56 protein-coding genes and 1 pseudogene (1 of these 57 running past the window's edge) are annotated in these 57671 nt (G+C 49.8%); 38 read left to right on the top strand and 19 right to left on the bottom strand.

All coding sequences use genetic code 11. The annotated features are described in order from the left end of the window. The 6 genes from gvpC to KME12_15030 form a co-directional block, all read left to right on the top strand. Positions 1-172, top strand: partial view of a gas vesicle protein GvpC gene (gene gvpC / locus KME12_15055; GenBank protein ID MBW4489105.1) — the 3' portion only. The gene continues 950 nt to the left of window position 1, outside the view; 172 of the gene's 1122 nt are visible here — the last part of the coding sequence; its start codon lies beyond the left edge, outside the window; its stop codon occupies positions 170-172. Then, positions 169-1452, top strand: coding sequence for a gas vesicle protein GvpN (gvpN, locus tag KME12_15050; protein MBW4489104.1), 1284 nt, complete (start codon positions 169-171; stop codon positions 1450-1452). Before gvpC ends, gvpN begins: the two co-directional genes overlap by 4 nt. Positions 1453-1482: 30 nt before the next feature. Then, entirely contained in the window at positions 1483-1836 is a 354-nt protein-coding gene (locus KME12_15045; protein ID MBW4489103.1) for a gas vesicle protein, read from the top strand. Between the two features lie 149 nt (positions 1837-1985). Then, entirely contained in the window at positions 1986-2447 is a 462-nt protein-coding gene (locus KME12_15040) for a gas vesicle protein K (GenBank protein ID MBW4489102.1), read from the top strand. Between the two features lie 130 nt (positions 2448-2577). Next, positions 2578-3321 (top strand): GvpL/GvpF family gas vesicle protein, encoded by a 744-nt coding sequence (locus KME12_15035; protein MBW4489101.1) that lies wholly within the window; start codon positions 2578-2580, stop codon positions 3319-3321. A gap of 11 nt (positions 3322-3332) precedes the next feature. Further along, positions 3333-3584: a gas vesicle protein GvpG gene (locus tag KME12_15030; GenBank protein MBW4489100.1), complete on the top strand. Its 252-nt coding sequence runs from the start codon at positions 3333-3335 to the stop codon at positions 3582-3584. Between the two features lie 110 nt (positions 3585-3694). Here the strand turns inward: KME12_15030 and tkt are convergent, their stop codons facing one another. The 3 genes from tkt to acpP form a co-directional block, all read right to left on the bottom strand. Further along, the gene (tkt, locus tag KME12_15025) at positions 3695-5704 is read right to left on the bottom strand and encodes a transketolase (GenBank protein ID MBW4489099.1); all 2010 of its coding nucleotides are present in this window, start codon (positions 5702-5704) and stop codon (positions 3695-3697) included. Positions 5705-5924: 220 nt separating this feature from the next. Further along, entirely contained in the window at positions 5925-7178 is a 1254-nt protein-coding gene (gene fabF, locus KME12_15020) for a beta-ketoacyl-ACP synthase II (GenBank protein ID MBW4489098.1), read from the bottom strand. Positions 7179-7291: 113 nt separating this feature from the next. Next, positions 7292-7537: an acyl carrier protein gene (gene acpP / locus KME12_15015; GenBank protein ID MBW4489097.1), complete on the bottom strand. Its 246-nt coding sequence runs from the start codon at positions 7535-7537 to the stop codon at positions 7292-7294. Between the two features lie 529 nt (positions 7538-8066). On the opposite strand from acpP, the gene KME12_15010 reads away from it, so the two are divergent. From KME12_15010 to KME12_14990, 5 genes are all read left to right on the top strand, one after another. Beyond that, the gene (locus tag KME12_15010; GenBank protein MBW4489096.1) at positions 8067-8972 is read left to right on the top strand and encodes a CoB--CoM heterodisulfide reductase iron-sulfur subunit B family protein; all 906 of its coding nucleotides are present in this window, start codon (positions 8067-8069) and stop codon (positions 8970-8972) included. A 304-nt stretch (positions 8973-9276) separates the two neighbouring features. After that, a complete protein-coding gene (gene psaC, locus KME12_15005) occupies positions 9277-9525 on the top strand; it encodes a photosystem I iron-sulfur center protein PsaC (protein ID MBW4489095.1) in 249 nt (82 codons plus the stop codon). 319 nt (positions 9526-9844) lie between these two features. Next, complete coding sequence (gene glmS, locus KME12_15000) at positions 9845-11755, top strand: glutamine--fructose-6-phosphate transaminase (isomerizing) (GenBank protein MBW4489094.1); 1911 nt, start codon at positions 9845-9847, stop codon at positions 11753-11755. A gap of 74 nt (positions 11756-11829) precedes the next feature. Next, complete coding sequence (locus KME12_14995; protein MBW4489093.1) at positions 11830-13089, top strand: FtsX-like permease family protein; 1260 nt, start codon at positions 11830-11832, stop codon at positions 13087-13089. 177 nt (positions 13090-13266) lie between these two features. Next, positions 13267-14040: an ABC transporter ATP-binding protein gene (locus KME12_14990; GenBank protein MBW4489092.1), complete on the top strand. Its 774-nt coding sequence runs from the start codon at positions 13267-13269 to the stop codon at positions 14038-14040. 363 nt (positions 14041-14403) lie between these two features. On the opposite strand, the gene KME12_14985 is transcribed toward KME12_14990, so the two are convergent. The 4 genes from KME12_14985 to KME12_14970 form a co-directional block, all read right to left on the bottom strand. Next, positions 14404-15375 carry an NAD-dependent epimerase/dehydratase family protein gene (locus KME12_14985; protein ID MBW4489091.1) on the bottom strand — a complete coding sequence of 324 codons (972 nt, stop codon included), beginning with the start codon at positions 15373-15375 and terminating at the stop codon, positions 14404-14406. Further along, on the bottom strand, positions 15372-16523 hold the full coding sequence (locus KME12_14980; GenBank protein MBW4489090.1) for a hypothetical protein: 1152 nt from the start codon (positions 16521-16523) through the stop codon (positions 15372-15374). Before KME12_14980 ends, KME12_14985 begins: the two co-directional genes overlap by 4 nt. A 75-nt stretch (positions 16524-16598) precedes the next feature. Then, positions 16599-17879: an aminotransferase class I/II-fold pyridoxal phosphate-dependent enzyme gene (locus KME12_14975; protein MBW4489089.1), complete on the bottom strand. Its 1281-nt coding sequence runs from the start codon at positions 17877-17879 to the stop codon at positions 16599-16601. A 229-nt stretch (positions 17880-18108) separates the two neighbouring features. Continuing rightward, positions 18109-19263, bottom strand: coding sequence for an aromatic ring-hydroxylating dioxygenase subunit alpha (locus KME12_14970; protein MBW4489088.1), 1155 nt, complete (start codon positions 19261-19263; stop codon positions 18109-18111). 445 nt (positions 19264-19708) lie between these two features. Here KME12_14970 and KME12_14965 point away from each other — a divergent pair. Beyond that, positions 19709-20836: pseudogene (locus KME12_14965) on the top strand (transposase). Positions 20837-20906: 70 nt separating this feature from the next. Here KME12_14965 and KME12_14960 read toward each other — a convergent pair. Continuing rightward, positions 20907-21386: a hypothetical protein gene (locus KME12_14960; GenBank protein ID MBW4489087.1), complete on the bottom strand. Its 480-nt coding sequence runs from the start codon at positions 21384-21386 to the stop codon at positions 20907-20909. 104 nt (positions 21387-21490) lie between these two features. Between KME12_14960 and KME12_14955 the strand changes: the two genes are divergently transcribed. From KME12_14955 to KME12_14935, 5 genes are all read left to right on the top strand, one after another. After that, entirely contained in the window at positions 21491-22039 is a 549-nt protein-coding gene (locus tag KME12_14955; GenBank protein ID MBW4489086.1) for an adenylate kinase, read from the top strand. 88 nt (positions 22040-22127) lie between these two features. Beyond that, complete coding sequence (rph, locus tag KME12_14950; GenBank protein MBW4489085.1) at positions 22128-22850, top strand: ribonuclease PH; 723 nt, start codon at positions 22128-22130, stop codon at positions 22848-22850. A gap of 625 nt (positions 22851-23475) precedes the next feature. Further along, complete coding sequence (locus KME12_14945; protein ID MBW4489084.1) at positions 23476-25002, top strand: ferredoxin:protochlorophyllide reductase (ATP-dependent) subunit B; 1527 nt, start codon at positions 23476-23478, stop codon at positions 25000-25002. A gap of 124 nt (positions 25003-25126) precedes the next feature. Further along, on the top strand, positions 25127-25468 hold the full coding sequence (locus KME12_14940) for a hypothetical protein (protein MBW4489083.1): 342 nt from the start codon (positions 25127-25129) through the stop codon (positions 25466-25468). Between the two features lie 204 nt (positions 25469-25672). Continuing rightward, positions 25673-26008, top strand: coding sequence for a DUF433 domain-containing protein (locus KME12_14935; protein ID MBW4489082.1), 336 nt, complete (start codon positions 25673-25675; stop codon positions 26006-26008). 15 nt (positions 26009-26023) lie between these two features. Here the strand turns inward: KME12_14935 and KME12_14930 are convergent, their stop codons facing one another. From KME12_14930 to pgl, 4 genes are all read right to left on the bottom strand, one after another. Next, positions 26024-26725, bottom strand: coding sequence for a lecithin retinol acyltransferase family protein (locus tag KME12_14930; protein ID MBW4489081.1), 702 nt, complete (start codon positions 26723-26725; stop codon positions 26024-26026). Between the two features lie 40 nt (positions 26726-26765). Next, positions 26766-28187: a protein kinase gene (locus KME12_14925; GenBank protein MBW4489080.1), complete on the bottom strand. Its 1422-nt coding sequence runs from the start codon at positions 28185-28187 to the stop codon at positions 26766-26768. A 256-nt stretch (positions 28188-28443) separates the two neighbouring features. Continuing rightward, entirely contained in the window at positions 28444-29205 is a 762-nt protein-coding gene (locus KME12_14920) for an FHA domain-containing protein (protein ID MBW4489079.1), read from the bottom strand. 59 nt (positions 29206-29264) lie between these two features. Continuing rightward, positions 29265-29984: a 6-phosphogluconolactonase gene (gene pgl, locus KME12_14915; GenBank protein MBW4489078.1), complete on the bottom strand. Its 720-nt coding sequence runs from the start codon at positions 29982-29984 to the stop codon at positions 29265-29267. A gap of 338 nt (positions 29985-30322) precedes the next feature. On the opposite strand from pgl, the gene KME12_14910 reads away from it, so the two are divergent. The 12 genes from KME12_14910 to KME12_14855 all read left to right on the top strand — a co-directional run bounded on the left by KME12_14910 (position 30323) and on the right by KME12_14855 (position 42982). Further along, positions 30323-30739, top strand: coding sequence for a hypothetical protein (locus KME12_14910; protein MBW4489077.1), 417 nt, complete (start codon positions 30323-30325; stop codon positions 30737-30739). A 560-nt stretch (positions 30740-31299) separates the two neighbouring features. Beyond that, positions 31300-32088, top strand: coding sequence for an HpsJ family protein (locus KME12_14905; protein ID MBW4489076.1), 789 nt, complete (start codon positions 31300-31302; stop codon positions 32086-32088). Positions 32089-32219: 131 nt separating this feature from the next. Then, positions 32220-33107, top strand: coding sequence for a glycosyltransferase family 2 protein (locus tag KME12_14900; GenBank protein ID MBW4489075.1), 888 nt, complete (start codon positions 32220-32222; stop codon positions 33105-33107). 409 nt (positions 33108-33516) lie between these two features. Continuing rightward, the gene (locus KME12_14895; protein MBW4489074.1) at positions 33517-34245 is read left to right on the top strand and encodes a DUF502 domain-containing protein; all 729 of its coding nucleotides are present in this window, start codon (positions 33517-33519) and stop codon (positions 34243-34245) included. A gap of 52 nt (positions 34246-34297) precedes the next feature. After that, a complete protein-coding gene (gene nusB, locus KME12_14890) occupies positions 34298-34921 on the top strand; it encodes a transcription antitermination factor NusB (GenBank protein MBW4489073.1) in 624 nt (207 codons plus the stop codon). A gap of 146 nt (positions 34922-35067) precedes the next feature. Beyond that, positions 35068-36879, top strand: coding sequence for a signal recognition particle-docking protein FtsY (ftsY, locus tag KME12_14885; GenBank protein ID MBW4489072.1), 1812 nt, complete (start codon positions 35068-35070; stop codon positions 36877-36879). A gap of 603 nt (positions 36880-37482) precedes the next feature. After that, complete coding sequence (locus tag KME12_14880; GenBank protein ID MBW4489071.1) at positions 37483-38907, top strand: PP2C family protein-serine/threonine phosphatase; 1425 nt, start codon at positions 37483-37485, stop codon at positions 38905-38907. Between the two features lie 172 nt (positions 38908-39079). Continuing rightward, a complete protein-coding gene (locus KME12_14875) occupies positions 39080-39328 on the top strand; it encodes a hypothetical protein (GenBank protein ID MBW4489070.1) in 249 nt (82 codons plus the stop codon). A 152-nt stretch (positions 39329-39480) separates the two neighbouring features. Beyond that, positions 39481-40884 (top strand): argininosuccinate lyase, encoded by a 1404-nt coding sequence (argH, locus tag KME12_14870; GenBank protein MBW4489069.1) that lies wholly within the window; start codon positions 39481-39483, stop codon positions 40882-40884. Positions 40885-40984: 100 nt separating this feature from the next. Continuing rightward, positions 40985-41446 (top strand): thioredoxin-dependent thiol peroxidase, encoded by a 462-nt coding sequence (gene bcp / locus KME12_14865; GenBank protein ID MBW4489068.1) that lies wholly within the window; start codon positions 40985-40987, stop codon positions 41444-41446. A gap of 79 nt (positions 41447-41525) precedes the next feature. After that, a complete protein-coding gene (locus KME12_14860) occupies positions 41526-41981 on the top strand; it encodes an NUDIX hydrolase (protein ID MBW4489067.1) in 456 nt (151 codons plus the stop codon). A gap of 182 nt (positions 41982-42163) precedes the next feature. Further along, entirely contained in the window at positions 42164-42982 is an 819-nt protein-coding gene (locus KME12_14855; protein MBW4489066.1) for an alpha/beta hydrolase, read from the top strand. Here KME12_14855 and KME12_14850 read toward each other — a convergent pair. Then, positions 42965-43810 carry a pantothenate kinase gene (locus tag KME12_14850; protein MBW4489065.1) on the bottom strand — a complete coding sequence of 282 codons (846 nt, stop codon included), beginning with the start codon at positions 43808-43810 and terminating at the stop codon, positions 42965-42967. The two genes, KME12_14855 and KME12_14850, sit on opposite strands and share 18 nt — an antisense overlap. 131 nt (positions 43811-43941) lie before the next feature. Between KME12_14850 and KME12_14845 the strand changes: the two genes are divergently transcribed. From KME12_14845 to KME12_14830, 4 genes are all read left to right on the top strand, one after another. Further along, positions 43942-45669: a diflavin flavoprotein gene (locus tag KME12_14845; protein MBW4489064.1), complete on the top strand. Its 1728-nt coding sequence runs from the start codon at positions 43942-43944 to the stop codon at positions 45667-45669. A 217-nt stretch (positions 45670-45886) separates the two neighbouring features. After that, positions 45887-46210 carry a helix-turn-helix domain-containing protein gene (locus tag KME12_14840; protein ID MBW4489063.1) on the top strand — a complete coding sequence of 108 codons (324 nt, stop codon included), beginning with the start codon at positions 45887-45889 and terminating at the stop codon, positions 46208-46210. Further along, positions 46207-46896, top strand: a complete 690-nt coding sequence (locus KME12_14835) for a hypothetical protein (GenBank protein MBW4489062.1) — start codon at positions 46207-46209, stop codon at positions 46894-46896. The genes KME12_14840 and KME12_14835 overlap by 4 nt, the downstream gene beginning before the upstream one ends. Further along, complete coding sequence (locus tag KME12_14830; GenBank protein ID MBW4489061.1) at positions 46883-48595, top strand: diflavin flavoprotein; 1713 nt, start codon at positions 46883-46885, stop codon at positions 48593-48595. Before KME12_14835 ends, KME12_14830 begins: the two co-directional genes overlap by 14 nt. Before the next feature lie 4 nt (positions 48596-48599). Here KME12_14830 and KME12_14825 read toward each other — a convergent pair whose 3' ends face one another. The 4 genes from KME12_14825 to KME12_14810 all read right to left on the bottom strand — a co-directional run bounded on the left by KME12_14825 (position 48600) and on the right by KME12_14810 (position 50634). Further along, the gene (locus tag KME12_14825; GenBank protein MBW4489060.1) at positions 48600-48986 is read right to left on the bottom strand and encodes a hypothetical protein; all 387 of its coding nucleotides are present in this window, start codon (positions 48984-48986) and stop codon (positions 48600-48602) included. Positions 48987-49170: 184 nt separating this feature from the next. After that, positions 49171-49413 carry a hypothetical protein gene (locus tag KME12_14820; protein ID MBW4489059.1) on the bottom strand — a complete coding sequence of 81 codons (243 nt, stop codon included), beginning with the start codon at positions 49411-49413 and terminating at the stop codon, positions 49171-49173. Positions 49414-49502: 89 nt separating this feature from the next. After that, positions 49503-50045, bottom strand: coding sequence for a phycobiliprotein lyase (locus tag KME12_14815; GenBank protein MBW4489058.1), 543 nt, complete (start codon positions 50043-50045; stop codon positions 49503-49505). 145 nt (positions 50046-50190) lie between these two features. Further along, entirely contained in the window at positions 50191-50634 is a 444-nt protein-coding gene (locus tag KME12_14810) for an Hsp20/alpha crystallin family protein (protein MBW4489057.1), read from the bottom strand. A 399-nt stretch (positions 50635-51033) separates the two neighbouring features. Here KME12_14810 and KME12_14805 point away from each other — a divergent pair, with 399 nt between their 5' ends. Beyond that, positions 51034-51648: a TetR/AcrR family transcriptional regulator gene (locus tag KME12_14805; protein ID MBW4489056.1), complete on the top strand. Its 615-nt coding sequence runs from the start codon at positions 51034-51036 to the stop codon at positions 51646-51648. Between the two features lie 18 nt (positions 51649-51666). Further along, positions 51667-53052: an aminopeptidase P N-terminal domain-containing protein gene (locus KME12_14800; protein ID MBW4489055.1), complete on the top strand. Its 1386-nt coding sequence runs from the start codon at positions 51667-51669 to the stop codon at positions 53050-53052. A 17-nt stretch (positions 53053-53069) separates the two neighbouring features. Here KME12_14800 and KME12_14795 read toward each other — a convergent pair whose 3' ends face one another. Next, positions 53070-53702: a Uma2 family endonuclease gene (locus KME12_14795; GenBank protein ID MBW4489054.1), complete on the bottom strand. Its 633-nt coding sequence runs from the start codon at positions 53700-53702 to the stop codon at positions 53070-53072. A gap of 122 nt (positions 53703-53824) precedes the next feature. Between KME12_14795 and KME12_14790 the strand changes: the two genes are divergently transcribed. The 3 genes from KME12_14790 (at position 53825) to KME12_14780 (ending at position 57369) form a co-directional block, all read left to right on the top strand. After that, on the top strand, positions 53825-54169 hold the full coding sequence (locus KME12_14790; GenBank protein MBW4489053.1) for a hypothetical protein: 345 nt from the start codon (positions 53825-53827) through the stop codon (positions 54167-54169). A gap of 140 nt (positions 54170-54309) precedes the next feature. Continuing rightward, positions 54310-56406 (top strand): M3 family metallopeptidase, encoded by a 2097-nt coding sequence (locus KME12_14785; GenBank protein MBW4489052.1) that lies wholly within the window; start codon positions 54310-54312, stop codon positions 56404-56406. Between the two features lie 675 nt (positions 56407-57081). Continuing rightward, positions 57082-57369 (top strand): DUF1816 domain-containing protein, encoded by a 288-nt coding sequence (locus KME12_14780; protein MBW4489051.1) that lies wholly within the window; start codon positions 57082-57084, stop codon positions 57367-57369. 129 nt (positions 57370-57498) lie between these two features. Here KME12_14780 and KME12_14775 read toward each other — a convergent pair. Next, positions 57499-57671 (bottom strand): transposase (locus KME12_14775; GenBank protein MBW4489050.1); only part of this gene is annotated, 173 nt, incomplete at its 5' end.

Below are 57671 nucleotides of genomic sequence, written 5' to 3'. Positions count from 1 at the left end.
AGAAGTTTACAACTATCTACACCAAGTCCAAGGAGCCCGTCTGGTAGAGCTGGAAACCGCTTTAGCAATCAATCGCATTCAAGCCGTTGATGTGCTCCGCTCCTTAATCACCAAAGGTTTAATTACGCAGCGCGATCGCGTCTATTACACTCAAGAGGAATTTAACCTGTGAGTACCGTTCTACAAGCCCGCCCCCGTCGATTTGTCAGCACTCCCTCCGTTGAGCGTGTGGCTGCTAGAGCTTTGCGCTACCTACAATCTGGTTTCTCAGTACATCTGCGCGGCCCTGCTGGCACAGGTAAAACCACCCTCGCTTTACACTTGGCTGATCTTTTGACTCGGCCCATTATGTTGGTATTTGGGGATGATGAGTTCAAAACTTCAGACCTAATTGGTAACCAATTGGGTTATACCCGCAAAAAAGTAGTAGATAACTTCATTCACAGCGTGGTTAAAGTCGAGGATGAACTCAAGCAAAACTGGGTAGATTCCCGCCTCACTTTGGCTTGCCGCGAAGGCTTCACCTTGGTCTACGACGAGTTCAACCGCTCTCGTCCCGAAGTCAACAACGTTTTACTTTCCGCCTTAGAAGAAAAGATTTTGGCTTTGCCACCCAGCGGCAATCGTCCCGAATATGTGCGAGTCAATCCTCAGTTCCGGGCCATCTTCACCTCCAATCCAGAAGAATACTGTGGGGTGCATTCCACCCAAGATGCCTTGATGGATCGTCTGGTCACGATCAACATGCCAGAGCCAGATGAGCTGACTCAGCAAGAGATTTTGGTGCAGAAAACCGAGATCGAGCGCGAAAGTGCCATTTTAATCACTCAGTTAGTCAAAGCCTTTCGGCTCAAATCAGGGGCTGAGAAATCTTCTGGTTTACGCTCTGGCATCACGATCGCCAAAGTTTGCCAAGAGCATAATATTCCTGTCATGGCGGAAGATGCTGACTTTCGCGATATTTGCATGGATGTGTTGCTCTCCCGCACTAGCTTGCCCCTCCAGGAATCTACTACCCTGCTTTGGGAACTCCTAAACGAACTCGTTTGCCGCGAACCTAAGGCGATCGCACCCACACCTACAACTGCACCACCCCGAGCAGAGTATGCCGATCGCACCGTGACTATCACAACCACCTCAGTTGTAGCCGAGCCAGCCACTATTAAGGTCGCCGAAAAGATTGTGGAGAAGGTGGCTGAACCTCAAGCGGCGGCTGAGCCTGTTGCCACAGCGATCGCCGAAATTGCCGCAACCGAAATTAACGACCAAGACCAACTAGGGCTAGATGAGGCAGAAGTATATACCTATCTGCGTCAGGCTGAGGGAGCACGAGTCTCAGAAATTGAAGCAGCTTTAAGCATGAATCGATTTCAGGCAGTGAATGCGTTACGTTCCCTAGCTCAAAAGGGAATCCTAGCTCAACGCCACAATCGCCTCTACGTCACTTCCTAAGGATGCCCCACTGTGACTACTTTCCCCCAAATGCCCGCCCCTAGCAGTTCTAACCGTGGTGCGATCGCCACCGCTACTCAAGGCTCAACCTTAGCCGATGTTCTAGAACGAGTTTTAGATAAAGGCATTGTGATCGCGGGAGATATCTCCGTCTCAGTTGGCTCCACCGAACTGCTGAGCATTCGGATTCGCTTGCTGATTTCCTCGGTAGATAAGGCGAAGGAAATTGGCATCAACTGGTGGGAAAGTGATCCTCATCTCAGTAGCCAAACCCACAGCTTGATGGAGGCCAATCAACAGCTCCTCCAGCGGATTGAGGGTCTAGAAACAGAATTGCGAGCCTTACGCACCGCTCCCGCCTCCTTACCCACAGCTCCTGCTTAGAAATATAGCTTTCGCTTTGCCATAGACTCTCCCTCTCCGAGTGGGCTTTATGCCCACTTTTTTGTGGGCAAGGGTTTTATGGATAACGGTGAAATGGGAGGATGGCGATCGCGCTGGGCATACTGAACTCGTAGCCCTAGGGTCAAGCCATGCCATTATCAGACCCCCCACCCCCCGTATTACTAGAACCTCAGCGATCGAGTAAAGATTCTGGTTTAGCACCATTACTGCTGACTGTGGTTGAGTTAGTGCGACAACTGATGGAAGCGCAGGTGATTCGGCGGATGGAAGCAGGACGCTTAAGTGACGAAGATTTAGACCGAGCTGCTACTAGCCTCCGTAAGTTAGAAGAACAAGTCGTGCATCTCTGCGAAATCTTTGAAGTCGATCCCGCAGACTTAAATATTGACTTAGGAGAAATTGGCAATCTGCTGCCTAAAGCTGGAGGTTACTACCCCGGTGAAACTTCCACGAATCCCTCCATTTTGGAGTTATTGGATCGCCTGTTAAATACGGGTGTAGTAGTCGAAGGCAGCGTGGATTTGGGACTAGCTCAACTCAATTTAATCCAAGCAAAACTGAAGCTAGTTTTGACTTCGCAACCCCTATAGCGATCGCAACTGGTTTGTGAACAAGGGGCGCAGCCCCCACACCCGTTCAAGAATCAAAAAGGATTGCTATATAAAAAACGCAATTAATTTCACTCAGTACTCAAACATTGCAGTAGGAAAAGAAAAGTCGATGGGAACCGGATTGTATTTGTATGGCATCTTCCCTACCCCTGGCCCCCAACATCTAGAAACTCAGGGTTTAGATAAACAACCTGTTCATACCCATGTTCTAGATGGGTTTACATTTCTCTATTCTGAAGCCCAGCAAGAACGTTATTTAGCCAGTCGTCGCAACTTGCTAGACCATGAGAAGGTGCTAGAACAAGCCATGCATGCAGGCCACCGAACCCTGTTACCCCTACAGTTTGGTCTAATTGTGGAGGATTGGCGCACCGTCACAGAACAACTCACTGCAACTCAGGGACCCAAATTAGAACAGCTCTTTCATAAACTAGATGGCAGAAGAGAAGTTGGCGTAAAAATATTTTGGGACGCTGAGGCTGAGGTACAAGCCCTGTTAGCTCAAGATGAGCAGCTACGCACCGAGCGCGATCGCTTAGAGGGTAAATCTCTCAGCATGGATGAGGTAATTCGGATTGGTCAGGCGATCGAACAAGCAGTAGAAGCTCGCAAGCAAAGCATCATTCAAGTATTTCGAGCCACCTTAGATCCTCTCGCAAACACCACATCAGAAAATGATCCGCTGACAGAAGCCATGATCTACAACGCGGCTTATCTGATCGCTTGGGATGACGAGCCCACATTTAGTGAAAAAGTAGAAGCCTTGGATTTGCAATTTGAGGGCCGTTTGCGGATTCGCTACAACAACTTCACCGCTCCCTACAACTTCGCTCAACTTGACTCATCAAATTAGGCTAACTTGCTATGTTTTTTGACTTACTATTAGCACCCATTACTGGTCCCCTGGCAGGCATAACCTGGCTAGGTTCACAAATTCAAGAACGGGTGAATGCTGAGTGGGACGATAAAGAGAATCTCAGTAAGCGGTTACTGGCTCTGCAATTAGCGTTTGATATGGGCGACGTGTCTGAAGCAGACTTTGAAGTGCAAGAAGAAGAGTTGCTACTAGCCATCCAAGCGCTAGAAGACGAAGCAAAAGCGGCTCAAGCAGATTGAGCTAAACACGCTACTACAGCTTCATATAATCTCTTGGAGTTGACAGAAAAATGACCCCTTATTTCTAAGGGGCCAACAAGTTCAGTTTATGGAGCGTATGGCTTAGGTAGTTAACCCAACAGCGCTTTCGCTCTGGTGACTACGTTGTCTACGGTGTAACCAAACTTTTCCAGTGCTACGTTACCGGGAGCCGACACACCAAAGCGCTCAACGCTGATCATGTCGCCTTCGGTACCGATGTAGCGGCACCAACCAAAGCTGGAGGCTGCTTCTACTGCCAAACGCTTGGTCACGGCTTTGGGAAGCACTGACTCACGATATGCTGCATCTTGCTCATCAAACAGTTCCCAGCAAGGCATAGAAACCACGCGGACGTTCTTGCCTTCTGCGCGGAGTTGATCAGCCGCCTTGACGCAAAGTTGCACTTCACTACCGGTAGCCATCAAGATCAGGTCAGGGGTACCTTCGCTGTCAGACAAGATGTATGCACCCTTAGCCACGGCTTCAATTGAAGAACCATTTAGTTGGGGCAGTGCTTGGCGTGACAAAGCCATCAGAGTTGGACGCTTGCGCTCTTCTACCGCAACTTTGTAAGCGCCAGAGGTTTCGTTACCATCTGCTGGGCGCATGACTAGCAAGTTAGGAATCGCCCGTAGAGATGCGATCGTTTCAATGGGTTGGTGGGTAGGACCGTCTTCACCCAAGGCGATCGAGTCGTGGGTCATGACATAGATGACACCCGCTTGAGACAAAGCAGAGAGACGGATTGCCGCCCGCATGTAGTCTGCGAAGACCAAGAAGGTGGCGCAGTAAGGAATCAAACCAGAGTTGTGCAGAGCAATCCCGTTACAGATTGCACCCATGCCATGCTCACGGACCCCAAAGCGGAGGTTACGGTTTTCGTAAGCGCCTTTCTGGAAGTCACCAGACACCTTGATATAGGTGAGGTTGGAGTGGGTGAGGTCAGCAGAACCGCCGATCAACTCAGGCACAGCAGGGGCGATCGCATTCAGGGTCTTCTCAGAAGTTTGGCGAGTCGCGATCGCTTTGTCTTCGGGGGTATAGACAGGTAGAGACTTCTCCCAACCGTCGGGCAGCTTGTTGCTGACAAAGCGCTCAAATTCTGCCGCTTCGCCAGCGTACTTGGTTCTGTATTGAGCCAAAACTTGATTCCACTCATCTTCTAGCTGAGCACCCCGCTCAACTGCTTTGCGCCAGTGGTTTAGCGCATCTTGAGGCACTTCAAAGGGTTCGTAGTTCCAACCCAACTTCTCGCGAGTCAGCTTGATTTCATCGCCGCCCAGTGCCGCCCCGTGAACCCCAGCAGTGTTAGCTTTGTTGGGAGAGCCATAACCGATGGTGGTGGTGACTTTGATGAAGGAAGGCTTATCGGTGACTTGCTTCGCTGCTTCAATCGCTTTAGCAATGCCATCGAGGTCATGGTTGCCATCTGCTACGTGTAGAACATGCCAACCGTAAGCCTCAAAGCGCTTCGAGACATCTTCAGTAAAGGAAACGTCCGTAGAACCGTCGATCGAGATATGGTTGTCGTCGTAGAGGGCAATCAACTTGCCGAGGCCCAAGTGACCTGCCAAAGAGCAAGCTTCCCCAGACACCCCTTCCATGTTGCAGCCATCGCCCAGAATGACGTAGGTGTAGTGGTCAACCAGTTTGGCATCAGGCTTGTTGAACTTGCCTGCGAGGTGTGCTTCTGCCATTGCTAAGCCCACACCGTTACAAATCCCCTGACCTAGAGGACCCGTGGTGACTTCAACGCCAGGCGTCATGAAGTTTTCGGGGTGACCTGGCGTCTTGGAGTCCAACTGGCGGAATTGCTTGATGTCATCCATCGTGACGCTGTCGTACCCAGCCAAGTAGAGCAAGGCGTATTGCAGCATGGAACCGTGACCTGCCGACAACACGAAGCGATCCCGATTGAACCAGAAAGGATTTTTGGGATTGCACCGCATAAAGCGATCCCAAAGCACATATGCCATCGGAGCAGCGCCCATCGGCAACCCTGGGTGACCAGATTTTGCCTTTTCTACAGCGTCAATCGCCAGAAAGCGGATGGAATTAATACAAAGCTCGTCGAGTGATTGTTGGATTGCGACAGCCATAAATCTCTTGGTATTGAACTACGGTTAGCACTGGACTGGGTGAGCGATCGTGACGTTGCTCCGGGTCACCCTAAGCTTATATACCTATCAATTACCAATTATGGTAGCTGATAATAGCAACGAACAGGTAATAACTCCTAACAGGGAAGCCCAGGTATTTATAGCCCTGATAGACCTGAGTTTCCCTGCGATCCCAAAGACTGGGTTAAATTTTACAAGCTCAGCCAACGTACTTTCTAAATGCTACCGTAACGTTGTGACCACCAAACCCAAAGGAGTTGGATAAAGCTACATCAACTTTATGGGATCGGCTGTGATTTGGCACATAGTCTAGGTCACAAGCGGGATCGGGATTTTCTAAGTTAATGGTTGCCGGCAGTTGGTCGTGAGCTACAGCCAGAGCGGTAGCCACGCCTTCAATACCACCCGAACCACCCAGTAAGTGTCCCGTCATCGACTTGGTAGAGCTAACTGCCACTTTGTAAGCATGTTCACCCAAAGCCGTCTTAATTGCTGCTGTCTCATTAGGGTCGTTCATTGGGGTGCTAGTGCCATGAGCATTGATGTAACTCACCTGCTCTGGCGTAATCCCAGCATCTTTCATGGCTAGTTGAATCGCTCGTGCCGCACCTTCGCCACCGGGAACAGGGGAAGTCATGTGGTAGGCATCACAGGTCATGCCATAGCCAATCATCTCGGCGTAGATGCGTGCTCCCCGACTGAGGGCATGCTCTAATTCCTCTAGCAACAGAATGCCTGCCCCTTCACCCATGACAAAACCGTTGCGATCGCGATCAAAAGGACGGCTGGCATGAGCGGGGTCATCATTCCGAGTGGATAGCGTCCGAGCGGAGGCGAAACCTGCTACCGAGAGGGGAGTAATTGCAGCCTCTGCCCCACCGCAGATCATGGCTTGGGCATAGCCGCCTTGAATCAAACGGAAAGCATCCCCGATCCCATTGGAACCAGAGGCACAGGCAGTCACCGGGCAAGAGTTCGGACCTTTTGCGCCAATATGAATTGCGGTCAGACCCGCTGCCATATTGGCAATCATCATTGGCACCATGAAGGGGCTACAGCGATCTGGGCCTTTGGTCAGATAAACTTCCTGCTGGTCTTCCAGAACCTTAATGCCACCGACCCCGGAACCGATGATCACACCCACCTGTTCTGCGTTCAGGTCGTTGATGACAAATTGAGCATCAGCGATCGCTTGTTTACTCGCTGCCACAGCAAACTGAGCAAACCGATCCATCCGCTTCGCATCCTTACGGTCTAGGTACTGGAAGGGATCAAATGCTTTAACTTCTCCAGCAATTCGGCAGTCGTGCCGAGATGCATCAAACAGAGTGATTGGGCCAATTCCATTGCGTCCACTCACCAACCCTTCCCAATACTCTGACAAGGTGTTGCCAATGGGTGTAACCGCGCCGAGACCCGTTACAACAACGCGCTTACGGTCAGAATTTGTCATGATGTAAAATTCAAGGGCTTTCTAGCCCAGAACGCAGAATACAGGTTTTGAGTTGACATCTTCCCACCCCCAGACTCGGTACGGTGTCCAGTTGCCAATCGTTTAGATAGAGTCTAAGCTGCTGCTTTGTTGCTGATGTAATCAACGGCATTTTGCACAGTGGCAATTTCTTCTGCCGCTTCATCAGGAATTTCGATGTCGAATTCTTCTTCTAAAGCCATTACGAGTTCTACAGTGTCGAGAGAGTCAGCACCGAGATCGTTAGCAAAGCTAGCTGCTGGCTTAACTTCACTCGCTTCAACCCCTAATTGCTCGGAAACAATTTTTTGAACTTTAGCAAAAATTTCTTCCTGATTCATGACAACCCCTAGCTTCTTATTTTAGGACTTACTCAGTGTTTTGAGCCTTTGTCGGTGCGCTCTAGAAAAACTTACTCTAGAAGGGCTGCCAAATTACAGATGAATTCGCTGAGATTTGATCCCAGACAGACATCAGCTCTAAGCATTTCTTATCTTATCTGAAAGCGTGACGGCGATCGCGTTGGATAGGCGCTTTCCCTAACTGACACATTGCGAGCTAAAACTCAACGAAAAGTTAACTGCGATCGCCACAGTCCTGAGTTGAAAAAGCGATGATAGAGGGGTCAGTCACGAGTTAGCTCCTCAACTAGGTAGGCTCGAAAGACAGTGAATTTATCCACTTTGCGGCCCTCACCCCCGACCCCTCTCCCAAAGTTGGGAGAGGGGAGTAAGAGTCCGGTTCCCCTTCTCTCAGAATTGGGAGAAGGGGTTAGGGGATGAGGGCGTACAGTGCGGTTCACGTTCTTTAGCAAGTTGAACCTAGATCAAATTTTGCTGGAGCTGAACGTTTATTCAGTCATGCTTAGCTATGCCATCTCCGTCTTTGAAGTACGCTTATTTCCCTGGCTGTGTGGCTCAAGGAGCCTGCCGGGAACTTTATCTCTCAACCGCAGCCCTAACTACAGCCTTAGGCATTGAGCTAGTCGAACTAAAAAAAGCTTCCTGTTGCGGCTCCGGTACGTTTAAGGAAGAGTCCGCTCTCTTAGAAGACAGCGTCAATGCTCGTAATATTGCCCTAGCAGAAGAATTAAATTTACCCCTACTTACTCATTGCAGCACTTGCCAAGGAGTAATCGGTCATGTGGATGAACGGTTAAAAAAATCTCAACAGACCAATCCTGACTATATTGATCAAATCAATGGCTTATTGAAGCAAGAAGGCTGCTCACCCTACAAGGGCAGTACTGAGGTGAAGCATTTGCTGTGGGCGTTGGTGGGCGACTACGGCTTAGAGGCGCTGCAAGCCAAAGTAACCCGTAAGCTGGCTGGGCTGAATTGCGCTGCATTTTATGGCTGCTACCTACTCCGCGCCCAAACCTCCATTCCGTTTGATGACCCCTTCCAACCAGAATCGATGGAGAACGTGTTTCGGGCGATTGGGGCTACACCGATTTACTATCGGGGACGCACTCAATGCTGTGGCTGGCCGCTCTCTAGTTACGCTACCAATCAGGCGTTTCAAATGGCAGGCAATCATATTCAGGAGGCGATCGCGGCTGGGGCCGATTGTTTGGTCACCCCTTGCCCCCTGTGCCACCTCAATCTGGATTCTCGCCAACCCGAAGTAGAGCAAGTCATCGGTCAAAAACTGGGCTTGCCAGTTTTACACCTACCTCAACTCGTGGCTCTAGCTTTAGGAATTACCCCAGAAAAGTTGGGATTAAGCCATCACATCGTTTCTACTCGCTCAGTTTTGGAAAAGCTCGGTGTATAGGTCAAAAATCTCCAGCTTGTTTCCTACGTTTTGTAACGATCAGTTTACAAAAACTGGCATTACTAAGCCAAAAATAGCTGGCTAGACAATGACAAGGGCAAGTTTCGCTAGGCTTTATCAAAAAAGCTAGCCACTATTGCGGTCTGTATTAAATTCTTTAAATTTTTGCCACCTTTCTCAGAAGCGATCTCTGGCACTGCGGTAAACTTGGCGTTGATTCTAGAGTCTTAGTTCTAAGACTTGCTAGTCTGCTTTGCTGCAGATGTTGCAAGGCATTGAACACCTAGTTTGGAGTCTTTATTCAATGTCTCATTCTGTCAAAATTTATGACACCTGCATTGGGTGTACTCAATGCGTCCGGGCTTGCCCTACAGACGTTCTAGAGATGGTTCCCTGGGACGGTTGCAAGGCAGGTCAAATTGCCTCGTCTCCTCGTACCGAGGACTGTGTCGGTTGCAAGCGGTGCGAAACTGCTTGTCCGACTGACTTCCTCAGCATTCGGGTTTACCTATCCAATGCTGAAACAACCCGGAGTATGGGTTTGGCTTACTAGAAACTGACATTAAACGCATCATTTTTTTATCCTGCGTTTATCGATATACTTGGGTTCAAAAAATCGGGGAGGCTAAACACCTCCCTATTTTTTTGGTAATTTCACGTGCCTAGGGCAGCTATCTATCCCGTTTGCCACGCAACTAAGGCGTAGATCACTTTCTGGTTTCCGTACTTGATGAATCACTGTTGATCGTTAAAGACTGTTATATTCGCGTTTTATCTGCTTCAAAAGGCGATCGCGCGATCGCACTACAGCCAAGACGCTGAAAGGCAGATGGCACCTAAACCGTAATCGCTTGGCAGGAGTTGTGGGTTAAATGTGCGGAATTGTTGGCTATATCGGTACCCAAGCAGCAAGTGACATTTTGTTGGCAGGGTTACAGAAACTGGAGTATCGCGGCTACGATTCTGCGGGGATCGCAACCGTTTTGGAAGGCGAGATCCACTGCGTCCGCGCCAAGGGCAAGCTGCACAATCTCCAAGAAAAACTAGAAGGCATTGAGAACCCAGCTCAGCTTGGCATCGGTCACACTCGTTGGGCGACTCACGGCAAACCAGAAGAATATAATGCCCACCCCCACATGGACACAGCCCGCCGTTTGGCTGTGGTACAGAACGGCATTATCGAGAATTATCGAGAATTGCGAGAAGGATTAATTGCTAGAGGCCACACCTTCCGCTCTGACACTGATACGGAAGTAATCCCGCATCTGATTGCTGAACTGCTAGAAAAATTAAAGGCTGATCTTAGTTCGATGCCGACCTTGGCCCAACACTCACCTTTACTAGAAGCGGTGCGCCAAGCGGTCAACCAATTACAAGGAGCCTTTGCGATCGCGGTAATTAGCGCTGACTTCCCGGACGAACTGATTGTGGCGCGACAGCAAGCGCCGTTATCGATCGGTTTCGGTCAAGGGGAATTCTTCTGCGCTTCCGATACCCCCGCTTTAGTGCCCCATACCCGCGCCGTCTTAACCTTGGAAAATGGCGAACTGGCTCGTCTAACTCCCTTGGGTGTGGAAGTCTATAGCTTTGCGGGCGATCGCTTGCGAAAAACTCCCCGTACCCTCAACTGGAACCCAGTCATGGTGGAGAAGCAAGGTTTCAAACACTTCATGCTCAAGGAAATCTACGAGCAGCCTGGGGTAGTGCGGGCTTGCCTAGAAGCTTATTTAGACAGCAGTTGGGGGACTGAATCTTCTACCTCACCGATCAAACTCAACTTGTCACCTGAGTTGTACAGCGATTTGAAACAGGTGCAAATTGTCGCTTGTGGCACCAGTTGGCACGCCAGTTTAGTAGGCAAGTACCTCATTGAGCAGTTGGCTGGCATCCCAACGATGGTGCAGTATGCCTCCGAGTTTCGCTATGCTCCTTCGCCTCTGACCCCCAACACGCTCACCATTGGCGTAACTCAGTCCGGTGAAACCGCAGATACACTAGCCGCACTGGAGATGGAAAAGCAGCGTCGTACTGGGCAATCCCCCCGGTTTGAGGCACGCTTGCTAGGGATCACCAACCGTCCCGAAAGCTCCTTAGGTCATATGGTGCCTCAAGTGATTGATACCCACGCAGGGATCGAGATTGGAGTGGCTGCGACTAAAACTTTTGTGGCGCAGTTGATGGCGTTCTATGCCCTAGCTTTAGATTTGGCTTACCACCAACAAACGCTATCAGCCGCTCGTTTAGAAAAAATCTTGCTAGGGCTACGGCAGCTTCCAGCACAAATCGAGCTAATTCTGGAAAGCCAAGAGCGCTATATCGAAGAACTCGCTCACGACTTCGCAGAAACTCAGGACTTTATTTTCTTAGGGCGAGGGATCAACTTCCCGATCGCCCTAGAGGGAGCCTTGAAACTCAAAGAAATCAGCTACATCCATGCCGAAGGTTATCCTGCGGGGGAAATGAAGCACGGGCCGATCGCGCTACTAGATGCTAAGGTGCCTGTCGTTGCGATCGCCACACCCGGTTTGGTTTACGAAAAAGTGCTCTCCAACGCTCAAGAAGCCAAAGCCAGAGATGCCCGTCTGATTGGGGTAACTCCTTTAGAGGCCAGCGAATCTGCCGAGATCTTCGATGACTTATTGCCTGTGCCAGTTGTGGAAGAGTTACTCTCGCCCATTTTGGCCGTGATTCCGCTACAGTTGCTGGCCTATCACATCGCGGCCCGTCGTGGCTTAGACGTAGACCAGCCGAGAAACCTCGCCAAATCTGTGACGGTCGAGTAAGTGGTTTGTTTGGCAGAAGTTTGCCTTGCCATCTCTTAGGCTGATAATAAGGCACTCAATTGTTACTCCCCTTCATGGCTTCCATCGCCCGCAAAAATTTGTTTGAGGATATTCCTCGATTCCTGGTCGCGCAAGCTGGCATCATGTTTGCGGTCAGCCTAGTCACCATTCAAACTGGGATTCTCAGAGGGTTTACTCGTTCTACCACCCTCTTAATTGACCAGTCCCAGGCTGATCTTTGGGTTGCTTCCAAAGATATGGTGCAGGTTGAGCTAACGTTGCCTCTTGCCGTCGATCAGCTGAGGGTCGCGCAGCAAGTAACCGGGGTAGGGCGAGCGGAAGCCTTGATCTTTAGACCAGCTCTTTGGCGCAACTCTCAAGACGAGATTGCTCCAGTGCGAGTCGTCGGATTTGATCCCCAGGGACAGTTGTTTGCGCCGCAAAACATCACCCAAGGCAACCTCAGCGCCCTCAAACAGCCTTTTTCGGTCATGGTGGATGAAACCAATGCAGACTCTCTGAATCTGAAAGCCCCGAATGCTCAAGGCGCGATCGGATCACTTCCGGCTCGACTCATTGGCCTCACTCGTGGCACCCAGTCAATGGTGTCTAGTAGCTTCCTATTTACCTCCCTAGAAAATGCCAATGCCTATGTGAATGCTCCCGTTAGTTCTAACTTGCAATGCCGATCGCAGACTGGCTCTGATGAAGTGCAATGCACCAACACCTATGAAACCGCCCCTGCTGGCTCTGGCCCGCTCAATGCTTCTCCTACGACACCCCGACGCCTAAACCTCGGCGACCCCATCACCTATATCTTGATTCGCGCTCAACCCAACCAGGATCTAGCAGTTCTTAAAAAACGGCTGGAAACTACACTGCCAAATACCCATGCCTATACCCGAGCCGAAATGGCTGCAAAAACCCGTAACTATTGGCAAAAACGCACTGGCATTGGCTTTGTTCTTGGTCTAGGAGCCGCCGTTGGCATCATTGTTGGGGTCGTGATTGTGGGCCAAATTCTCTACTCCTCTGTCTCAGATCACTTACGAGAGTTCGGAACTCTCAAAGCGATGGGAGCGTCAGATTGGGTAATATACAGCGTGATTGTTGAACAAGCCTTATGGATGGCCGTTTTAGGCTACCTTCCTAGCTTAGTCCTGTGCTTTGGAGTGAGTACGTGGACATCGGCAACCCAAGGAATCCTGATTTTAATTACACCCGCGACAGCCTTTGGAGTTTTTGGCATCACAATTGTGATGTGCGTTAGCTCCGCACTGTTTGCCATTCAGAAAGTGACACGAGTTGACCCTGCCATCGTGTTCAAGGCATAACCTTAAACTTCACGATAGGAATACGGAGAACTTAAAGAACCTGGATACACTAGATAGTATGACTTTACAGCGATGAAATCTCGATTCGGCATCTAAGCATCTGAATCTACCGATGCATCGCTGCCAAAAGTTCGCACTCCTTTTCATTTAACCAATGTTGATTAAAAACCTAAGCGGATGACTGCTTCTCAAATTCGTATCCCTGAATATGCCCAGGTTCAGAGTCAGGTTGCTTCTACCGCACTAGGCTCTACCCATGTTAAAACGAATGCCATCACTGCCCGTGGGGTGGAAATGGTCTTCCAGTCTGGTGCTGAACGCTTTTACGCCCTCAAAGATATTGATCTGGATATTCAGAGAGGGGATATCTACCTGTTGATGGGTCCTTCCGGCTCTGGAAAAACCACACTGCTCTCTATCCTAGCGGGGATTTTAACACCTAGCCGTGGCAGTGTTCACCTGTTGGGACAAGAAATCACGAAAATGTCTCGTACCCAACTGGCCCAGTTCCGCTTGGAGAATATTGGTTTTATTTTTCAAGGATTTAATCTGTTTCCTGCCCTGACTGCTCTTGAGAATGTGGAATTGGCACTCAAGGTCAAAGGTCTCCGGGGACGCAATAACCGCCGCCATCAGGCTCAAAACTTACTAGAACAGGTGGGTCTGCAAGACAAGGTGAGGCTACTACCTCGTGAGCTATCGGGTGGGCAGCAACAACGAGTGGCGATCGCGCGGGCTTTGGCAGGCGATCCACCTCTGATTATGGCAGATGAACCCACTGCGGCTCTAGACTCTCGTAGCGGCCATGCGGTGATTGAGTTGCTGCGAAATCTTGCCAAAGAGGGCGGTCGTACAGTGCTGATGGTGACTCATGACCCGCGCATCATGGATGTAGCAGATCAAGTGGTGAACCTGGAAGACGGCATGCTTAATCAGCAATACGCCGCTTAGTCCCTCATTTCAGCTGATGCAACTTTACATACGGCTTAAAACTAGATAGGGGCACAGAATGCTGCGCCCCTACCCGTGATTTATTCCATACAGTTTGTCGAGAACCTGTTGCTTGTTGTCACTCCGGTTGACGGAGGAGCAAATCGGCCTCGTTATAACTCCTGTCAGCCTCTATATTAGGCGAGGCTTGGTGTGTTAAATGCCAATTGGCTGCTTTGTTATATCTGTATTCTCACTGGTAAGATAGGCGATCGCATAGCGGCAATCTACCCACTCCCCATAGGGATCATCCCCAATAGTCGGCATTTCATAGAAATTTCACAGAAACCAGTGGTGGTTCCAAAACGAAAGCATTACTAGAAGCTAAAGCGTCTTCTGCACTGCTTGAGCGATTTCAGTCAAGGTGTCTGCGACTGAGCGGGGTTGCCAGTTTAACTCGCGTCGGGCTTTAGCAGCATCAACTCGTACACAGCGATCGTAGACGTAATGCACCCGTTCTCGACTGAGGGGGGGTTGCCAGGAGAACAGTCGTCCGATGGGGTCCAAAATATTTCCTACCAGTCTTACGAGGGCTTTGGGAGCCTCTGCTGGAGCAGGAACGCCAGCCTGTTGGCCGACAATTTGGAACATTTCCCGCGTGGTTAGATCTCCTGCCGAGATAATGTAGTGCTCCCCAGTTGGAGCTTTTTCTGCTGCCAAGATCATGGCCATCGCCAAATCATCAACATGGACAACTCCGGTGACGCGATCGCCCCCTGCCCAGAGTTTCAGTCCACCTTTGAGAAACTGCCGCAATACCGGAATAAAGTGCGGATCATCCGCGCCAAAAATTCCAGAGGGCATGACACTCACGACTGGTAATCCTTGCTGCGCCATCTGATCCACAAATACTTGCGCGTCATACTTGGTGCGATCGTAGGCGGAAGAAAAGTCTTTTTGGGTGCGCTGAAAGGTTTCATCCACCACTTGCCCTTGGGTGTCGCCAAATACGCCGATCGTGCTGCAATAAACGATTTTGGCCACGCTCATTTCTTTAGCAACTTCCATGACAGCGCGAGTTCCTGCCACGTTTACTCGCTCCATTTCAGCCGCATTCACTAAACCTAACTCTACATAGGCAGCCGTATGGAATACCCTGTCTACCCCTTGCATGGCGGTGCGTAAGGCTGCGCGATCGCTGAGGTCGCCGTAAACCAGTTGCACTTGAGCGTCAGCCAACCGCGATAGATTGCTCGATTTGCGAACCAGCCCAACTACCGTATCGCCTCGCTGTTCTAGCAAGCGAACCAGGTGAGATCCGGTAAAGCCGTTTGCTCCGGTGACTAGCGCCTTCATATTGCTTTTTCGTAGATGCGGTACGTTTTATAAATCTTGCCACCGGATGCTTCAATCAGCTTGCGCGATGGGAAGTTATCTTCGTAAACCCAGGACAGTTCAGCTCGCTGATAGGGTTTACCTTTTTGGATACCACCGCTCATACCCAGGTAAATCAAAGCTAAAGGTACCATTTTGCGACGATATTCTGGCAAGGAGCAGATAGCAATGACTCGGCCTTGGTTGATTTGCCGCCGATACCAAAGAAACTTGAGAATGCCCAGCCAATTGAGCTTGCCGCCCACCTGCTTAAGGGGAATGTTGTAGTCGGGCAAGCCCATGAAGAAACCAATCATTTCGCCGTTATATTCCGCGATCGGAAAAACATCTGGATCAACTAAGCTTTGCAGGTCTTTGGCTTCTTCTAGGAATTCTTCCTGGGTGCGGGGCGTAGAACTCCAGTTACCTGCAAAGGCGGTGCTGAACAAGCGGTAGAGACTAAGGCAGTCTTGCTCAAAACCCTCACCTTTCGTTCGTAGCGGTCGGAATGTTACGCCTGACTTACAGGCAATGCGATAGGCTTTCTCAAATTCAGTCGGTAAAGGCTCGTCTAGAGGGAAGTCGTAAGCGTAGGCATCTTTAGCCTTCTGCCATCCCAATCGCTCGATAAATTCTGGATAGTAAGCAGGGTTGTAGGGCATCATCACCATTGGCGGTGAGTCAAAGCCATCGACTAACCACAGGCAACTGTTGTGGGTCGAGAGATCAATCGGTCCCCGCACTGCTGTCATGCCTTGTTGACGCAACCAGTCAGAGGCAGCATCGAGCAATGCTTGAGCGATCGCAAAATCAGCAATGCACTCAAAAAAGCCGAACAGGCCAATCTGCTGCCCTTCCCGCTCAATCAGGCGCTGATTCACTGCTGCTACCACACGCCCTACCGCCTCTGGTCCTTTGGCTCCCTCAGTCACCACCACAAACTGCTGAAACTTGCCGTACTGCAAGAACGGGTTACTAGATGCGAATTGCTTGGCAACACTGCTACGTAAAGATGGCACCCAGTTCGGATCATTGGCATAAACTCGCGCTGGCACATCCAGAAACAGGTCTTGATCTGCTGGTGTCGTAACCGCTCGAACTTGATACGCCGAAGCCTGAGTAGCCACCATTTTTTTAACTTTTGAAACTAAAGATTTTATGGCAAGAGTAGAGTGTTTTTTCTACCCTTGCAGTATTTTATCGAACTAAGCACTGATTGTTGGTTTATACAACACATTTCGAGTTGCTACTAACCCTGCCACCAATCGATCCATTTCCTCTTTGGTATGGAGGGCGTTGACAGTTACCCGGAGACGAGGCTTAGCAATGAACCAAATGGGAGACACCCAAATGCCGTAGTTTTCTAGCAACAACCGACCAAATAGCTTCGGGTTGATTTCGGACGGCAAAATGACGGGAACGACGTTGGTTTCGCCAATCGCCAGAAAGTCTTGCTCAGCCAAGCGCGATCGCAAGTAAGCTGTATTTTCCTGCAACTGGCGCACCCGTTCTGGCTCCCGTCGCACTATTTTGATGCTCTCTAAAGCCGCAGCGGTGAGCGGTGGGGGAAGAGAAATGGTGCCAATTGAGGTGGGTGACACATTTAACAATGGCTTTAGTTCAGCAACGTGACTACTAATCGCTGCTCCAGCCGACGCCGCAAACTTAGAGAAAGTCGTCATGATCAGCGGCACCACGCCCCGCTCGATCGCTTGCTGAGGGGTGAGATTGAAGTGCTCATAGATACCTCTCCCAGTGGCACCGATCGCACCGCTGGCATGAGCTTCATCCATCATTAAGACGCTGCCTTCGTAATTCTGCATCACATTGAGAATGTCGGGCAGAGGAGCAATATCGCCATCCATCGAGAACACTGCATCCGAAACCACCATGATGCGGTCTTCGGGTCTAGCATAACGGCGCAGTTTGGTGGCCAAATCGTTGACATCGCAGTGGCGGTAGGCACGCACTCGCACACGCGGGCTATGACCAAACAGCTTACCAGAGCGAGTCCCTGCATTCGAGATCGCGGACACAATGCAACCGTGGTTCAGTACGTCAGTGAGAATTAATGTTTCTCGTGTATGCTGAAAACCGGGCACAGGAATGGCTAGATGACAGAAAGCGTCCATGAGAGCTTGCATTGCCATCCAAGCATTTAGAAATAGTTGGGTGTGGGGCAAATGCTTGAAGGCCGAAATTTCATCTTCGAGCTGCCGATGCAAATCAATGCGACCACTCAAGACGGAGCAAGAACTGTTGGAAGTGCCGTATTGCAGAATGCTATCGATCGCCGCCTGTTTAACGGACTCTGCTTGAACCAGTCCCAGGACATCATTGGTGCAGAAGGTTAAAGCTGTGCGGCGATCGCCTGTTTTGACATCCTCAAGCTCAACTAAATTTCCTTGCTTGGCGTGGCAGATGTATTCATCCGGTTCAAGTTCGCTCTCATACCAGCGCTGAACATATTCTTTAATAACTTGCACAGTAAACTCCCCTCACCTTATTCCCAGATAGTTTATCGTCTCTGGCATAACAGTGTATTTTCCTAGCAAAGTACCCATCATCCAGGTCTAATACAACACCAAATGCAAGCAATCCAGAGCGTCTGGACTACTTCATGCAACCAACTTGTTTGTGACCCAAAGTACTGGGTAGAGGCTAGAGTACGGTTCCGGACTACATCTGTTTGAGAAACGGCTGGTATAGTTGCCTTCATCCGACTGGGCTTTCTGTAGTTAGTTCGGCTGGGCTAGAAGCCATAGCCTTAGAGAAAGAAACAAAGTTGTCTGGGTTCCCACTTTCGGGATCTTCTGATTGACTAGATTTTTGCACAAATTGCTCATACTGCCGGACAATTAATCGCTGCACTGCAATGATCGCTGGATTTACTTCCACATAGCGGCGCTGCGGGTTGTCTAGGTAACGGCGCTGCTCACTTTCCATCATCTCAATATCTTGATTGAGAAATTTCATGAACACGTGCTGCTCTAGCAACGGTTGTAGCACAGGCTCCAGCGATCGCAAAAACCACTTGGGCAACTTCACCCGCAAAAAGAACATGGCAAAAGAAGCGCTTTGGGTGGGGCCAATCGGCAATCGCATTAAGTAGAGACTAGAAACGCCCTCCAAGGAACTTTGATAGTGCGGATAACGATATTCTACAGAAACAGTCTTGGTCGTCACTTGCTCAGCTTCCTCAGCCAAACCCAGAAATTTCGCCAGCTTTCCTTTATAAGACACCTGATAATCGGCACAGACGCTGTTTTCAGTTTCTCGCAAGCTGGTCAGAATGGGATCGAACCAACCCTGCAAATTTTCGTGCAAAAACCCATGAAATACATCCATTGAGTTTTCGTTGCAGATAGAGAAATGAGATTTAAAGTGTCCTGTCACGGGCACCATGAAAAAGTCAGGATGGTCAAACTCTGGAATCTCTGGGGGAGAAAAAGTTTCAGCCAGCGCTGGATCGCCCGGAAAAATCCAAATAATATTGTACTTCTCTTGGATGGGGTAGCTCCGTGCTTGGGCACAGGGCAATTTTTGCTCAGGCGGGAAATAAGGAATTTTGACGCAGTCGCCTTGGCCATCAAACTCCCAGCCGTGATAGCGACAAGCCAAGTTGGTGCCATGCACTTTGCCTTTGTGTAGCGCCACACCTTTATGAGGGCAGGCATCTTCGAGGGCATGGAGCTGGCCTGTCGCATCTCGGTAAACCGCGATCGCCTGCTGCCAAATTTGGACGGGCATTACTTCGTTCGACTTCAGCTTGTTAGCCCAACCCACGGCATACCAGTAGTCTGGGTTAATCCCTACTTCTCGCACTGCATTCCGAACCGTTTGCCCTTTTAAGGTTGTCGTCAATTCCATTCACTGTGCCCTCTGCCTCTACTGCCTACCCTTGGAACTTGTTTAGGTTCTAGCTTCTCAGTTCGTCAATCTTGCATCCATCTCCGAGGAGTGACTAAATCTGAGGTAGCTTTGCTAATGTTCCACGCCGATCGCGCCTATTTCTATTTATTAGAGTTATAGCCGCAAAAGATTGAATTATTTTCATCTTAGATTCTGCGGCTCAATAGTGCGATCCCAAGCGATTGGGGCTTGTGTAGTCGTAGGCTTACTGGCACCCGTTCTAGGACAAATTTTGCTCTCGTCGGCGCAACTTGCGGAGAAATTCAGTTGCTACCAAAGACCATCGTAGTGCTCCGCCTATACCGCGTTAGCGGTTAGGGGGTGGTGAGGCGATGCACGACCGCAGGGAGCCATTTAGTAAACCTACAAAGTAAAACTGTGTTTTGTAGGGCATAATGAAGTCATGCTAATCATGACGTGGGAATTTAAGCTAGAGCCAACTGCGGAGCAGGTTTTAGAGATTGAGCACATCTTAGATGTGTGCCGCAATGTCTGGAATTTTGCCCTGCGGGAACGCAAAGACTGGCTGGATTCTCGGAAGTCTTCGGTGAATGCCTGCTCCATTCGGCAGGAGTTCATCTTGCCAGCCGATGCACCATTTCCTGCCTATGCTCGCCAGTGCAAAGCACTAACGGCTGCTAAGGCCGATTTCCCCAGGCTGAAAACCATCAATGCCCAAGTCCTTCAGCAGGTTCTCAGAAAACTGGAAACCGCTTGGGAGTCATGGCGGTTAAAGCGGTCTGGATTGCCACGCTTCAAAAAGCCGAATCGGATGAAGAGTTTTGTCTTCCCGCAGATGCTGAAACACTGCATCTCCAGCGAAGGTATCAAGCTCCCTCAGTTAGGACTGGTCAAAGTGCGGTGGTCACGGGAAATTCCGTCGTTGTTCCAGGTGAAGCAGGCGCGAATCGTTCGCAAAGCATCGGGCTATTTCGCCATGTTGAGCTTAGAGGCGGAGGTTGAGATTCCGGCGACGATGGCTCACGGCCTTGCCGTTGGGATTGATGTGGGCCTTGAATATTTCCTCTCCACTTCCGACGGCGAACAAGTCAAGCGTCCCCGCTTTTTTAATGAGCTGCACCGCAAGCTGAAATTGCTGCAACGCAGACTTGAAACCAAGCGCAAGGGGAGCGCTAACTGGCACAAGCTGCACCGGAAGATCGCGAGAGTGCATCAGCGCATTGCCGACACTCGCAAGGACTGGCATTTCAAATTAGCCCATCATCTTTGTGACCACGCTGGGATGGTGTTTGTGGAAGATTTGGACTTCCGCATGATGGCGAAAGGGATGCTAGGTAAGCACACGTTGGATGCTGGCTTCGGTCAGTTCACCAATCAAATCCTTCCTTGGGTGTGCTGGAAGCGAGATGTTTACTACGCCAAGGTGGATGCTCGTGGCACGTCTCAGGAGTGTCCTGACTGTGGTGCCGAAGTCCGCAAGGATCTGAGTGTGAGGCTGCATCAATGTCCTGAATGTCGCTCAGTGAAGCCAAGGGATATTGCCGCAGCTCAAGTCATCTCTGCCCGTGGGCAACGGGTGGTTGAAAATGCCTGTGGAGTCGATGCAGCGGGGGCTGAGGTCACTCAGTCTAGCTGGCTGGCTATGAAGCAGGAAATCTTTGGGGCAACCCAAGGAATCTCCTTGCATACCCGTTAGGGTTGCTGGGAGAGGATGTCAATCTCTCTAACCAACGTTGAGCGATCGGTTCGATGAATTTGTCTAAAGGATTGAGGTCAACTACATATGGGCCAACTTGCACCCCTACTGGCTCCAAATGCTTACCAGGTAATTCTTGGCATAGTAGCGGCGCTTGGCGATTCTGGAGCTGCCGAAAGAACCACAGGACATCACTATTTTTCTGGATTTCTTCGCTTCTGTCTTTATCTCCTAAATTTCCTGCGACCGTATCTTTTTCAAAAGAAATTAGAGCCATCAAGTTAAACAGGCTGCTGGACGCAACATAGCATTGAGTTTGTTCGCGAGTAGGCAGTACCCCTAACTTGAGCTTATCCAACCAACGAGCCACAGCCCGAATCGGAATGGCGCTTTCGGTGTTGCTGATGTCGGGGGCTAACAACAAGAAGCAAGCAACGACAGATTATGACGACAGGCCTAAAGGGTAAGCAGCTTTTCAGCTAATAATGAGAAGAATTTAATTCTCAACGCAGATAGGAGCGCAGGGCAGTGAGATTGGTAATTCTAGGTGGGCCAGGAGCAGGGAAAGGTACTCAGGCTCAGCACCTATGCCGCCATTTTGAGATTCCCTTAATTTCTACGGGGGAGATATTACGGCAAGCGATCGCAGCTCAAACTCCTTTAGGTCAACAAGTCCAGTCTTTTGTCGAAAAAGGCGAACTGGTTCCCGACGAAACCATGATCCAACTAATACGGCAGCGCCTCTTGCAGGCGGACACCCAGCAAGGATGGTTACTAGAAGGACATCCACGCACTGCTTTCCAAGCCGAGGAAGTAGATTTTCTCTTAGGAGATCTAAATCAGAATCTGAACTGGGCGATTTGGCTAGACGCTCCAGATGATGTATTGATGAGCCGCTCAATCGCTCGACAACGCGGCGACGATACGCCAGAGGTGATTCAGCACCGGATCGAGTCGTTTCGAGACTACACCATGCCAATGCTGGACTATTACGAACACCGCGATCGCCTGCTGAAAATTAACAGCAACCAACCCATCGAACAAGTGCATCAGGAAATTTTGCAGCACCTACAATGATCGGCAGGATACTCCAAATCATCCATTGCAGTATCCTAACTGAGGCATTTGAGGCAAAGGCGTGAATTCAGAAGCACTTCTCACAAAAATGGCTTTCCAACGAACTGATGGTCGCCAAAGCGATCAACTGCGGCCCATCAGCTTTGAGCGTCACTTTACACGGTTTGCCGCTGGCTCCGTACTGACCCGTTGCGGTGATACCCAAGTCCTTTGTACTGTCACCATTCAACCCAAAGTACCTAGATTTTTGGAAGGCAAAGGCCAAGGTTGGCTGACCGCAGAATACCGCATGCTCCCCGGTGCCACTCCGCAACGCCATGAACGAGAATTTCTTAAGCTGTCTGGGCGCACCCAAGAAATCCAGCGCTTAATTGGACGGAGCTTACGGGCTGCTCTCGATATGGAAGCTTTAGGCGAACGCACAATCACGATCGATGCTGACGTGCTGCAAGCCGATGCTGGTACCCGCACCACTGCCATCACCGGAGGCTTTGTCGCCCTCCAAGACGCGATCGCCCAATTGATCCAAAAAGGAGACCTAGAGCGATCGCCCATCCGCCACCAAATCGCCGCAGTCTCAGTCGGCTGGCTAGAAGACCAACCCATCCTCGACCTTAACTATGTCGAAGACGTAGCCGCCAAAGTAGACCTCAACGTCGTCCTCAACGACCAACTCGGCGTGATCGAAGTCCAGGGCACTGCCGAAGAAGGAGCCTTTAGCCGCACCCACCTGAATCAGATGATGGACCTAGCAGAAAAAGGCATTAAGGAACTATTTGAAGCCCAGCGGAAAGCATTGGCAGAAGGGTGAGGAGTGAGGGGAGAGGAGTGAGGGGTGAATAAGGATGAAGGATGAGGGGTGAGGGGTGAGGGGTGAATAAGGATGAAGGATGAGGGGTGAGGGGTGAAAGTAAGGAGCCAGAAGTCAGCAGCCAGAAGTCAGCAGCCAATAGCTAACCCCGTCCAAGACCCGAAACACTCACACTCAACTTCGTTTGGAGGGAGTCTGAGGGACGCAACCGTCCTTCAGCGGGGGTTTGGGGGCGAGTGCCCCCAAGGCTCGGATTTCACAATGCCAAACTCAGAAACCCGTACGACTAATCGTTTTAAGCCAAATCACAAACAGTTAAAAATCATTGCAGTTCCCCCACCAATTAAGCCACACAAATAGCCCCTCCATCTCAAGGCAGATAAGGGTTTCCAGCGATCGCCCACTCTCCCCAACCCCAATGTGCACACACTCACGTTCCGTCCATCTTTGAGACAATCAAAAGCGACTCACACTAACAACCCATCACACCCAACGATTGCGATCGCTGAGCCGTTACTTCCTTAGTGCCAGAAGGTGTAAAAACTTTTTGCCAAAGGTTTTGACTTCTGCAAATTCCCTCAGCGGAGTGGTCGGTAACAACCGAGATTAAGGGAGAGCACCGAATATGAAATTGGCTTACTGGATGTACGCAGGCCCCGCCCACATTGGCACTCTCCGTATTGCCAGTTCTTTCAAAAATGTGCATGGCATCATGCATGCTCCCCTAGGAGACGACTACTTTAACGTCATGCGATCGATGCTAGAGCGAGAGCGAGACTTTACCCCAGTCACCGCCAGCATCGTAGACCGCAACGTCTTGGCGCGAGGCTCTCAAGAAAAAGTGGTGGACAACATCACCCGCAAAGACGCCGAAGAGCATCCTGACCTGATTGTGCTGACCCCAACCTGCACCTCCAGCATTCTGCAAGAAGATCTGCAAAACTTCGTTGATCGCGCCCAAGAAGCTTCAGTAGCGGATGTTCTGCTAGCGGACGTGAATCATTATCGCTTCAACGAAATGCAGGCTGCCGATCGCACCCTAGAGCAAATCGTGCAGTACTACATCGCGAAGGCCCGCAAACAAGGCGACCTCCCGGAAGGCAAAACTGCCAAGCCCTCGGTTAACATCATTGGCATCTCCACCCTGGCGTTTCATAGCCACCACGACTGTACCGAGCTGAAGCGGTTAATGGCTGACTTGGGCATTGAGATCAACGAAATCATCCCAGAAGGCGCATCCGTTCTCAACCTCAAGAACCTGCCCAAAGCTTGGTTTAACTTGGTGCCCTATCGTGAACTCGGTTTGATGACAGCCCGCTATCTAGAGCAAGAGTTTGGCACGCCTTATGTCGATATTACGCCGATGGGTGTGGTAGAAACAGCCCGTTGCATCCGCAAGATCCAACAAGTGATCAACGCGCAAGGAGCCAACGTTGACTACGAAAACTTTATCAACGAGCAAACCCTGCACGTCTCACAAGCTGCCTGGTTCTCTCGCTCCATCGACTGCCAAAACCTCACTGGCAAAAAAGCCGTAGTCTTTGGCGACAATACCCACGCCGCCGCCATGACCAAGATTCTGGCTCGCGAAATGGGCATTCACGTAGTCCTAGCGGGCACCTATTGCAAGTACGATGCCGATTGGTTCCGGGAGCAAGTCAGCGAGTACTGCGACGAAATCTTGATCAGCGATGATAATGGCGCAATTGGAGATGCGATCGCCCGATTAGAACCTTCTGCCATCTTCGGCACCCAAATGGAACGCCACGTCGGCAAACGCCTTGACATTCCCTGTGGTGTGATTGCCGCCCCGATCCACATCCAAAACTTCCCCATCGGCTACAAGCCCTTCCTAGGTTACGAAGGCACTAACCAAGTCGTCGATTTGGTCTACAACTCCTTCACCCTCGGCATGGAAGACCACTTGCTAGAAATCTTCGGCGGTCACGACACCAAGGAAGTAATCACCAAGGGTATCTCGGCTGACTCTGACCTGGGTTGGAGCCGTGATGGTCTAGCCGAACTCAACAAAATCCCCGGTTTCGTCCGTGGCAAGGTGAAACGCAACACCGAAAAATTCGCCCGCGATCGCGGCATTGGCGAAATTACCGCTGAAGTACTTTACGCAGCCAAAGAAGCAGTAGGTGCGTAATTAAGGATAGGCTGTTAACAACTAGCCTTTAGTAGAAGTAGGGTGAGCATTACCACCCTACTTTTTAGGTTTCACTTCGTGCCATTTAAAGAGATTAGAAAAAATAGCTTGAAAGAACCTACTTATGCATGAAGCGAAATACAGCGAAGGGAAGCTCTATATAGGATTTGTCGCAACATTAAAAACAGTTCAATTTCTAGGCTATCTCGCTGTACTCTCCGCAGGTATTATTGTTGGCTCTCAGTCAGACAAGCCTGTGTATGGAGTTGTTTTTTCTATTGTTTTGTCTATAGTTATTTGTTTCTTTATTTATATTTCTACTCAAGGATTTATAGCAATAATAGACTTGTTAAGTCATATAGAAATAAATTCAAGAAATATAGCTACTTCACAAGAAAGGATTATCGACGCTTTGGATTATATAGAAGAGAACACAGGAACTCTTTTTGATTCTAATAATGAATAAATATTCTTCTCCATGTAATTCCTAGGCTAGGCGGATAACCGTACTAATACCTTTAAATGCCACGAAAATTAGCGTTTTGGTTTAATACCCTATTTACCCAGTGTTAAGCTTGTATACATCGATCAACTCTTCAGTAATGAGCAACTTCCGCTATTGGGGAAGTGCCTGTTCGAGATACTCGTTGTATTGGGAGATGCGATCGCGATGCAACTAGAACACTATTTTGAATTTCTGCGTCCTGATGACATTCGCATTAAGGGAACAAGGGTGGGGATTGAAACAGTTTTGTATGACTTCATCCACTGTTGTCGTACCCCTGAAGAGATTGCTCAAGACTACCCTTCTGTGACTTTGGAGCAGGTTTACGCCACAATCCTTTACTACCTGTACAACAAAGAAGCTGTAAGCAAATATCTAGCAGATTGGCTGGAGTGGAGCCATCAGGTAAGAGAGGAACAACGCCACAATCCCTCGCCTGCTGTAGCTCGACTCATGCAGATAAAAGCTGAACGCCAAGTAATGAAAAAAGTTTGCAAGTAGAGCGATCGCCCCTCCTTAGATATTCGTACTAATCGTTTGTCGCAACGGCAAACTATCTTGTTTGAGTTGAGCTTTGAGGGTTTCTAGATAGTCGATCTGGGATTTGAAATCGGCGGCAGTTTTCTTCCATTGGACTTTGCGGTGGAGCGCAGCGCGGGCTAACTCCTCTCGGCCTTGCTTCAGAGCTGCCATAGCTACACGGTGCCAAGTATTCTCTTCCTTTTGCGCGTGTTGATACTGTGGTCGGAGCGTACTCTCTGCCGAGGCAATGTTGTCTAGCGCTTGGCGGTATAGCTCCATAGACTTAGCTGGAGAGGAATTGTCGATCGCTTCGTGGATCAACTGGTCAGTCCCAGGCAAGCTAATTTTGACAGCATCCAAGCCGAAGTTGCGGATTTGAGCGCTTTCATTCACTCCAGTTTTGCACCAAGTAGTAAAGTGCTCACAATTATTGGTAGTGAGATTGTAGGCTGATTCCCCAATGCGACTCTCGGCTCGTTGCACCACCACATCGGGAAGATAGGAAGTGGAATAGCGCTTCACATAAACAGGTTGCCCCATCGCAAACTCTGCCATCGAGGTACGCGAAATCCGGGCCACTTCAGTTTTGCGGTAGTGAATTACTGTGCCGTCGCCACAGTCGATGCCGTGATGCTCATAGACACCTGGCAACCCCATGAACTCACGCATCACGTAGATCTGATCTCCTCGTGCCATGCCAAATCCTGTCTAGAACTGTTGAGTTGTCACTTCGATCCTAGACTGCAATTTCTGCGATCGCCGTTGCCACCTCACGCGCAGTTGTGTAGCGCTCTTCTGGCTGAGGATTGGTAAGCGTGCGAATGATGGGAATTAAAGCAGGTGGTAAGTCAGGGACATACTCCGCGTAGAGCCTAGCACCCTGATCCCGATAGCCATAAAACAAGCTAGGGTGATCACCTGTGAGTAAATAAATCAAGAGCGGACCGAGAGCATATAAATCAGACGCGATCGAGGTTTCCCCCGATTCCTGTTCTGGAGCCATATACCCCGGTGTGCCAATGGGTTTGCCAGGTTCAGCTGCCCCAACTTTCACTGACCCAAACCCAATTAAAGCAAGTGCATGCCCATTCACCGGAACAGTCCGTCTAATCAAATTCTGGGGCTGTAAGTCTCGATGCAGAACTGGAGGCGTGAGGTTGTGGAGATAATCGAGCGCTTCACAAATTTCTGTCATCCAAGCGATCGCTTGAGCCAGAGGGACAGGGCCATTTACCGCTACATCCTGAGCTAAGCTCTGACCGTGGATCAGCTCCATTGCAAAATAGGGTTGCCCTGACAGCGCAAATGTATTAATCAACCGGGGGAAACTAGGGTGGTCAAATTGCTTGAGCAGATTTACTTCTTGCGCCAATAAATCTTTGGCTTGGGGATGATCCGACCATTCGGAATTTAAGGTTTTGAGAACGACACTCTGCCCATCCCGCCAAGCCCAGTAAGTAATGCCCATTTCGCCGTGATTCAGCGTCTGCAATACTTGGTACTTGCCCAGGAGCTGCTGAATTTGCAGCGGTTCGCCACAGTCTAGGCAAAAACGTAGCTCCGGGCCAGCCCGCTGATGCTGACAACGCACCTCGGTCACTGGAATTGTCGAGACTTTAGTAGATTTAGGTTGCTGCTCCCTATAAAGAGTAAAAACCTTTCTCTCACGAGCAGTTTGGGTAGACTGACGTTCCTCAAGTGGAGCAGGTAGACGCAAATGCGGTGGCACAGGAATTGGACTCGCTTGAGCGCTAGTTTCCTCAAGAACATCGCTAGAGTCTTCGTCCAGTTTGGTGCGGGCTTGTTGAGCCAAGGTGCGCTCTCCAGACAGCGTTTTAGGCAGTTCTTTCATTGCCTCGGCCCCAATACGAATCTGAATATTCGGCCCAGAACGGGCAAGACGAATAATCACCCCATCAATGACAGGCGCTTGTGTAATGCGCTTGCCCTCTAAGTAGGTACCATTGGTTCCAATGCTAACGATTTCCCAACTAGAGCCATTACGCCGCACTTCAACATGGTGGCGAGAAACCACCGCACTGTAGAGCACAACATGATTGTCCGTTGACCGCCCGATTCGAATTACTGGCTCTTGATCGAAGACCCAGGTTTGAACCGGAATATGCTGGAGAGGATGGAGGAGAGTCAGAGTAATCACACTGGTGATGCTAGATCTGAAATAACAGAAGTATCGCAGCCGAAACAGCAATAACTTAAAAGCTTTTCTACAATCCTAATCCTATGGTGGCCTTAACTCGATTTTGTTCGACGATTTTCTCACCCATCGATGGTAATTCATGGTCGGTAAAATGAGAGATTAGTTATTTATTGTTTGCAAACCAAACTAAGGTGTTCTAGGTGTTGGTTAGCTAGCTCCCTAATAATTTGAATTCTACAAAAGTCTTAAGAAGACATTAAGAAATCTGAAACAAAAAGGTGACGCGATCGCCCTTACCCAATGAAATGCGATCGCCTGAGCGCAAACGATGGCGGTTGCCTAAGGGCAGCAGCAGGTTGTTAATGTAAGTGCCATTGGAGCTACCCACATCCTCAATGTAGAAAGCATCTCCCTCCAGCCGAATATCTGCGTGAATGCGAGAAACAATTTCCGAGTCAGGAAACCCAGATAAGTCAATGTCTGGAGGAATGCGATCGTTCCCCTTGCCGATGTGAATGAGAGACAAATGGGGTGGCAATTCCAGAGTGGTATCGGTGCGTAAATGCAGTAGCTTTGCGGTCTGCTGTTGCAGCCGAGTGCTAGGGTTGCTAGAGGCAACCGGAGGGGGCACCGGAAAGTCACTCGCAACGGGTGGCGGTAGCAGTTCCTTACCTAGCGATGCAGGAAGAGGGGCAGCAGCAAAACTGTTGCCTAATTCATTGCCTCCTAGTTCCTGAGAGTTAGTTGTAAATAGATCTGGCTCCAGATCTGGCTGAACGGATGAGCTACTACCCGGCATGGCCGCTCCCGCAAAGGAGGGCATAGAGGTTTCATCAACACTAGGGAGCGGGGTATTAGTGCGTAGGTTAAAGCCGCACTGACCGCAGAAGTTAGCGTCTGTCTGTACGGTTGCACCACAGTTAGCGCAGTTGGTAGTGGCAGGTAACGGGGTATAGCAAGCCTCGCACTGCACTGCGCCTTCAGGATTTTGATGGTTGCAATTGGGACAGACAATCATGAAAGTTTCTCTTCTGCCGGAATCATGCCAGGGGATAGCCAGACAGCTAGTACTCAATCTTAACTATTTATGGCCTGTCCAGCGGCAGCATCAAATAACCACCAAAGTTCTCCTTGGGGTTGAACTAAGCGAGCTGGATAGGTCATGGCATCGGCTGTGGGAGCAAAAATTTCCTCCAGAGCAGCTTGCTTGTTGGCACCCGCGACTACAAACACAACGTATCTAGCAGCGTTAATTAAGGGAGCCGTGAAGGTGAGACGCGGTTGGCCATCTTTATTCCCGACTGTAATCAGTCGATCTTGCACCTGCAAAGCGTCTGTATGCGGAAACAAAGATGCTGTATGGCCATCATCCCCTAGTCCTAGAAGAATCACATCCAGGGCTGGAATCTGGTCGCTTGCCTGCAACACCTCCCTTAAATGAGATTCATAAGCTTGAGCGGCGATCGCAGGATCAGCAGCCTCGGTTGGCATCGGGTGAATATTCTCAGCAGGAATCTGGATGCGATCGAGCCAAGCTTTACGAGCCATTCCCTGATTACTGTCTGGGTGGTCGGCAGGAACGTAGCGCTCATCGCCCCAAAACACATGGATTTTGTCCCAAGGTAAATCTTGAGTGGCTAGGGCTTCGTAGAGAGGCTTAGGCGTACTCCCACCGGACAGGGCAATGGTGCATTGGTCCCGCTCTGCGATCGCCGCTTGAATTTTTTCTGCAACCAATTCCAGCGATCGCTGAATTAGAGCTGTGGTATCTGGCAGAACTTCTACAATTTTGTTCATCAGTTTTTGATTAGGTAGGTCTAGGACAGGGTAAAAAATCAAGTCGTAGTTACATCTAACTACCAAATCTCACGGTGCCCTGTGCTTCTCAGCGGGTCATGCAGTTTTATTATGCTGACATCAGGGATTTCTCAAATATTTCTTAGTACATAAATAATTAAGCATTAACCACAATCAACTCAGCCTGTGGGCTAGCAAAGTGGGGTTCGCGATCGCGAACAAGTTGCTTATCGAGTTGCTTATCGAGGGTGCCTCAGTTAAGTCTAAGTTGGGTCTAACTAACTGCTAACAAGCACGAAAAAACATCGCTGGGGAAACCTGGCAGGAACGACACAACTATGCTGGGATTTGCCAAGAACCGTAGACGATTGATCGCCCAATCTGTTACCGCTTTAGACAAGCATGCAGTCAACACTCTAATTCAATCTCGCTTGGTTGCCTTCTTTCAAACGAAAGATAGCCGAGAGTTATACCGTGCCACCCCACCCCTCATTGCCCAGCGACTGCAACTGTCTGAACGAGAAACATTGAATGAACGCCTAGATTACTTTGGTATCACAGTCAACACCGCAGCACGGGTGCAAGCAACCAGTAGCGGCCATAATATTGCAGTCACAAATGCTATTGCTGCCGATTTAGAGCCATCTTTTTTCATCCCTGACTGGACCTGGCAGAAGGAGAATTTAATGCTTAAAGGAATTGATAATCCTGTAGTGGTTCACTATCTTCAGCGGGCTGAAGGCAAAAAATGCTGATTCAAGTTGAACGGAACTAGTTTTGATAAAAATTTTATGAAAAATTGATGAGATCTTTAGAGTAAAAAAGTTAACAAGAAATTCAAAGTTGTAAAATATTTGTTGCCAAATCGTTTTATTGAACCATGTCTAGGAAAAGAGGCAGAGATAGGCTAAAACTAGCCAGTTGAATCAGCTAGATTAGCGATCGCTATCCGTCACAAAATATAGCTATCCATCTTCTGGATAGATTTATAAAAGCTTCAGGGAAGTTGCAGCGGCTCTTTACAGATTTATCCGATTCAAGAACCAATCATGAATAATTAATGATTGTTTAAAGGCAACTTTAGGAAGAATTAAAAATTTCCTGAAACAGATAAATAATCTTTAAACTTCGGTTATTGCGTATTTGGATTTTCCTCTAAGCGCCTAACCTTAACTTGTCTAGACTGAAATAATTTGCTAGCGGTTGTACTTGACGTAACGTCCTGTTTGCCTACAAGTAAACTGGGATAACAAACGAGTATGCTGAATCTAGCTCAGCTTGAAGCAGACCATCACTAAACTCACTTTGAAGCCCAATGAAAGCAACTGATAGCCGCCAACTCTCTGCGATCGCCTCCCAAACGCTCAAATACGTGGGAATCATTCTGATTCTGGCTGCTCTGATCGACTACGCCGTGATGCTAGTTCCCTCCGATGTACCCGCTAAACTCAGCAGCTTGGAAGGACTAAGATGGCAAATCGCCCTCTTCAGTCAAATTGTCGATCGCGGCGTTGTACCCCTACTGGGTTTTGTCCTCTTATTCACTGGGGTTTGGGTTGACAGTGTTTCAGGTGCCGCTCCAGGACGACAAAAAGCTTGGCAAAACATCAGCTTTGCTTCTCTCTTGCTAGCGAGCCTCCTAGGTTTCGTCTTCCTAGTGTTGTCTCCTCTACACTTCAGCAATACCTATCGAGCCAACCAGCAAACCCGGGCGCAGATTTCTCAAGAAGCAGGACAAGCGGAAGGGCAACTCAATCAGCAATTACAACAAATCAACAGCTTGGTCAAAAGTGACTCCCAGTTGAATCAAGCGATCGAGAGTGGGCAGCTCAAAGGGGAACAGTTGGCGCAAGTTCAAGCTCTCAAGAACCAAGTTCAGCAACAACTCCAATCTGATCCTCAAGCGCTAGACAAAAAAGCCAAAGATGCCCAAACTCAAATCCGGACTCGTCGGCTCGATCTAGAAAAACGGGCGAACGCTGAGTTTCTCAAGTCTGGATTGCGAGTAGGACTGAGCAGTTTGCTCCTAGCAATTGGGTACATTACGGTTGGGTGGACTGGATTGCGGCAACTAGGAGCAGGGCCTCGTAAAGCGGCTCGCTAGGGATTTGTAGCCTTAGTCGTCTGAATTTAGGCGCGCCGATAGCCTAAAACTATGCCTAAAACGGGGGGTGCCTCTCTACTGACGCAATGTTTCTGCTGCACTATACCTCCCCTCATCAAAAAAGCTGAGCTATGTTCTCGATTTACATCCTGACCTACAACGAAGAAACTGAGATTGCTGCTTGTATTGAGTCAGCTTTGCTCTCAGATGATGTGGTTGTGGTCGATTCCTTGAGCAGCGATCGCACGGTAGAGGTGGCCCAGCGTTATCCCGTTCGAGTGGTGCAGCATCGGTTCGAGAGCCACGGACGACAACGAACCTGGATGCTCCAATCAATACCGGTCAAGCATGAGTGGGTTTACATCCTAGAAGCAGATGAGCGGATGACGCCAGAGCTGTTTCAGGAATGCCTCACAGCGATGCAAAGTCAGGACTACATCGGCTACTACGTGGCTGAGCGAGTCATGTTTATGGGGCAGTGGATTCGACGCAGTACGCAATATCCCCGCTACCAAATGCGGCTCTTCCGTCGTGAGCAAGTTTGGTTTGATGACTACGGCCACACCGAGCGCGAGGTGTGTAATGGCCCCACTGGATTCCTCAAAGAAACCTATCCGCACTACACCTGCGGTAAAGGCTTAAGTCGCTGGATTGATAAGCACAACCGCTACTCTAGCGACGAAGCCCAAGAAACTCTAAAGCAGCTAGAAACGGGCACCGTGAAGTGGCAGGATCTAGTTTTCGGCTCGTCCGAAGTGGAACGACGTCGGGCACTCAAAGATTTATCTTTACGGTTGCCCTTTAGGCCGCTCATTCGCTTTTTCTACATGTATTTCTTGCTGGGCGGCATTCTAGATGGCCGAGCTGGGTTTGCTTGGTGTACTTTACAAGCTTTTTATGAGTACCTAATTCTGCTCAAAGCCTGGGAAATCAAGCACTTGCCGCCACCCGTGGTGTCAGAAAGTTCTGTTTTGGCGATCGCTGAGCCTCCGGAAGTAGATTCTGTGACTGTCAATTGACGATGGCATCACAGGGCAGCCTTAATATCAAATCAATATTCAGATCCATATTCAAATTAATAAAAGCAGTATCTGCGGATACAAAGCAGGCCACAACGAGTAATAATTGCTCTAAGATATCCCCTGGGTTGGCCTAAGTGAAGCTCCAAGCGTGAACCTTAGAGTAGACATTAAACCTTGAAACAAATCTTTACAAGGTTTACAAATAGAGGAAGGCACTGAGTTGTCACTATTCCCGCAGGAAGCCAACCAGAGTTATCAATCGACAGAGCACAATGGAAGTAATACTGCCTGAAAACTTGGGCTGAATAGACTATCTCAGTCTTTAAACTCCTACCGTTCGGTTTGATTCATAACTTCAGTGATAGCAGCCAAATTTTCCAGCCGATTGAAGGAGAGTGGGTTGTCTGTGTTCCAACGCCTAAAGCAGGACTTAAAGAATGATCTGATCGCAGGTCTTCTCGTTGTCATCCCCTTAGCAACCACCATCTGGTTGACGATTACCGTTGCGAATTGGGTGATCAACTTTTTGACACGCATCCCAAAGCAACTTAACCCTTTTGACGGCTTTCACCCCATCCTAGTCAACTTCCTCAACTTTGCTGTGGGCCTAACGGTGCCATTGCTCTTGATTTTGCTGATTGGCTTAATGGCTCGAAACATTGCAGGGCGATGGTTGCTAGATTTTGGAGAGCGGTTGTTACAAGCGATTCCGTTAGCAGGTGCGGTTTATAAAACCTTAAAGCAACTGCTAGAAACGCTGCTCAAAGATTCTAATAATCGCTTCCGTCGGGTGGTGTTGGTGGAGTATCCCCGTCGGGGTATTTGGGCGATCGCCTTCGTGACAGGGGTAATCAGCGGCGACATTCAGACACACTTGCCTGGGTCGATGCTAGGCGTGTTTATTCCCACCACACCAAACCCCACCACAGGTTGGTATGCAGTGGTGCCCGAGAACGAAGTCGTTAACCTCTCGCTGTCTGTGGAAGATGCCTTTAAGGTGATTGTGTCAGGTGGTATTGTCAGCCCCACCTCCCAAGCGACGATGGCCTTGAAACCCACCAGCGATCGCAAACTAGATCCCCCTCTACCAGAACCCCAATGGCAAGCCTTAACGCTGCCGCTCGAAGAGGAGTGAAGAAAGAGTTAAGATAGTCAAGCTGCTCCTGAACCTGGACAATTAACTCTCCATGCAAGCTCGCCGAATCGCTCGTGAACTTTCCCTGCTCAGCATTAGCCAGTTGCCTGCTAACCAAGGCCGACTGGACGATCAGCAACTACAAAACATCATGCTGGCCGCTGTCCGCACACTAACGACTGAAGTTCAGGAGATCCTAGAAACCGCAGCAGCAGAAATTAAGCGAAGCAGCGATCGCTTGCTGAGTAGCGAAACGCGAGCCAGTGATGTTCAGAGTGCTAGAGGGATGGTTCAAGAAGCACTGGACCTAGCCCAAACCGCAATTAATCGCATGGGTATGGCAGTTGAATTGCCAGAACTGATTCAATTAACAAATCAGAAAGAAGTTCGAGCTTATACTTTGCAAGTGATCAGCACCTTAAATGCCAATACGGCAGCGGTGGATGAATTGCTAACCCAGTCTTTAGTAGATTGGCAACTCAATCGCTTAGCTCGGATCGATCGCGATATTCTCCGCATTGCTGTCACCGAAATCATGTACTTGGGCGTACCAGACAAAGTCGCAATTAACGAAGCTGTAGAATTAGCCAAACGCTACAGTGGGAGTGAGGGACACCGTTTCATCAATGGCGTGTTGCGGCGCGTGACGGATCAAATCAAAACCCAATCTGTCTAAACTTTGAAGCAAAAAATCCAGTCAGATTGAGTTGCTGCAAGCTCAATTGAGTGTTCAGATTAGTTCTAAGTACAAACATTTTTCTTTACAGTTAGATCTATCGAGATCTATATATTTCCTTAGATAGCAGTTTTAGGTAAATTGCAATGGTTTTCAATTGGTTCCGTCGGCAATTTGACGATAACTCGGAAAAGTCTCAGGTTGATCAGACAGAAACAATGTCGGAGGAATCTGACGCGGAGTTGACTGAGCCAGAAGCAGCTGAACCTGCTACAGAAGAAGTAGCGGAGGATTACCTGAACTGGGCGAAGGCAGCCTACCAAAATATTCAAAAGCGGCAGCAGGTCGAGCCAGAGGAAGCACCGGAGGAAGTTGCTGTCGAGGAGCCTGTGGCGGTTGAAGCGCCTGTAGAAGAAGAAGTCGAAGCGCCTGTAGCAGAAGCACCAGAGGAACTCGCTACTGAAGCGCCTGTGGCTGAAGCACCAGAGGCCGCAGAGGAAGCAGGGGCAGCAGAGGAAGCCACGGCTGAAGATCCTATAGAAGAGCCAGAAGAGCCTATAGCGGAACCTAGGATCGCTTCAACCACTGCCGAAGTTACCACCGAAGTCGCTGAACCCGCACCCACTGAAGTACCTGCCCCAATTGAGCCTGAAAGCGTTGTAGCCATTGAGGAAGCGATCGCTGAGCCAGTTGCTGAGCCAGTCGGCGCCACAGTTTCAGAAGAACCAATAGTCGCCGCGATCGCCCCAGAAGTATCACCACAAACATCCCTAGAAGCACCTGTGGAAGATCCAGGCTCCACCGCTGAGGTGGCTCCACTACCTTTCTGGGCACAGGCAGAAGCAGATCGGCAAGCGAGGCTAGAAAGGCTTAAGGCCACTGCCATTGAAGAACCCAAACCGGAAGTGGCTCAGCCGACTGCCACAGTTCAAGAAACGTTGCCTGAAATCGTCTTTGATGAAGGTTTCTTGTGGTCAGCAGAGGTGCTCGCCGCCCAAGGTCGCCGTCCAGACCAAATCTCGATTGAAGAAATCACCTGGCTGAAGCGATTACGCCAAGGCTTAGACAAAACTCGTCGAAGCTTGGTCAACCAACTCAAGGCGATCGTGGGGCAAGGGCCACTTAATCAAGACGCCGTCGAAGAAATTGAGGCGCTATTACTGCAAGCCGATGTGGGCGTAGCAGCCACAGACCGCATTATTGAATCCCTCCAGAAGAAACTGCGGGAGGAAGCGTTACCTCCCGACCAAGCGATCGCTTACCTAAAGTCGATCCTCCGTGACATGCTGGATCGACCGTTGGGCAAGTCCTACAACCCTACTTTTGCACCCGAAAAAGACACCTTAAATATTTGGTTGATTACAGGAGTGAATGGCGCTGGTAAGACGACCACCATTGGGAAGCTAGCCCACTTAGCCCAGAAATCGGAGTACAACTGTTTAATTGCTGCCGCCGACACTTTCCGGGCCGCCGCTGTCGAGCAAGTCAAGGTTTGGGGACAGCGTAGTGGGGTCGAAGTTATTTCCAACCCTGGACAAAATACAGACCCAGCCGCAGTCGTCTTTGATGCGATCGGTTCTGCCCAATCAAGAGGGACAGAGCTGCTGTTAGTCGATACGGCGGGACGCTTGCAAAACAAGAAAAACTTGATGGACGAATTGAGCAAAGTTCGACGCATTATCGACAAGAAAGCAGGTGATGCAAAAATTGAATCCTTGTTGGTCTTGGATGCTACGTTGGGCCAAAATGGACTGCGGCAAGCCGAAGTATTTCTAGAAGCCGCCCAACTCAGTGGCGTTGTTCTCACCAAGTTGGATGGCACCGCTAAAGGTGGGATTGCTCTGGCGGTAGTTCAACAGTTGGGTCTACCTATTCGTTTTATTGGGGCAGGTGAAGGGATTGAAGATCTCAGACCCTTCTCTAGCTATGAGTTTGTGGAAGCTCTCCTAGCAGGTTAAGTTACCGTAAGCTAAGTCCATTAAGGGTAGTTAATGGCAGTTGTTTTCTTGGCGCTGCTGAAGAAACGCTTGCTCAACTCATTGGCAGAGCCCCAGATTAACGCTAACAATCAAAAACTATAGCGTTCACAAATTGTTTGTTAACAGGGGGAGGCGTTGCCCCCACACAGGGGTTCCACCCCTGCACCCCGTTCAAAAAAGATTGTTATAGATCTGCTCGCTTGAGGCGATGGAGTTCACCCAGCAGATTGTCTACAAAGGATTGAGTCCGGTTCAGAACAATTCTGCTAGTATCAACAAATTCGTTAGAATTTATGCCAACATTGACACCGTTGGCGGAACTTACTGGTATTGAGTTGATTCTTGTACCAAGCGGTTGGTCTTAGGGTAACCATCACACCACTTTTCAGTGAGTTAGATGCTTTACTAATTCTCACTAGTTCGCTGAATTTTAAATCAGCAAAACTAGAGCGTAAATTCTACAAATAGTGATAAGCTGTCTCTCCAGTAATTTGCTCAAATTGCAGGTAGAGAATTTATTTTTCTTCACCTGTTAGTGATCTTCAATTTTCCGGTTTTCGATGACAACTTAACCTTGCTCTAATGACTGCTGTGCCTGTTCCTCGACAGCCCTCTCAACCCTCCGACTGCACCAGTGGCGGAACTTCTCCAGACATGACGCCAGTTTTCGCCCTGAAAGAACTGGTGGCGCGCCTGCATCGGGAACAGCACAAAATTCAGGACTTGTTAAGCTCTCTCAGCTTTGCCTTGCGGAGCTTCAATAACTTAAACCAGTTTCTAGAACTGATTCCGCTGATGGCCAGTCGGGTGACTGATGCGGATGGAGGTGCCTTAGTACTGTTTAAGCCAAATGGGCAAATGCGGCTAGAGCGCTTGCACTGTCAAGATAGTCGCCAATGTCACGATATTCGCAAGGCTTTAGAGACCGCGACACGCCAGTTAGCTGCTGCTGCTGCTACTCCGGGAGGCGCGATCGCCCCTGCTAAAATGACTGCGGCTCTCGACCATCAAGTCAGTCATTACTTGGGGTCAGATGTACAGTTGTTTGGCACCGCAATTTTGGTCAAGAATGCCGAGCGAGGCAGACTCTACGTTTTTAGTCGAGCGGTAGATTATACCTGGACAGAAACACGGCAAAAGTTGGTGCGCTTGGTGGCCGACCAAACGGCTGTAGCCATTGAAAACGACGAGCTGACGGTGGAACTGCGCAAAAAAGAAAGGCTCGATCGCGAATTAGAAATTGGAGCCGAAATTCAACTACAGCTTTTGCCGCGCCAGTGTCCCAAAATTCCAGGCGCAGAACTGGCTGCTCGTTGTCAAACAGCTAATCGGGTGGGAGGCGACTATTACGATTTCATCCCCGTTCATCGCCCCCGTCTCCGCTCGGTCAAAACAGGCAGCAATGAGGCGGGACGTTGGAGCGTCTCTATTGGCGATGTCATGGGCAAGGGCGTACCTGCTGGGCTGATCATGACCATGCTGCGGGGTATGTTGCGGGCAGAAGTACTAAATGGTCATTCTCCTGCTCGGATTCTGCAACACCTTAACCAAGTGATGTATGCAGATTTAGAAAATTCCAATCGGTTTGTGACTCTGTTTTACTCGGAGTACGAGCCGCAAACACAGATGCTGTCTTACAGCAATGCCGCGCACAACCCGCCGCTATTGTGGCAAGCTTCGACTGATGCGATTAAGCGGTTAGATACTTTGGGAATGCTGATCGGCTTAGATGCAGATACACACTACCAAGATGGTCAAGTGCAGTTGCATCCGGGTGACACGCTGATTTACTACACAGATGGCTTTACCGACGCAGCCAACCGCAGTGGCGATCGCTTCGAGGAAGACAATTTAACTCGTGCCTTTCACTGGGCTTGCCGTCATTGCGAAAGTCCTCAAGAGATTCTGGAGCATTTGTTTGCCCAAGTGCAGCAGTTTATTGGAGCAGGTAATCGCAACGGTGATGATATGACATTAATTGTCATGCGGATCAAATCGCCAGATTAATCCCCATTTCCACTTTACAACTGCCAAAAATCTGCGACTCTATAGGGTACGTGCTAATTGCAGTAGTTAAGCTGCTTAAAACGCGCCAAAAATCCGCGATCGCTGGCTACGAATTAGCCTTTAAATCTTGAACCTTTGAGTAGCCCTAACAATTGATGAGGAGATGGTAGCAATGGTGATCCATGTAATGCAGGACATGACAACTTGGTTGAATCACACCACACACTGGGGTGACTGGCTCCAGCAAGGCTTAGCTTGGCATGTCCCCCATGACTGGACAGTGTTAGCTCAACAATATAACCAAGACATCTTGGGAGATATGCAGAAGGGTTTTAATAACTTTGTCAAAACAGGCCAAGTATGGGCCTTGCTCATTGGTGTGATTCTGGGCTACATGATTCGCAGCATGACCGCTTATTAAACTCCAGCCTGAGTCGTGACTTACATTAAATTTGTCTCCTAAGTGGACCTTTGGCCTGGTAGCTCGGACTGCATTTTAGGAGACATCGCTCATGTCAAGATGAGTTTTTGACGCTGTCGATTGAATTCAGGAAGATAACCTTGGATACGGAACTGCCACCCCAACCTGCTGCTAGCTCACAAGCTTGGAGTCAGCGATTTGAAACCGCGTTGCACCCAGCGATCGCTCAATTCAATGCCAGCATCGGCTTTGATATGGAGTTATTGGAATATGACCTCACCGGATCGCAGGCTCATGCCCAAATGCTGGCTCATACAGGCATTATTACCCCAGATGAAGGTGAGCAACTCGTAAGAGGGCTGGATCAAATTCGGCAAGAGTACCGACAAGGTTTCTTTAATCCCGGCGTTGATGCCGAAGATGTGCATTTTGCAGTGGAGCATCGCCTCACGCAAATTTTGGGAGATTTGGGCAAGAAGCTGCACACCGCGCGATCGCGAAACGACCAAGTTGGAACTGACACCCGGCTATATCTCCGAGAGCAGATCGAGCAGATTCGCGCTCAGGTGCGGGAGTTTCAAACAGCTTTGTTTCACCTAGCAGAGCAGCATGTAGAAACCTTGATTCCTGGTTACACTCACTTGCAGCGGGCTCAACCGATTAGTTTGGCCCATCATCTGCTGGCGTACTTCGAGATGGCGCAACGGGATTGGGAGCGGCTTGGCGAAGTTTATCGTCGGGTGAATGTGTCGCCTTTAGGGTGCGGGGCGCTAGCAGGCACGACTTTCCCGATCGATCGCCACTACACGGCTGAATTACTGAACTTCGATGGCATCTATGCCAATAGCTTGGATGGAGTCAGCGATCGCGACTTTGCGATCGAATTTCTCTCAGCTGCCAGCTTGATCATGATGCACCTTAGCCGTTTGTCAGAAGAAGTGATCCTTTGGGCCTCCCAAGAGTTTAGCTTCGTCACCCTGAAAGATAGCTGTGCCACGGGTTCCAGCATTATGCCCCAGAAAAAGAACCCCGATGTACCAGAACTGGTGCGGGGCAAAACTGGGCGAGTGTTTGGGCATTTACAAGCCATGCTGGTGCTGATGAAAGGCTTACCCTTGGCCTACAACAAAGATTTGCAGGAAGACAAGGAAGCTTTGTTCGATGCAGTGAATACCGTCCGAGCTTGCCTGGAAGCCATGACCATTCTGATCCAAGAAGGGATAGAGTTTCGGACCTCTCGCCTAGCAGAAGCAGTGGCAGAAGATTTCTCTAACGCTACAGATGTAGCCGATTATCTGGCAGCTAAAGGCGTACCCTTCCGCGAAGCCTACAACTTAGTGGGAAAAGTGGTGCGGACTTGCTTAGCGGCCAACAAGTTGCTGAAGGACTTAAGTTTAGACGAGTGGCAAACCTTGCATCCTGCTTTTGAAGCGGATATTTATCAGGCGATCGCGCCCCGTCAAGTCGTAGCAGCCCGCAACAGCTATGGTGGCACTGGCTTCGAGCAAGTGAGAAAAGCCTTGCAAGTAGCACAACAACGGCTGCACCAAGATTAGACTTTTAGCTATTGGCGCTTGGCCCACAGCTTGCCACTCACTGCTAACCGAGTGCTCATCACGGTTCATCCTGTAAAGTTTCATCCCGTAGATCCTGTCTATGTCCCTCCAACTTGGCGATCTTGCGCCAGACTTTAGTTTGCTGGATACGCAAGGTAATCTAGTTCGCTTGTCAGACTTGCGAGGCCAGCGAGTCGTGTTGTACTTTTACCCACGAGACAACACCCCTGGCTGCGCCAAGGAAGCTTGTGGTTTTCGGGATGCCTACTCGGAATACCAAGCCCAAGATGTAATAGTTTTGGGCATTAGTACCGACGATGCCAAGTCCCACACCAAATTCACGACGAAGTATCAACTGCCGTTTCCCCTCCTATGTGACGAAGATGCAGCAGTAGCCCAAGCCTATGGCAGTTATGGGCTGAAAAAGTTTATGGGTAAGGAATTCATGGGTGTTTATCGGCAGACGTTTGTGATCGGCTCAGATGGTACGATTGAGAAAATTTACCGCAAGGTAAAACCAGAAGCTCATGCAACGGAAATTCTGGCTGATTTGCCTGGTTAGAAACTGTAAGAACGGGTGCATAGTTCAATTGCATTGACTTTTGGCTTCCATCGTTCCATTCGTATGACAGCCTTACTTTATGCGTCGATCCTGGCATCTGATTCAAACCGTCCTGGGATTGATCTTCCGGCACCCTATTATTGGCACTAGTATCATCCCACTCTTGCCCGATGGTCGAATTGTCCTGATTCGGCGGCAGGACAATGGAAAATGGGGATTACCCGGTGGCATGGTGGACTGGGGAGAAGATATTCCCAAGACAGTACAACGAGAGCTAGCAGAAGAAACGGGCCTAGAACTAGTCAAAATTCGACGGTTAGTGGGAGTTTATTCAGCACCCGATCGCGATCCCAGAATTCATTCAGTCTGCGTCGTAGTAGAAGCTGAAGTGCAAGGAACAATGCAGGCACAAGACACCCTAGAAGTGATAGAAGTGCAAGCTTTTGCCCCCGACGCTCTACCTTTAGGCGCGTTATCCCACGATCACGATCGCCAACTAAAAGACTATTTGAAGGGCCTGACGACATTGGCGTAAAGGAAGGATGAAATAGGAAGGATGAGGGATGAAGGATGAATTTGAAGGGATTGACCACACTGGCGTAATTTTAGAAGGATGAAAGTTAGACCATTTCATCCCTCATCCTTCTCTCTTTCCCATTTCATCCCTCATCCTTCATCCTTCCGCTTTTCCATCTCATCCTTCCTCCTTGATTTAAGATGTCTCTACCGCTGCGTAATTCTCGATTGAAGCTGTCTCAAGGGCAAATTTTCTGGCGTGAAATCGGTCAGGGAGATGCACTGGTGTTTCTGCATGGTTCTTGGAGTGACAGCAGCCAATGGGTGCCAGTGATTGAACAGTTAGGAACGGAGTACCACTGTTTTGCACCTGATCTGCTGGGGGTTGGGGAGTCGGAACGCCCTAATGTACACTACTCGATTGAGTTGCAAGTAGAGACGCTGGCGGAATATTTAGAGAGCTTGCGATTGCGGCAGGTGTATTTGATTGGTCATTCTCTGGGAGCCTGGGTGGCAGCGAGCTATGCCCTGAAGTATTTAGATCAGGTACGTGGCTTGGTGTTATTGGCTCCGGAAGGGATTCAGGTGCAAAAAGTGGGGCGGCGTTGGTGGGGGGCCAAGTGGTTGATAGCTCGACCGCCGCTATTATTTTGGTTACTGCGATCGCTACAGCCCTTTGCACCTCTATTAGGTCTTCAAAAGCGGGTAGGGCGCACTTTGCAATGGCGAAAACAGTTGCTGCAATCTCCTGTGGCCTGTCGCTTGCTATTTCAACGCCGACGGGCTGAGATCCAAGCAGAGCAATTGCAGGGAAGGCTTGATTGGCTCAAGGTTCCGGTCATAGTATTGCAAAGCGAACAAGATGCCTTTGCAGCTAAGCTGCTGAGCCAAACTTACGCTGAACTTACACCAACCGCAAATTGGCGGATTGTGCCGCAAGGTGGCGTAGAACTACCGCTCACAGCCCCAACAGCTGTTGCCCAAGAAATTCGGGAGTTCATCTCATCCACTTCTAGCTGAATCTGGCTCCGTTCGACAAGTTCGCATACCCCAAAAAATGAGGTTGGGATCAGTGTGGATGTGAGCGGCTAGTCCAGGATGCTGGCTTTGCAAATGTTGGTAGAGTAGGGTGCGATCGCCCCCCGTGATCACCACAGCGCTACCAGGAAACTCTTGCCACCAAGCCTCGATAAAGTCTACAACTCCCGCCAAAACCGTATAGACAACCCCACTAGCGATCGCTTCTTGCGTGTCATTGGCCCACCGTTTGGGTAAGGTTTCGGGTAAAGCGATCGCAGGTAAGGCAGCAGTTTTGTCAGCTAAAGCTCGTACTTGCAAACTCAGCCCTGGCAGAATCGCCCCACCCACCAGTTGTCGCTCAGCATTGCCGCCTGTGAAGGTCAGCGCTGTACCTGCATCAATCACCAAGGCAGGCCAACCATACACTTCTCCCGCTCCCCACAATGCCAAGGCGCGATCGATACCAAGGGTAGGGTAGCTGTGTTGGAGAGGAATTTGTTCGAGCGTGAGAATTTGTAGCTGAGGATAGTCCCGCCAAATAGCAGTTTGGGCTGGAACAACAGACGCTAAAACGATGGGTAGTTCGTAGAAGGGATTTGAAGTGTAGTTAAACTCCTTGCACTGCCCCTTTTTCTGGTATGCCCGTAAGGGCTTTAATCCCCCAATACTGGGGGACTTTGAGCAGGTTCCCCCCAGTATTGGGGGGCTAGGGGGGCCAGAATTCGTCAAATGCTCACTATCCCAAGCCGATCGCAACTGCTCTCCCACAAACCAAGCCCAATGCAGCCGAGAATTGCCAATCATCAAAGCGAACCAGCTTTTATCCACAGGTGGTTAAGTATAAATACATATAGAATTGCTTAACTTACCTATTAGGTCTTTCAACCCAGGTTTTTAAATCAACGTGTGACAATAGGGAAAGGCGATCGCCTCAGCCAGGTTTGACGAGGAGATTTTACATGGTAGTGCTGACTGACCGGGCTCAACGTAGACTGACAATACAAACGAGCGAAATTGCTGCGGAAACCACCACGATTCGCTCACTCGATTGGGACCGCGATCGCTTTGACATCGAGTTTGGTCTGAAGAATGGCACGACCTACAACTCCTTTGTTATTAAAGGCGAAAAGATTGCGCTGGTCGATACGTCTCATGAGAAGTTTCGCCAACTGTACTTGGAGACGCTGACTCAAGTCGTAGACCCAGCCAAGATCGATTATTTGGTAATTAGCCATACGGAACCAGACCACAGCGGTTTAGTTCGCGATGTCTTGGCCTTGGCTCCCCAAGCGACGGTGGTGGGCTCCAAGGTAGCGATTCAGTTTCTCGAAGATTTGGTGCATCAACCGTTTAAGCGGCAGATTGTCAAAAATGGCGATCGCTTGGACTTGGGCAATGGTCACGAACTGGAGTTTGTGATCGCCCCCAATCTGCACTGGCCCGACACCATCTTTAGTTACGACACCAAGACGCAGATTCTCTTTACCTGCGATGCGTTCGGGATGCACTTCTGCGACGATCGCACCTTTGATGAAGACCTGAGTGAGATTGAAGCGGATTTCCGTTTTTATTACGAATGCTTGATGGCTCCCAATGCTCGCTCGGTGCTGTCTGCCCTGAAGCGCATGGGTGAACTACCAGAAGTGAAGCAGATTGCCACTGGACACGGGCCGTTGCTTTACTACAACGTGGCGGAGTGGGTCAATCGCTATCGTAACTGGAGCCAAGCCAAAGCCAAGTCTGAGAAAACTGTAGCGGTGTTCTACGTGTCTGACTACGGCCACAGCGATCGCCTCTCGCAAGCGATCGCTCGCGGTATTATCAAAACGGGTGTCGCCGTTGAGATGATGGATCTGAAATCGGCAGATCCCCAAGAAGTCCAAGAACTAGTGGGTCGGTCCGCAGGTTTAGCGATCGCCACACCCCCTGTATCAGGTTCAACCGCAGCCACGACGCAAGCAGCCCTTGGCACTGTGTTAGCAGCCGCAAAAGACAAGCAAGCCATTGGGATTTTTGAATCTTATGGGGGCGAGGATGAACCCGTTGACCCCTTAGTGACGCGGTTTAGAGAGTCGGGTCTGACCGTGGCCTTCCCACCTGTGCGGATTAAAGACACGCCCAACGAAGCGACCTATCAGCTCTGTGAAGAAGCGGGGACTGACTTAGGCCAGTGGTTGAGCCGCGATCGCGCCATTCAGCAGATGAAATCGCTCAATAGCGACCTTGACAAAGCCTTGGGGCGGATTACTGGTGGCCTCTACATCATCACCGCGAAAAAAGGTAATGTCAGCGGGGCGATGTTAGCCTCCTGGGTAGCCCAAGCCAGCTTTACTCCTTTGGGCTTCACGATCGCAGTTGCCAAAGACCGCGCGATCGAATCTCTGATGCAAGTGGGCGATCGCTTTGTCCTCAACGTGTTAGAAGAAGGCAATCACCTAGGCCTGATGAAGCACTTCCTGAAGCGATTTCCCCCTGGGGCCGATCGCTTTGCTGGCGTGAAAACACAACCCGCCCAGAATGGCTCCCCGATTCTCACCGAAGCCTTGGCTTATCTAGAGTGTGAAGTCAACAGCCGCATGGAGTGCAACGATCACTGGATCGTCTACAGCACGGTGCAAGAGGGACGAGTTTCTAACCCCGATGCCCTCACCGCTGTACACCATCGCAAAGTTGGCAACCATTACTAGACCTAACCCCCAGCCCCTTCCCTGCCAGGGAAGGGGAGCAAGAGTTAAAGCCCCTTGTTATTGCTTAGTAGGGGACTCAAAGCCCCTTTCCTGTAGGAGAGGGGTTGGGGAGAGGTCGGTCCGGATGACCCGAAAGGTGGTTTTGCCAGGTTGACAAAAACATTAAAGTGAGGCAGGGACAGTGATGCTACGATAAGAGCACTCGGACAGGTGGACTATGAACGTCGATGAAATGCGGGTTTTGAGCGCGCTAGAACGGAGACCGCTCACCGTAGAAAACTTAGCTCATGCCTTGGGGTGCCCGATCAGCGAAATGCACGAAGTTGTGCAGCAGCTCTGGCAAAAGGGCTACATTGACACCAGCCGAGCGACCGCTGAAAACCATCACGGTCATGGTCAGTGGCTCATGAGTCAGTTGCTGCCTTGGGGACACCCGCAGGCTCCAGTGGCAATTCACTCCAACTCTAAAACCTACTTCATCCTGACCTCGAAAGGACATTTACATTTACACCCTATTTTGTCTTTGAATCAGGAAACGTGAGTGAATTGATCAATTGGTTGCCCTGGCTTTTAGTCTTAGCAATTCCAGGGGTGATCAATATTGCAGTGGCCTTTAAACAGCTAGCAGACGACTGTAAATTCCTCCCTTTTTTTGAGCCTTTCAAAACTGGGGGAGTTTGGGTGTGGGCAGCCGCTCAGTTTTTATTTCCCTGCTTCCTGTTTTGGATGACCACTTCGATGACCACGCGGCCCACAATCGACTGGGCCTTGGTGAGCCAAGCGTTAGGATTTGGGGTGGGGTTTGTCACGTTGATGAATGCTCGGACTGACACGGGCTTTTTTACGTTAGACATTAAAATCATCTACGTTCGGTTGATTCGCGTTGCTTATGCCTTGATTGCCTCCAAAGAAACAGGCCGTACTGCCGCTTTCTGGACAGACGTGGAGCGAGTACTCAATCTTTGCCCGGACCTTACGGATGGGATTGATTTCTTAGAAAATTACTTTAGAAACGATGTCTCGCTGACGGCAGAACAAAAGGCCAATCGCCAAGAAAAGTTAAATGCGGTTCTAAAGAACGATTTCCGCGCTCAGCAAGCCGAAGCGATTCTATCGCTGATGGATGTCAGACGCGCAGATTTGCCAAATATGCTCCGGCGCTTTGGCTGTAGTCCCAATTTTCTCAAGCAATATTTTCCTAAGGCGAGAATCTATGGTGGAAACTAAACCCAGAGACGTGCAAATTTTACCGATCGCCCTTGATACAACCGTATTGCGATCGCGCAGTTGGACTCGTCTCCGCTTTGAGATTGAGTACGCACGGCAACGAGGCACCACAGCCAACTCTTTCTTGATTCGCGGTGACCAAACCGCCCTGATTGATCCGCCAGGTGAGTCATTTGCAGAAACCTATCTCACCGAGTTAAAGAAACGCCTGAATCTGAAGCAACTGGATTATGTGATTCTGGGGCACGTCAACCCCAACCGAGCCATCACGCTACAAACCTTGCTCGACATTGCACCCCAGATCACCTTTGTTTGTTCCAATCCAGGGGCGATCGCCCTCCGCAATGCCCTCGGCAATCAAGAACTCAACATTCTGGTCGTGCGGGGTGAAGAAACCCTAGATCTGGGTCAAGGACACCATCTACAATTCATCCCCACCCCCAGTCCTCGCTGGCCCGATAGTCTCTGCACCTACGACCCCAAAACTCAGATTCTCTACACCGATAAATTATTTGGCGCTCACATCTGCGGCGACCAAGTATTTGATGAAGGCTGGACAGTTTTCAGTGACGATCGCCGCTATTATTACGACTGTTTGATGGCTCCCCACGCTCGTCAAGTGGAAACGGCCCTGGATAAGCTAGCCGACTTGAGCGTCAAGTTCTATGCGCCAGGACATGGGCCTTTGGTGCGCTATGGCCTCACAGAGCTGACCCACGCTTACCAGCATTGGAGCCAACAGCAAAAATCCCAAGAACTTTCGGTAGCGCTGTTGTACGCTTCGGCTTATGGCAACACCGCGACTCTGGCCCAGGCGATCGCGCGAGGCATTACCAAAGCAGGCGTTGGTGTGGAATCGATCAACTGCGAAATTGCTGAACCCGGTGAAATTCAAGCGGCGGTGGAGAAGTGCGCCGGATTCATCATGGGGTCTCCTACCTTGGGTGGCCATGCCCCCACCCCGATCCAAACCGCGTTAGGAATTGTCCTCTCCACAGCAGCTAAAAACAAGTTAGCGGGAGTGTTTGGCTCCTTCGGTTGGAGTGGCGAAGCGATCGACCTGATCGAAGGTAAGTTTAAGGACGCAGGGTACAGCTTAGGCTTCGAGACGATTCGGGTCAAGTTCAAGCCCACGGAAGTGACGATCAAAATGTGCGAAGAGGCAGGCACCGACTTTGCCCAAGCCTTGAAAAAAGCCAAGAAAGTGCGGGAACCGAGACAACCTGCCACCTCGCTAGAGCAAGCCGTGGGCCGTCTTGTCGGTTCGCTTTGCATTGTCACCTCAAAGCAAGAAGAGGTTGCGAGTGCAATGCTGGCCTCCTGGGTGTCTCAAGCTACCTTTAGCCCCCCTGGTTTGACCGTAGCTGTGGCGAAAGAGCGGGCGATCGAGTCCTTGATGTATCCCGGTAGCCAATTTGTCTTGAATATTTTGGCAGAAGGCAACAACCTCGGCCTCATGAAGCACTTCCTGAAGCCGTTCGGCCCTGCGGAAGATCGCTTTCAAGGCGTAGAAACAGAACTCACCAGTGATGGCGCTCCGATCCTCAAAGATGCTCTGGCCTATCTAGAATGTCGTGTGGAAAACCGGATGGAGTGTGGCGATCACTGGTTGCTGTATGCGATCGCGGATAGCGGCAAAGTCCTGGAATCTAACGCCCTTACCGCCGTCCACCACCGCAAAACTGGCACCCATTATTAAGAATCTAATGCCACAATACGCAAGTTGCTTGATAACGGTCCTTCAATGGTTTCTTTAGTTGCTCTAGCCTGCCATAGTGATTAGCATGAGCAGTAGTTGCCTTAGCATATAAGCACTCGTCCCCACGGTATTTGGTAATGCTCAAAGGACCAACTGGAGTGTCAAGCTGCTCCGAGCTTTCAACAGTTTTTTCTTGGGGTGTTGAAGTGATAGGAGTTGTGCTTGGATTTTCGGAATCTGACTGGGCAACGTGAATTTTTAGCCAGCTTTGCATACTTTGCCACCATGCAAGCTGTGGCTCTCGGCTGTCTATGTATGCTACTGCAATGGTGACTGCTGACAAGGCAAGAAAAGCAGCATATTTTATTGAGCGAGAGGATTTTGACTGCACAACTACGATTGCTTAGGTTGGTTATTGGGTAGTTTGCCCAAGAATTAGTAGTTAATCAAGAATCAGTTCTCTTTGGGTGTCCATCAATTTCAAGTAAACGTAGGGTATGGGACTCACGCACCTTACAGCAAAAAACGTTGAATTTAAGCGATCGCTAGCCTGACTTCCACAAAAGAAATGAAAACTAGCGATCGCTAGCTACACACCACGGTGATAGCGCTTCTATAGTGCCTTGCTCGATCATTTGCTGAGCCTGTTCCAGAGAGCAACCATAGTGAGCGATCAACAGTTGCTGGGCTTGCTCACGGGCAGTTTCTGGGGAGTTGCCAAAAGACACAACTTCTTCATCCGGGTGGGCTGTCAGCGCCTCGACGAGTACCGTGCAACTGTAAAGCGGTTCTTCGTTGGGCCTAACTTCTTGAACCATCTGTTTCTCCGTCAGAGTTAGGTGGAACCTACCCAACCTAAAGGAGGTGAGCCTAAGCCCACCCTATCTCATGAATCTGGAGTCCTGCATTACATCCGGGTTTCCAAATACTGACCGATCATCTGCTGTTCACCTGCCCGGGAAATAATGGTTTGGCGGGTGCGGTAATGATCACCCACTAGTTTTAGTTCTTCCTCAAACATGGAACCCTCGTACTCAGTCTTAAGGCAAAGAGTTTGGGGAGTTGAAAAGTGATACTCAGCTTTGACAGGCTTGACTGTCGCGAAACCGCGATCGCGATACAAGATATTGCCTGCGGCTCCAAACAAGGTTGAGCCTTTAGATTTCTTGCGGCCCGAAACAGACTCTCGGCTTTCCCAAGTGACGTGGGCACCGCAAGTGAGAGTGACGGCATCGCTCAATTCGTGCAACGCTGCCAAGCGTGCCAGTTCGTCACAACCTGCTTCTAAAAACCGAATGGTGATAAAGCTCACCATTTCTTGCGTGTCTCCTGCGGGGAGCGTGTAATAGCGCCGTTCCGATCGCCACTGACCTTCCGATTTGCGGAAAAACTCAGCGATCAAAGATTCCTCAGTCGTTTTTGCAAACTGTAGAAGTGGTGCCACTGAAATCAGTCCCCTTACGAAATATGGCAAAGTTTGTTTATGTTTCTTAATAATACTTATCGTACTCAATCTAGGCGAGCAGGTTTGTAACTTATGCTCCTATGGTGAAAGATTTTTCAGCGATTGCCATCCGCTTCCAGGCTTAGCCCGTCTAGGTTACAAGCTGTACAACTTTGTTCTTCTCTTCATCAACTTTCGGTAGAGTCAAAGTGAGGACACCATTCTTGAATTCCGCTGCTACTTCGTCGTTCTTAATGCAGTTAGGTAGCGGGATTACGCGCTGGAATTGGCCATAGCGAAATTCCGAGCGAATCATACCTTTTTCTTCAGTTTTGGTTTCAGATTTTCGTTCGCCTCGGATGGAAACAGCCTCAGCAGAAGCCCGTACATCTAGATCTTGAGCTTCGAGTCCAGAAACTTCAACTTTGAGCTGAATGGTATCTCCTGTTTCGTGAATTTCTGCGGCTGGGATAAAAGGTACTCCGGTATTCGTTAAACCGCCTTCGTCTACATTAGCTAAGCGATCGAAAAGCCGATTCATTTCTCGTTGTAGGCCGTTAACTTCTCGGAAGGGTTCCCAACGTACGAGTGCCATAGTAGTTACCTCCAATACTTGATTTAAGGGGAGCTTGATGGTGACTAGCTTCTCAACAAAACCTTGACATACTCGGCTCTGCAAAGGTTTTAGCTAGTTCGTTCAACTCTCTATAAGTATTAAGATAGCCATGTGAAAAATTGAGGTGGTTCGGTTGTTTTCTAAAGAGCGATCGCAATTACCGTACTTTCAATCGCATGAAATATTTCTACTAAGAATTCCATTTTTTTCAAGATAGGTAGCTGTTATAGAGAATGCACAACTGCCGCAAAATTTAGCCCGTAAATCACAAACTTACAACTTATGTAAGGTTATGTGAAACTTTGACGGATTGATTGCTCACTTGATAGAAAATGACGGTATCTGGTCTGACAACATGACCCCCATTTTTTAAGCTATATGCGAATTGGCAATCGACCGCCCCAATCGGAAGCAGAAACACGAACTCGGATTCTGCAAGCTGCCCAGAGATTGTTCTCGCGACAAGGTTACGACGGGACGACCACGCGAGATTTAGCTCAAGCAGCAGCGGTCGCAGAGGGAACATTATTTCGGCATTTCCCCAATAAAAAGGCAATTTTGATTGAAGTTGCCACGCAAGGATGGATAGAGATCCTGACGGATTTGCTGACCGAGCTGAGCGAAATGGGCAGCTATAAAGCAGTAGCTCAGGTGATGCGGCGACGGATGCTGAACCTCCACCAAAACATGGACATGCTGCGCGTTTGCTTTATGGAAGCGCAGTTTCATCCCGATTTGCGCGATCGCATCCAACTAGAAGTGGTCGATAAGATGACGGATGTGGCCGAAGCCTTTTTTCAAACTGCGATGGATCGTGGCGTTTACCGCCCCATGAACCCCAGAATCGTAGCGCGCATTTTCTTGGGCATGTTTACGATCGCAGGTTTTAGCCAAGATACGGTGATGGGTGAGAAGGCTTCACCAAAAGCCATGCAAGAAATGGCCGAAGGTTTAGCCGATATTTTCCTCAATGGGGTTTTGGTCAAAGAATAGAGCTGCTACGGTCTAGTTATGCAAATTCCTAGCAATCCTGAAGCGCTGGCCACTGCTTTGCGCGATCGCCGTCAGCGTTTAGCGGCTTTATTTGATGGCCCCGTGGTGCTGTGGTCAGGCGGGCGCAGTTCCCGCAACTTTCCCGCTAACGTGTATCCGTTTCGGGCCAGCAGCCACTTTCTCTACTTTGCGGGCTTACCGCTAGAAAATGCAGCAGTCCGGCTAGAAGCGGGCAAGCTGGAATTATTTATAGATGAAGGCACGCCTGCTAGCGCCCTCTGGCATGGGCCCACCCCCACTCGTGATGAAATTGCTACGGCGATCGGTGCGGATGCTGCCTTTCCTCTAGCTGATTTAGGCATGCGAGCAGCTGGCGCGGCCACAATTCCAGTCCAAGACACCGCAACTCAGCAGCAACAGGCACAGATTTTAGGGCGATCGCTCCCTCCTGCCCATCAACTAACAGGCATTGATTTAGCGCTAGCTGAGGCGATCGTAACTCTGCGGCTAACTCATGATGCTGCGGCGATCGCAGAGTTGAAACAAGCAGCAGTCGCCACCGTGAATGCCCATCGTGTCGGAATGGCAGTAACTCCTGGAGCCAAAACCGAAGCGGCAGTGCGAGCCTCTATGGAAAGCGTGTTTGTAGCGCAGAATATGACCTCTGCCTACAACAGCATCGTCACGGTGCAGGGGGAGGTGCTGCACAATGAGCAGTATCACCACGCCCTCAAGTCTGGAGATTTGCTTTTGGCTGATGTGGGGGCAGAAACGGCCAGCGGTTGGGCCGCAGATGTCACCCGGACGTGGCCTGTTTCCGGTAAGTTTTCACCTACGCAACGGGTGCTGTATGAGGTGGTGCTAGCTGCCCACGATATCTGCATTGCCAAAGTTGAGCCAGGGGTGGAGTATCGTGACCTTCACCTCAGCGCTGCCTTGCTTATTGCCGCAGGTTTGTTAGATTTAGGCATTCTGCGCGGCAAGCCAGAAGACCTCGTCGCAATGGATGCTCACGCGCTGTTCTTTCCGCATGGCGTGGGTCACATCTTGGGTATGGATGTGCATGATATGGAGGATTTGGGCGACTTGGCAGGGTATGAGGCAGGGAGAAAACGCAGCGATCGCTTTGGTCTCTGTTACTTAAGGCTCGATCGCCCGTTACGTCCAGGAATGTTGGTGACGATTGAACCCGGTTTCTATCAAGTGCCCGCAATTTTGAATGACCCAGAACGGCGATCGCGCTACAAGGACGTGGTGAATTGGGATCGCCTGGCCCAGTTTGCCGATGTGCGTGGCATCCGAATTGAAGATGATGTGCTGGTGACAGAATCGAGTTCTGAGGTGCTGACGGCAGCGCTTCCTACAAAAGCAGATGCGATCGAACAATTGGTGAGCGGGGAATAAAACAGGGCGATCGCAACTCATGTCACCTGCGCTTTGAGCCAATCGCGAAATTCAGCCACGAGATCTAAATAGTCTGTAGTTGCAGATTGCTCTAGAAAGCGGGCGATTTCCGTGATTGGAATGTTAGGAAAAGTGAGGCTCTGTTCAGAGAGTTGATATTCCTGATTTTGGAGTTGATAAACCTGGAAGACTTTGCCATCGTAGCGCCAGATTTCGGGTACGCCTAGGGCTGCATAGAAAGCCATGCGATCGCGAGAGCGACTGGTAATGTCAATTTCAATCACTAAATCCGGCGGTGGATCTTGAGTCGGGTCTAACCGCTTTTTGCCTTTGACAGCAGCTTGATTGCGGATATAAAAACACTCGTCGGGTTCTAGACCTCGGCCTAAATCTTCACGAGCAAATGTGGTGGAACCCAAGGGATGAATTTTGATTTTGAGTTCCTCGGCTATGGTTTCCACAAAGCGACCCATGAGTGTTTTGTAGAACTCATGTTCAGGCGATGGAACCATAATTTCGAGATTGCCTTGGTTATAGGTAAGGCGCAAACGGCGATCGCTCAGCTCATTCAGCAAGGCTTGATACGTCTGCCAACTAATGCCAGAGAGCTGAACTTTTTGTTCAAGTTGCGGAAGGGTGGGGCTAACCATACAACCATTCTCTCTTGGAAAAGGAGCGATCGCACAGCTCACTCAGTGAGGCTTGATGATTGAATTTCTATAATCAAAACAATCTTCCTACCTTTAAATTGCTATGGCACAAATTACCATTAATATCCCTAGATGACCTTGCCCAACGTCTTCAGCAGTTTCAAGCCCAACTACCGCAATTGTTAGAGCTTGGATTACAAGAATTTGAATCTCAACACCATCAATCCAACTTTTTAGATGAGCAAGACATCATTACCCTGCTTGCGAGCCAACCCAGCTCAGAACAGATTTTAGCAATTCGCCCCTCCCCAGAGTTTCAAATGCGAGTAAGTGATCTATTGGCACAAAGCAAAGCTGGGACACTGGCTGCCAAAGGAGAAGCTGAACTAGAGCGATACCTGACTCTGGAGCATTTGGTACGTCTGGCTAAAACCCATGCCATGACGCAGCGTAAGCCACAAGCATGAGTACTTATGTCTCAGCAGCTTTACGCCGACAGGTCATTGAACGGGCGGGCGATCGCGGATGGGGTTTCCGCACTGGTTGTCTATGTCAGGCATTCGTTACAGTGAGGGGTAATAGATATGCCGAAGAAAAAAGATAACCTATGAGTGCAAGTGCCACCCTCACCCAAAACCCCTTGCTGATTGGCCAAGGACTGCCCCCCTTTGATGCCATCAAGCCAGAGCATGTGGTTCCAGGAATTACCCAACTGCTGCAAGAGCTAGAGCAAGAACTGGCAACCTTAGAAGCAAATGTGCAGCCAACTTGGAGCAGCTTAGTCGAACCCCTCGACCGTCTGAGCGATCGCATTGGTTGGAGTTGGGGAATTGTGGGGCACTTAATGGGGGTAAAAAACAGCCCAGAAATGCGGGAAGCTCATGAACAAATGCAGCCCCATGTGGTGCAGTTTTGGACCAAACTTGGTCAAAGCAAACCTGTGTATGAAGGCTTCAAAGCGCTGCGAAGTAGCGAAGCCTGGAACAGTTTGGAGCCTGCCCAGAAACGGATTGTTGAGGCGGCCATTCGGGAAGCTGAGTTGTCGGGTGTGGGGTTAGAAGGCGAAGCCAAAGAGCGCTTCAATGCCATCCAGATGGAAATGGCTGAGCTGTCTACTCAGTTTTCTAATCATGTGTTGGATGCTACCAAAGCTTTCAGCATGACCTTGACCACTCCAGAAGAAGTCAATGGGTTGCCACCTAGCTTGTTGAGCCTTGCCGCTCAAGCTGCCCGTGCCGCTGGAGAAGAAAACGCCACCGCTGAGAATGGCCCCTGGCGGATCACCCTCGACTTTCCCAGCTACGGCCCCTTCATGCAGTACAGCACTCGCTCCGATTTGCGAGAAAAACTCTATAAAGCCTTTGTCAGTCGTGCTTCCAGTGGTGATCTAGATAACCGCCCGCTAATCGATCGCATTCTGACTTTGCGGAAAGAACAAGCTCAACTGCTTGGCTTTGATAACTATGCCGAACTCAGCTTAGCGAGCAAAATGGCTCCCAACGTGGCAGCGGTAGAGCAGTTGATGGAAGAACTCCGCCGCGTCAGTTACGATGCAGCGGTCAAAGATTTGGCTGACCTGAAAGCTTATGCTGCCTCAAAAGGGGAATCTGGCGAGCTGAAGCATTGGGATGTTAGCTACTGGGCTGAGCGTCAGCGGGAAGAAAAATTTGCCTTCAACGATGAAGAACTACGCCCCTACTTCCCCTTACCCCAAGCCTTAGATGGTTTATTCGGGTTAGCCAAGCGGCTGTTTGGAGTCACCATCACCGCTACCGATGGTCAAGCTCCGGTGTGGCACGAAGATGTGCGCTACTTCCAAATCTCCGATGAAACTGGGGACGCGATCGCCTACTTCTATCTCGATCCCTACAGCCGCCCTGCTGAGAAGCGTGGGGGAGCCTGGATGGATGATTGCGTCAATCGCGCCAAACTCACCGTAGAAGGGAAAGCAAGCACTCGTCTGCCCGTAGCTTACCTGGTGTGCAACCAAACCCCACCGATCGATGGCAAGCCCAGCCTCATGAACTTCCGGGAAGTTGAAACGCTGTTCCACGAGTTCGGTCATGGTCTTCAGCACATGCTGACCAAAGTTGACTATTCTGGAGCCGCTGGGATTCGCAACATTGAGTGGGATGCTGTGGAGCTGCCCAGCCAGTTTATGGAGAACTGGTGCTACGATCGCGCCACTCTCTTCAGCATGGCGAAGCACTACGAAACCGGGGAAACCCTACCAGAGCACTACTACGACAAACTCGTGGCAGCCCGTAATTACATGAGTGGGAGCGGCATGTTACGGCAACTACACTTCAGCTTGCTCGACCTTGTCCTCCACGCTCACTATCAACCGGGTGGCAGTGAAACGGTGCAGGATGTGCGGCAACGTCTCGCTGAAACTACAACCGTAATGCCCCCACTCCCCGAAGATGACTTCCTCTGCGCCTTCGGTCACATCTTTGCGGGGGGATATGCGGCTGGATACTACAGTTACAAGTGGGCGGAAGTTCTGAGTGCCGATGCCTTTGCTGCCTTTGAAGAAGCAGGACTAGAGAACCCAGAGGCGATCGCGGATACAGGCAAGCGCTTTCGGGAGACGGTTCTGGCCCTTGGCGGCAGTCGGCACCCCATGGAAATATTCAAAGACTTCCGAGGTCGCGAGCCCAGCACCGAACCACTCCTACGGCATAGTGGTCTGATGGCAGCCTAGCTAGCAGTTGCGCTCTAATTGAATCCTGTTAAATTCTGGTAAAAAGGGGAGCATAGGTCTAACGCTTGCTCCTCTTTTTAGTGTTTGTCCAGACCAGTGTCCTTTTGGATGTTTGCACGCCAAGCTGATTGGTCAGAGGGCGATCGCAGGGTTGTATGCCAAGGTTTTATATTTCGCTGTTTTGTTCGCTACTGCTCTGGGATCAAAATCAATCTAAAGTTTTAGCAATTAAGCACAAAAAAATGCTTAATTCAACAAAGGCGTCTTTGAGATTTTGGATAGAATAGCGATCAGAGATTGAATTCAGCTTCAACCCTAAGAGATAAGTAGCTTTATTGACTGCTGAGAACTAACTCTAGCCTCAAGAATGATTAATGCCAGCAAAAGTTTGGCCTATCCTGAAATCAGCTTGACCTAACCCCATGCATAGAGTTTCCCTTACACTCATCCCCGCTATCTCGCTTGTAGCAAGGCTTTCTAGCCAGAATAATCTAGCTATGATTATCCGTGAATTGAATTAATTCATGACTAAAGTTGAAGCAAAACTCTTAATTCAAATTGATCCCAGGCTTCATGCCAAAGTTTGAATGAGTTCCGAATAAATTCGGTGGTAAGAAACCAGCTTTTAATTTCTGCGATTGATTGTCCAAAAGTTTTTATTGAGCTATTCAAATCATGTTTGGATTCTTAGTTTTTCTCATTCTGGCCTTGGTGCTCTTCCTGTTTGTTAGCCGCAAGCCAACTCAAAAAGACTTTGCCTGGTGGGTAGAGGTTGTCACGGCTCAACCCAAGTGTACTTATTACTTTGGCCCTTTCAGCAGTGCTGGAGAAGCCAAGCAATCTGAGTCAGGCTACGTTGAAGATCTAGAGAAGGAAGGCAGCAAAGGCATTGCTGTCCAGGTCAAATGGTGCCAGCCCAAAGAACTCACCATTGCTGAGGAAGAGCAGCTGACTTACAGCTAAACCCTCGGTGAAACGGTGGGTTTTTGAGATGGGTTTTACAGAAATCGCCGTAAAGCCCACATGCTTTAGCGGTGGGATATAAGGCGGTGTTCGCGGAGCGTGTGCGTCGCACAAACCGGAGGCGAACACCTATCTTGAGCGCTGAGAATCAATGTATCGACGAATAGTATCCCCCGAAACACGACCCGCCGTAGAAACAAAATAACTACGAGTCCAAAGGCTAGGTAGCTTGGTTTTTAGCCAAGCAAACTCTTGCCTCAGTTCATGAGAAGTAAACCCCTTGATGCGCTGAATGATTTGAT

This window comes from Trichocoleus desertorum ATA4-8-CV12 (assembly GCA_019358975.1).
GTDB classification, from domain to species: Bacteria; Cyanobacteriota; Cyanobacteriia; order FACHB-46; family FACHB-46; genus Trichocoleus; species Trichocoleus desertorum_A.
This window is presented reverse-complemented; position numbering and strand designations above follow the sequence as displayed.

Coding starts and splice junctions, on each gene's coding strand:
- KME12_15045 (MBW4489103.1), top strand. CDS start 1,483: ATGCCCGCCCCTAGCAGTTCTAACCGTGGTGCGATCGCCACCGCTACT.
- KME12_15040 (MBW4489102.1), top strand. CDS start 1,986: ATGCCATTATCAGACCCCCCACCCCCCGTATTACTAGAACCTCAGCGA.
- KME12_15035 (MBW4489101.1), top strand. CDS start 2,578: ATGGGAACCGGATTGTATTTGTATGGCATCTTCCCTACCCCTGGCCCC.
- KME12_15030 (MBW4489100.1), top strand. CDS start 3,333: ATGTTTTTTGACTTACTATTAGCACCCATTACTGGTCCCCTGGCAGGC.
- tkt (MBW4489099.1), bottom strand. CDS start 5,704: ATGGCTGTCGCAATCCAACAATCACTCGACGAGCTTTGTATTAATTCC.
- fabF (MBW4489098.1), bottom strand. CDS start 7,178: ATGACAAATTCTGACCGTAAGCGCGTTGTTGTAACGGGTCTCGGCGCG.
- acpP (MBW4489097.1), bottom strand. CDS start 7,537: ATGAATCAGGAAGAAATTTTTGCTAAAGTTCAAAAAATTGTTTCCGAG.
- KME12_15010 (MBW4489096.1), top strand. CDS start 8,067: ATGCCATCTCCGTCTTTGAAGTACGCTTATTTCCCTGGCTGTGTGGCT.
- psaC (MBW4489095.1), top strand. CDS start 9,277: ATGTCTCATTCTGTCAAAATTTATGACACCTGCATTGGGTGTACTCAA.
- glmS (MBW4489094.1), top strand. CDS start 9,845: ATGTGCGGAATTGTTGGCTATATCGGTACCCAAGCAGCAAGTGACATT.
- KME12_14995 (MBW4489093.1), top strand. CDS start 11,830: ATGGCTTCCATCGCCCGCAAAAATTTGTTTGAGGATATTCCTCGATTC.
- KME12_14990 (MBW4489092.1), top strand. CDS start 13,267: ATGACTGCTTCTCAAATTCGTATCCCTGAATATGCCCAGGTTCAGAGT.
- KME12_14985 (MBW4489091.1), bottom strand. CDS start 15,375: ATGAAGGCGCTAGTCACCGGAGCAAACGGCTTTACCGGATCTCACCTG.
- KME12_14980 (MBW4489090.1), bottom strand. CDS start 16,523: ATGGTGGCTACTCAGGCTTCGGCGTATCAAGTTCGAGCGGTTACGACA.
- KME12_14970 (MBW4489088.1), bottom strand. CDS start 19,263: ATGGAATTGACGACAACCTTAAAAGGGCAAACGGTTCGGAATGCAGTG.
- rph (MBW4489085.1), top strand. CDS start 22,128: ATGGCTTTCCAACGAACTGATGGTCGCCAAAGCGATCAACTGCGGCCC.
- KME12_14945 (MBW4489084.1), top strand. CDS start 23,476: ATGAAATTGGCTTACTGGATGTACGCAGGCCCCGCCCACATTGGCACT.
- KME12_14940 (MBW4489083.1), top strand. CDS start 25,127: ATGCATGAAGCGAAATACAGCGAAGGGAAGCTCTATATAGGATTTGTC.
- KME12_14935 (MBW4489082.1), top strand. CDS start 25,673: ATGCAACTAGAACACTATTTTGAATTTCTGCGTCCTGATGACATTCGC.
- KME12_14930 (MBW4489081.1), bottom strand. CDS start 26,725: ATGGCACGAGGAGATCAGATCTACGTGATGCGTGAGTTCATGGGGTTG.
- KME12_14920 (MBW4489079.1), bottom strand. CDS start 29,205: ATGATTGTCTGTCCCAATTGCAACCATCAAAATCCTGAAGGCGCAGTG.
- pgl (MBW4489078.1), bottom strand. CDS start 29,984: ATGAACAAAATTGTAGAAGTTCTGCCAGATACCACAGCTCTAATTCAG.
- KME12_14910 (MBW4489077.1), top strand. CDS start 30,323: ATGCTGGGATTTGCCAAGAACCGTAGACGATTGATCGCCCAATCTGTT.
- KME12_14905 (MBW4489076.1), top strand. CDS start 31,300: ATGAAAGCAACTGATAGCCGCCAACTCTCTGCGATCGCCTCCCAAACG.
- KME12_14900 (MBW4489075.1), top strand. CDS start 32,220: ATGTTCTCGATTTACATCCTGACCTACAACGAAGAAACTGAGATTGCT.
- nusB (MBW4489073.1), top strand. CDS start 34,298: ATGCAAGCTCGCCGAATCGCTCGTGAACTTTCCCTGCTCAGCATTAGC.
- ftsY (MBW4489072.1), top strand. CDS start 35,068: ATGGTTTTCAATTGGTTCCGTCGGCAATTTGACGATAACTCGGAAAAG.
- KME12_14880 (MBW4489071.1), top strand. CDS start 37,483: ATGACTGCTGTGCCTGTTCCTCGACAGCCCTCTCAACCCTCCGACTGC.
- KME12_14875 (MBW4489070.1), top strand. CDS start 39,080: ATGGTGATCCATGTAATGCAGGACATGACAACTTGGTTGAATCACACC.
- bcp (MBW4489068.1), top strand. CDS start 40,985: ATGTCCCTCCAACTTGGCGATCTTGCGCCAGACTTTAGTTTGCTGGAT.
- KME12_14860 (MBW4489067.1), top strand. CDS start 41,526: ATGCGTCGATCCTGGCATCTGATTCAAACCGTCCTGGGATTGATCTTC.
- KME12_14855 (MBW4489066.1), top strand. CDS start 42,164: ATGTCTCTACCGCTGCGTAATTCTCGATTGAAGCTGTCTCAAGGGCAA.
- KME12_14845 (MBW4489064.1), top strand. CDS start 43,942: ATGGTAGTGCTGACTGACCGGGCTCAACGTAGACTGACAATACAAACG.
- KME12_14840 (MBW4489063.1), top strand. CDS start 45,887: ATGAACGTCGATGAAATGCGGGTTTTGAGCGCGCTAGAACGGAGACCG.
- KME12_14830 (MBW4489061.1), top strand. CDS start 46,883: ATGGTGGAAACTAAACCCAGAGACGTGCAAATTTTACCGATCGCCCTT.
- KME12_14820 (MBW4489059.1), bottom strand. CDS start 49,413: ATGGTTCAAGAAGTTAGGCCCAACGAAGAACCGCTTTACAGTTGCACG.
- KME12_14810 (MBW4489057.1), bottom strand. CDS start 50,634: ATGGCACTCGTACGTTGGGAACCCTTCCGAGAAGTTAACGGCCTACAA.
- KME12_14805 (MBW4489056.1), top strand. CDS start 51,034: ATGCGAATTGGCAATCGACCGCCCCAATCGGAAGCAGAAACACGAACT.
- KME12_14800 (MBW4489055.1), top strand. CDS start 51,667: ATGCAAATTCCTAGCAATCCTGAAGCGCTGGCCACTGCTTTGCGCGAT.
- KME12_14795 (MBW4489054.1), bottom strand. CDS start 53,702: ATGGTTAGCCCCACCCTTCCGCAACTTGAACAAAAAGTTCAGCTCTCT.
- KME12_14785 (MBW4489052.1), top strand. CDS start 54,310: ATGAGTGCAAGTGCCACCCTCACCCAAAACCCCTTGCTGATTGGCCAA.
- KME12_14780 (MBW4489051.1), top strand. CDS start 57,082: ATGTTTGGATTCTTAGTTTTTCTCATTCTGGCCTTGGTGCTCTTCCTG.